The organism is Lentzea sp. NPDC051838 (assembly GCF_040681245.1).
Lineage (GTDB): Bacteria > Actinomycetota > Actinomycetes > Mycobacteriales > Pseudonocardiaceae > Lentzea.
In genome coordinates this window covers 1-50,058 of sequence record NZ_JBFAYI010000046.1, presented here as the reverse complement: position 1 = coordinate 50,058, position 50,058 = coordinate 1, and the positions used below count along the sequence as shown (strand labels likewise).

46 protein-coding genes and 1 riboswitch are annotated in these 50,058 nt (G+C 68.4%); of the genes, 30 read left to right on the top strand and 16 right to left on the bottom strand.

The genetic code is table 11. The annotated features are described in order from the left end of the window. Positions 1–230: 230 nt before the first annotated feature. Positions 231–812, bottom strand: coding sequence for an N-acetyltransferase (locus tag AB0M24_RS44995; protein ID WP_363780840.1), 582 nt, complete (start codon positions 810–812; stop codon positions 231–233). Between the two features lie 55 nt (positions 813–867). Here AB0M24_RS44995 and AB0M24_RS44990 point away from each other — a divergent pair, with 55 nt between their 5' ends. The 4 genes from AB0M24_RS44990 to AB0M24_RS44975 are packed head-to-tail and all read left to right on the top strand — an operon-like array spanning position 868 to position 5,407. Next, positions 868–1,782, top strand: coding sequence for an ABC transporter ATP-binding protein (locus tag AB0M24_RS44990; protein ID WP_363780838.1), 915 nt, complete (start codon positions 868–870; stop codon positions 1,780–1,782). After that, a complete protein-coding gene (locus tag AB0M24_RS44985) occupies positions 1,782–2,555 on the top strand; it encodes an ABC transporter permease (protein ID WP_363780836.1) in 774 nt (257 codons plus the stop codon). The genes AB0M24_RS44990 and AB0M24_RS44985 overlap by 1 nt, the downstream gene beginning before the upstream one ends. Position 2,556: 1 nt before the next feature. Beyond that, the gene (locus AB0M24_RS44980) at positions 2,557–3,402 is read left to right on the top strand and encodes an ABC transporter permease (RefSeq protein ID WP_363780834.1); all 846 of its coding nucleotides are present in this window, start codon (positions 2,557–2,559) and stop codon (positions 3,400–3,402) included. Positions 3,403–3,445: 43 nt separating this feature from the next. After that, positions 3,446–5,407 carry a TIGR03960 family B12-binding radical SAM protein gene (locus AB0M24_RS44975; RefSeq protein ID WP_363780832.1) on the top strand — a complete coding sequence of 654 codons (1,962 nt, stop codon included), beginning with the start codon at positions 3,446–3,448 and terminating at the stop codon, positions 5,405–5,407. Here the strand turns inward: AB0M24_RS44975 and AB0M24_RS44970 are convergent. After that, the gene (locus AB0M24_RS44970; protein ID WP_363780830.1) at positions 5,400–6,119 is read right to left on the bottom strand and encodes a PhzF family phenazine biosynthesis protein; all 720 of its coding nucleotides are present in this window, start codon (positions 6,117–6,119) and stop codon (positions 5,400–5,402) included. The two genes, AB0M24_RS44975 and AB0M24_RS44970, sit on opposite strands and share 8 nt — an antisense overlap. After that, positions 6,116–7,501, bottom strand: a complete 1,386-nt coding sequence (locus tag AB0M24_RS44965; RefSeq protein ID WP_363780828.1) for a S8 family serine peptidase — start codon at positions 7,499–7,501, stop codon at positions 6,116–6,118. The genes AB0M24_RS44970 and AB0M24_RS44965 overlap by 4 nt, the downstream gene beginning before the upstream one ends. A 237-nt stretch (positions 7,502–7,738) precedes the next feature. Between AB0M24_RS44965 and AB0M24_RS44960 the strand changes: the two genes are divergently transcribed. The 6 genes from AB0M24_RS44960 (at position 7,739) to proB (ending at position 15,178) form a co-directional block, all read left to right on the top strand. Next, positions 7,739–8,464, top strand: a complete 726-nt coding sequence (locus AB0M24_RS44960; RefSeq protein WP_363780844.1) for a TIGR03936 family radical SAM-associated protein — start codon at positions 7,739–7,741, stop codon at positions 8,462–8,464. Between the two features lie 216 nt (positions 8,465–8,680). Next, positions 8,681–11,659: a translation initiation factor IF-2 N-terminal domain-containing protein gene (locus tag AB0M24_RS44955; RefSeq protein ID WP_363780826.1), complete on the top strand. Its 2,979-nt coding sequence runs from the start codon at positions 8,681–8,683 to the stop codon at positions 11,657–11,659. Between the two features lie 241 nt (positions 11,660–11,900). Continuing rightward, on the top strand, positions 11,901–12,212 hold the full coding sequence (rplU, locus tag AB0M24_RS44950; RefSeq protein ID WP_045316485.1) for a 50S ribosomal protein L21: 312 nt from the start codon (positions 11,901–11,903) through the stop codon (positions 12,210–12,212). A gap of 14 nt (positions 12,213–12,226) precedes the next feature. Beyond that, a complete protein-coding gene (rpmA, locus tag AB0M24_RS44945; protein WP_355450450.1) occupies positions 12,227–12,484 on the top strand; it encodes a 50S ribosomal protein L27 in 258 nt (85 codons plus the stop codon). A gap of 105 nt (positions 12,485–12,589) precedes the next feature. Then, positions 12,590–14,047 (top strand): GTPase ObgE, encoded by a 1,458-nt coding sequence (gene obgE / locus AB0M24_RS44940; RefSeq protein WP_363780823.1) that lies wholly within the window; start codon positions 12,590–12,592, stop codon positions 14,045–14,047. A gap of 3 nt (positions 14,048–14,050) precedes the next feature. Further along, positions 14,051–15,178: a glutamate 5-kinase gene (gene proB / locus AB0M24_RS44935; RefSeq protein ID WP_363780821.1), complete on the top strand. Its 1,128-nt coding sequence runs from the start codon at positions 14,051–14,053 to the stop codon at positions 15,176–15,178. Here the strand turns inward: proB and AB0M24_RS44930 are convergent. Next, positions 15,171–16,436, bottom strand: coding sequence for an MFS transporter (locus AB0M24_RS44930; RefSeq protein WP_363780819.1), 1,266 nt, complete (start codon positions 16,434–16,436; stop codon positions 15,171–15,173). The two genes, proB and AB0M24_RS44930, sit on opposite strands and share 8 nt — an antisense overlap. A 12-nt stretch (positions 16,437–16,448) precedes the next feature. After that, positions 16,449–17,033: an alpha/beta hydrolase gene (locus AB0M24_RS44925; protein ID WP_363780817.1), complete on the bottom strand. Its 585-nt coding sequence runs from the start codon at positions 17,031–17,033 to the stop codon at positions 16,449–16,451. A 211-nt stretch (positions 17,034–17,244) separates the two neighbouring features. On the opposite strand from AB0M24_RS44925, the gene AB0M24_RS44920 reads away from it, so the two are divergent. After that, the gene (locus AB0M24_RS44920) at positions 17,245–17,619 is read left to right on the top strand and encodes a VOC family protein (RefSeq protein WP_363780842.1); all 375 of its coding nucleotides are present in this window, start codon (positions 17,245–17,247) and stop codon (positions 17,617–17,619) included. A gap of 201 nt (positions 17,620–17,820) precedes the next feature. Here the strand turns inward: AB0M24_RS44920 and AB0M24_RS44915 are convergent, their stop codons facing one another. Then, positions 17,821–18,720: an AraC family transcriptional regulator gene (locus AB0M24_RS44915; RefSeq protein WP_363780815.1), complete on the bottom strand. Its 900-nt coding sequence runs from the start codon at positions 18,718–18,720 to the stop codon at positions 17,821–17,823. Positions 18,721–18,801: 81 nt separating this feature from the next. Here AB0M24_RS44915 and AB0M24_RS44910 point away from each other — a divergent pair, with 81 nt between their 5' ends. Further along, a complete protein-coding gene (locus AB0M24_RS44910) occupies positions 18,802–19,215 on the top strand; it encodes an anthrone oxygenase family protein (RefSeq protein ID WP_363780813.1) in 414 nt (137 codons plus the stop codon). Here AB0M24_RS44910 and AB0M24_RS44905 read toward each other — a convergent pair. Then, positions 19,193–20,377, bottom strand: a complete 1,185-nt coding sequence (locus AB0M24_RS44905) for a cytochrome P450 (RefSeq protein WP_363780811.1) — start codon at positions 20,375–20,377, stop codon at positions 19,193–19,195. The genes AB0M24_RS44910 and AB0M24_RS44905 overlap by 23 nt on opposite strands. Before the next feature lie 40 nt (positions 20,378–20,417). Here AB0M24_RS44905 and AB0M24_RS44900 point away from each other — a divergent pair, with 40 nt between their 5' ends. Both AB0M24_RS44900 and AB0M24_RS44895 read left to right on the top strand, forming a co-directional pair. Then, complete coding sequence (locus AB0M24_RS44900) at positions 20,418–21,143, top strand: alpha/beta hydrolase (protein ID WP_363780809.1); 726 nt, start codon at positions 20,418–20,420, stop codon at positions 21,141–21,143. A gap of 93 nt (positions 21,144–21,236) precedes the next feature. Next, entirely contained in the window at positions 21,237–23,468 is a 2,232-nt protein-coding gene (locus AB0M24_RS44895; protein ID WP_363780807.1) for an Ig-like domain-containing protein, read from the top strand. On the opposite strand, the gene AB0M24_RS44890 is transcribed toward AB0M24_RS44895, so the two are convergent. Continuing rightward, complete coding sequence (locus AB0M24_RS44890) at positions 23,469–24,374, bottom strand: PrsW family glutamic-type intramembrane protease (RefSeq protein WP_363780805.1); 906 nt, start codon at positions 24,372–24,374, stop codon at positions 23,469–23,471. A gap of 60 nt (positions 24,375–24,434) precedes the next feature. Then, positions 24,435–26,519: a RecQ family ATP-dependent DNA helicase gene (locus tag AB0M24_RS44885; protein ID WP_363780803.1), complete on the bottom strand. Its 2,085-nt coding sequence runs from the start codon at positions 26,517–26,519 to the stop codon at positions 24,435–24,437. Positions 26,520–26,582: 63 nt separating this feature from the next. On the opposite strand from AB0M24_RS44885, the gene AB0M24_RS44880 reads away from it, so the two are divergent. The 11 genes from AB0M24_RS44880 to AB0M24_RS44830 all read left to right on the top strand — a co-directional run bounded on the left by AB0M24_RS44880 (position 26,583) and on the right by AB0M24_RS44830 (position 37,084). Then, a complete protein-coding gene (locus AB0M24_RS44880; RefSeq protein WP_363780801.1) occupies positions 26,583–27,848 on the top strand; it encodes a glutamate-5-semialdehyde dehydrogenase in 1,266 nt (421 codons plus the stop codon). Between the two features lie 16 nt (positions 27,849–27,864). Then, positions 27,865–29,028 carry a cytochrome P450 gene (locus AB0M24_RS44875; RefSeq protein ID WP_363780799.1) on the top strand — a complete coding sequence of 388 codons (1,164 nt, stop codon included), beginning with the start codon at positions 27,865–27,867 and terminating at the stop codon, positions 29,026–29,028. Positions 29,029–29,209: 181 nt separating this feature from the next. After that, positions 29,210–29,791, top strand: coding sequence for a nicotinate-nucleotide adenylyltransferase (gene nadD / locus AB0M24_RS44870; RefSeq protein WP_363780797.1), 582 nt, complete (start codon positions 29,210–29,212; stop codon positions 29,789–29,791). Between the two features lie 85 nt (positions 29,792–29,876). After that, complete coding sequence (locus tag AB0M24_RS44865; RefSeq protein ID WP_030468099.1) at positions 29,877–30,080, top strand: cold-shock protein; 204 nt, start codon at positions 29,877–29,879, stop codon at positions 30,078–30,080. A gap of 141 nt (positions 30,081–30,221) precedes the next feature. Beyond that, entirely contained in the window at positions 30,222–30,605 is a 384-nt protein-coding gene (rsfS, locus tag AB0M24_RS44860) for a ribosome silencing factor (RefSeq protein ID WP_045316502.1), read from the top strand. A gap of 8 nt (positions 30,606–30,613) precedes the next feature. Then, positions 30,614–31,219: a histidine phosphatase family protein gene (locus tag AB0M24_RS44855; protein ID WP_363780795.1), complete on the top strand. Its 606-nt coding sequence runs from the start codon at positions 30,614–30,616 to the stop codon at positions 31,217–31,219. After that, entirely contained in the window at positions 31,216–31,929 is a 714-nt protein-coding gene (octT, locus tag AB0M24_RS44850) for a diglucosylglycerate octanoyltransferase (RefSeq protein WP_363780793.1), read from the top strand. The genes AB0M24_RS44855 and octT overlap by 4 nt, the downstream gene beginning before the upstream one ends. A 20-nt stretch (positions 31,930–31,949) precedes the next feature. Then, on the top strand, positions 31,950–32,843 hold the full coding sequence (locus AB0M24_RS44845; protein WP_363780791.1) for a DegV family protein: 894 nt from the start codon (positions 31,950–31,952) through the stop codon (positions 32,841–32,843). Between the two features lie 87 nt (positions 32,844–32,930). Continuing rightward, positions 32,931–33,620, top strand: a complete 690-nt coding sequence (locus AB0M24_RS44840) for a ComEA family DNA-binding protein (RefSeq protein WP_363780789.1) — start codon at positions 32,931–32,933, stop codon at positions 33,618–33,620. A gap of 717 nt (positions 33,621–34,337) precedes the next feature. Next, positions 34,338–36,632 carry a ComEC/Rec2 family competence protein gene (locus AB0M24_RS44835; protein WP_363780787.1) on the top strand — a complete coding sequence of 765 codons (2,295 nt, stop codon included), beginning with the start codon at positions 34,338–34,340 and terminating at the stop codon, positions 36,630–36,632. Further along, complete coding sequence (locus tag AB0M24_RS44830) at positions 36,629–37,084, top strand: hypothetical protein (protein ID WP_363780785.1); 456 nt, start codon at positions 36,629–36,631, stop codon at positions 37,082–37,084. The genes AB0M24_RS44835 and AB0M24_RS44830 overlap by 4 nt, the downstream gene beginning before the upstream one ends. 287 nt (positions 37,085–37,371) lie before the next feature. Here AB0M24_RS44830 and thrC read toward each other — a convergent pair whose 3' ends face one another. Then, positions 37,372–38,628 (bottom strand): threonine synthase, encoded by a 1,257-nt coding sequence (gene thrC / locus AB0M24_RS44825; RefSeq protein WP_363780783.1) that lies wholly within the window; start codon positions 38,626–38,628, stop codon positions 37,372–37,374. Between the two features lie 11 nt (positions 38,629–38,639). Further along, positions 38,640–38,769, bottom strand: a riboswitch (SAM riboswitch). Positions 38,770–38,846: 77 nt separating this feature from the next. On the opposite strand from thrC, the gene holA reads away from it, so the two are divergent. Next, positions 38,847–39,824: a DNA polymerase III subunit delta gene (holA, locus tag AB0M24_RS44820; RefSeq protein ID WP_363780781.1), complete on the top strand. Its 978-nt coding sequence runs from the start codon at positions 38,847–38,849 to the stop codon at positions 39,822–39,824. Here holA and AB0M24_RS44815 read toward each other — a convergent pair whose 3' ends face one another. The 4 genes from AB0M24_RS44815 to AB0M24_RS44800 form a co-directional block, all read right to left on the bottom strand. Next, positions 39,825–40,628 carry a class I SAM-dependent methyltransferase gene (locus tag AB0M24_RS44815; protein WP_363780779.1) on the bottom strand — a complete coding sequence of 268 codons (804 nt, stop codon included), beginning with the start codon at positions 40,626–40,628 and terminating at the stop codon, positions 39,825–39,827. After that, positions 40,606–41,877 carry a cytochrome P450 gene (locus AB0M24_RS44810; RefSeq protein ID WP_363780777.1) on the bottom strand — a complete coding sequence of 424 codons (1,272 nt, stop codon included), beginning with the start codon at positions 41,875–41,877 and terminating at the stop codon, positions 40,606–40,608. The genes AB0M24_RS44815 and AB0M24_RS44810 overlap by 23 nt, the downstream gene beginning before the upstream one ends. Before the next feature lie 94 nt (positions 41,878–41,971). Next, positions 41,972–42,232: a 30S ribosomal protein S20 gene (gene rpsT, locus AB0M24_RS44805; RefSeq protein ID WP_112275720.1), complete on the bottom strand. Its 261-nt coding sequence runs from the start codon at positions 42,230–42,232 to the stop codon at positions 41,972–41,974. A 123-nt stretch (positions 42,233–42,355) separates the two neighbouring features. Next, on the bottom strand, positions 42,356–44,620 hold the full coding sequence (locus AB0M24_RS44800) for a glycoside hydrolase family 3 N-terminal domain-containing protein (RefSeq protein ID WP_363780775.1): 2,265 nt from the start codon (positions 44,618–44,620) through the stop codon (positions 42,356–42,358). A 152-nt stretch (positions 44,621–44,772) separates the two neighbouring features. On the opposite strand from AB0M24_RS44800, the gene AB0M24_RS44795 reads away from it, so the two are divergent. Beyond that, the gene (locus tag AB0M24_RS44795; protein WP_363780773.1) at positions 44,773–45,267 is read left to right on the top strand and encodes a PIG-L family deacetylase; all 495 of its coding nucleotides are present in this window, start codon (positions 44,773–44,775) and stop codon (positions 45,265–45,267) included. On the opposite strand, the gene AB0M24_RS44790 is transcribed toward AB0M24_RS44795, so the two are convergent. Beyond that, positions 45,264–45,470: a hypothetical protein gene (locus tag AB0M24_RS44790; protein WP_363780771.1), complete on the bottom strand. Its 207-nt coding sequence runs from the start codon at positions 45,468–45,470 to the stop codon at positions 45,264–45,266. The genes AB0M24_RS44795 and AB0M24_RS44790 overlap by 4 nt on opposite strands. Further along, positions 45,470–46,393 carry an SPFH domain-containing protein gene (locus AB0M24_RS44785; RefSeq protein ID WP_363780769.1) on the bottom strand — a complete coding sequence of 308 codons (924 nt, stop codon included), beginning with the start codon at positions 46,391–46,393 and terminating at the stop codon, positions 45,470–45,472. The genes AB0M24_RS44790 and AB0M24_RS44785 overlap by 1 nt, the downstream gene beginning before the upstream one ends. Before the next feature lie 74 nt (positions 46,394–46,467). Between AB0M24_RS44785 and AB0M24_RS44780 the strand changes: the two genes are divergently transcribed. From AB0M24_RS44780 to AB0M24_RS44770, 3 genes are read left to right on the top strand one after another with little or no spacing between them, the layout of a single operon-like run. Next, positions 46,468–46,902 carry an NUDIX hydrolase gene (locus AB0M24_RS44780; protein WP_363780767.1) on the top strand — a complete coding sequence of 145 codons (435 nt, stop codon included), beginning with the start codon at positions 46,468–46,470 and terminating at the stop codon, positions 46,900–46,902. Positions 46,903–46,946: 44 nt separating this feature from the next. After that, positions 46,947–48,290, top strand: coding sequence for a polysaccharide lyase 6 family protein (locus AB0M24_RS44775; RefSeq protein ID WP_363780765.1), 1,344 nt, complete (start codon positions 46,947–46,949; stop codon positions 48,288–48,290). Next, positions 48,287–49,636: a polysaccharide lyase 6 family protein gene (locus AB0M24_RS44770; protein ID WP_363780762.1), complete on the top strand. Its 1,350-nt coding sequence runs from the start codon at positions 48,287–48,289 to the stop codon at positions 49,634–49,636. Before AB0M24_RS44775 ends, AB0M24_RS44770 begins: the two co-directional genes overlap by 4 nt. Positions 49,637–50,058 lie beyond the last annotated feature (422 nt).

Below are 50,058 nucleotides of genomic sequence, written 5' to 3'. Positions count from 1 at the left end.
GGTGTCAACTCGACGAAAAGCGTGTCGAGTTGACACCCCTGACCTGGCGCGGCCAACGATCAGCCACGACTCGTGACGGGACCCACCCCACCGGAGTTTTCTTGGCTAAGGGCAACTCGGCTTCGCCTTCGCCAAGGCAGCTCGGCTTCGCCGTCGCTCAAGCAGCTCGGCTTCGCCTTCGCCTTGCCTCGGCTTCGCCTTCGGTACTGCTCGCCTTCGGTTTCGCGCCGTCAGGAGCGTCGTTGGCTTGAGCCCAGGCCACCCGCATTCGAGCCGTTGAGGATCGTGCCTTCCGGGTAGCCGAGCGGCAGGTACATGTCGATGGCGTCCCAGCGTTCGTTGCCCACGGCGATGGCGTTCGGCATGCGGCCGTGTTCGCGGAAGCCGATCGATTCGTAGAGTTCGATCGCGCCGTGGTTGTTGCCGCGCGTGCCCAGCCAGACGATTTCGATGCCTGCTTCGCGGGCGTGGTCGACCAGGCCTTGGACGATGAGTTTGCCCAGGCCCAGGCCTCGTGCGGACGGGTGGGCCATGACCTGTTGGATTTCGGCTCGGTGTTGGAAGACTGCTGTGCCGCCGCGTCGCCAGAGGCCCACTGCGCGGACCATGCCGTTCACCGAAGCGGTGCCGAAGGCTGCGTCGCCGTCGCGGACCTGTTTGAGGACGCCGTCCAGCCAGAGGTTGATGCGGTCCTGGGTCGGGGGCTCGTGGTAGCCGACGGCGCCGCCTGCGGCTACTACGTCGTGCACGACTGTGTGGATTTCGGCGCGGAGCGTGTCGTCGGCTTCGGTCAGCCACCGGAGTTCGGGCATGGGGCGATCGTAAATGCGTCGAGAATTGTCAGACCTGTTCGTTAGCGTTGGACGGGTGGAGAACCTCGTTGAGGCCAAGGCGCTGACCAAGCATTTTGGGTCGTTCGAGGCCGTTCGCGGCATCGACGTCGAGGTGCGCCGTGGGGAGGCGTTCGGGTTTCTGGGGCCCAACGGGGCCGGGAAGTCGTCGACCATGCGGATGATCTCGTGCGTGTCCGGGCGGACCGGTGGGGATTTGAAGGTCCTGGGGATGGATCCGGACACGCAGGGGCCCAAGATTCGGGCGCGGCTCGGGGTGGTGCCGCAGCTGGACAATTTGGACACGGAGCTGACGGTCAGGCAGAACCTCCAGATTTATGGAAGGTACTTCGGGATGTCGCGGCAGAAGTGTCGCGAGAAGGCTGACGAGTTGCTGGAGTTCGCGCAGCTTTCGGATCGGGCGGACCACGAGGTCGAGCCGTTGTCCGGGGGGATGAAGCGGCGGCTCACGATTGCGCGGTCGTTGGTCAACGATCCGGAGCTGTTGTTGTTGGACGAGCCGACCACCGGGTTGGACCCGCAGGCTCGGCATCTGTTGTGGGACAGGCTGTTCCGGCTGAAGCAGGACGGCGTCACGCTGATCATCACGACCCACTACATGGACGAGGCCGAGCAGCTCTGCGATCGGCTCGTGGTGATGGACGGCGGGCGGATCGCGGCTGAGGGGTCGCCGAGCGAGTTGATCGGCCGGTACTCCACCCGGGAAGTGTTGGAGCTGCGGTTCCAGCCTGGTCAGGAGAAGCCGGATCTGGAGCGGTTTGCGGAGCGCGTTGAGGTGCTGCCGGACCGGTTGTTGTTGTACACGCAGGACGGTGAACACACGCTGAACCTGGTGCACGAGCACGGGGTCAGGCCGGTGCAGAGCTTGGTGCGGCGGAGTTCGCTGGAGGATGTTTTTCTGAGGCTCACCGGCCGGACGTTGGTGGACTGATGCAGACACTCAGGGCGTCCTGGTTCGGGTTCGAGAAGCACTGGTTGTGGTACCGGCGCAACTGGCGGGCCACGGCCGTGTCGAGTTTTCTGTCGCCGCTGTTGTTCCTGCTCGCGCTCGGGCTCGGGTTCGGGTCGCAGGTGCAGTCCACGGCGGCGATCGGAGGCGTGCCGTATCTGCAGTACCTCGCGCCGGCGCTGGTCGTCATCACAGCGGTGCAGGGAGCCACTTTCGAGTCGACCTACGCGATCATGTCGTCGTTCATCTGGCAGAAGACGTACGTGGGGATGGTGGCCACGCCGATCACGCCCGCGCAGGTGCTCTACGGCCAGGTGTTGTGGGTGGGGGCGCAGCTGTTCGCGCGGTCGGTGGTGTTCGTGGTCATCGCGGCGGTGTTCGGAGCCGCGACGAGTCCTGCCATCGTGTGGGCCGTCCTCTTCGCGACGCTCACGGGGCTGGCCTTCAGCTGCCCGTTGATCGCCTACAGCGCGACGCTGGACAAGCCGGACAGCTTCAACACGATCTTCCGCTTCGTGCTCATGCCGATGACGCTCTTCACCGGCGCGTTCTTCCCCGTCAGCCAGCTGCCGGAGTGGTTGTTGCCGCTGGTGTGGCTCACGCCCGCCTGGCACGGCATCGAGCTCGCGCGGGGTGCCGCCTCCGGGACGCTCGGTGTCCTGCCCGCTCTCGGGCACGTCGCCTATCTCGTCGCCATGGTCGCGGTGGGCATGTTCTTCGCCGTTCGCTTCTTCCATCGCAGGCTGGCGGTGTGACATGACCAAGACCTTGGAACCGGCGAACACGTCGGCACCGGCCAGCGTCGGGTTGCTGTGGCGGGTCATCCCACCGGGGCTCTACGGCGGCAGGGCCAGCATGCTCGTGGAACGCGCGGCGCTGGTGAACCGGCGCGCGTGGTTCGTGCTCATCGGCGGGGCGTTCGAGCCCGTGCTGTTCCTGTGGTCGCTGGGCCTCGGCTTCGGCCAGTTCGTGACGTCGGTGGCCGGGCCCGACGGGCAGCCCGTCGGTTACGCGGCGTACGTGGCGCCGGCGTTGCTGGCGGCATCGGCCATGAACGGAGCGGTGTACGACGCGACGTTCAACGTGTTCTTCAAGTTCAAGTACGCCAAGTTGTACGACGCGATGCTGGCGACGCCGATGGGACCGATGGACGTCGCGATCGGCGAGATCGCCTGGGCGCTGCTGCGGGGCGGTCTCTACTCGGCGGGCTTCCTCGCCGTGATGCTCGGGATGGGGCTGATCTTCTCGCCATGGGCGCTGCTCGCGCTGCCGGTGGCCTTGCTGGTGGCGTTCGCGTTCGCGGCGGTGGGCATGGCGGCGACGACGTTCATGCGGTCGTGGCAGGACTTCGACCTGGTGCAGCTGGCGGTGCTGCCGATGTTCCTGTTCTCCACGACCTTCTTCCCGCTGTCGGTTTACCCGGGCTGGCTGCAGGTGGTGGTCACGTGGACGCCCCTCTACCACGCGATCGAGCTCATGCGGGGCCTCACGCTGGGCGTTGTCGGGTGGGGCATGATCGGCCACGTCGCGTATTTCGCGGTGATGGCCGTGGTGGGAACGGTGGTGGCGTCGAGGCGCCTGGGGAAGCTGTTGCTGAACTGACCGCGATTCGGCCCAGCGGTGTGGGGGCCGTTACTCTGGTCGTGTGAGTGTCGAGTCTGTTTTCCCCAGGTTGGAGCCTCTGCTGCCGCGGATCTCCAAGCCGGTGCAGTACGTCGGCGGGGAGCTCAACGCGACCGTCAAGGACTGGGACGCGGCGTCCGTGCGCTGGGCTTTGATGTACCCCGACGCGTACGAGGTCGGGCTGCCCAACCAGGGCGTCATGATCCTCTACGAAATCCTCAACGAGCTGCCGGACGTGCTCGCCGAGCGCACCTACGCGGTGTGGCCGGACCTCGAGGCGCTCATGCGCGAGCACGGGGTTCCGCAGTTCACGGTGGACGCGCACCGGCCGTTGAAGGCGTTCGACCTGATGGGCATCAGCTTCGCGACGGAGCTGGGCTACACGAACATGCTCACGGCGCTGGACCTCGCGGGGATTCCGATCCACGCGAAGGACCGCACGGAGGACGACCCGATCGTGGTCGCCGGTGGGCACGCGGCGTTCAACCCCGAGCCGATCGCGGACTTCGTGGACGCGGCGGTGCTCGGCGACGGCGAAGAGGCCGTCCTCGAGATCACCGAGATCGTCAAGAACTGGAAGGCCGAAGGCTCGCCCGGCGGCCGTGACGAGGTGCTCACGCGCCTCGCCGAGACCGGTGGCGTGTACATCCCGCGCTTCTACGACGTGGAGTACCTGCCGGACGGCCGCATCCAGCGCGTCGTGCCGAACCGCGACCGCGTGCCGTACCGCGTGTTCAAGCGGACCACGATGGACCTCGACGCGTGGCCGTACCCGAAGCAGCCGCTGGTGCCGCTCGCCGAGAGCGTGCACGAGCGGATGAGCGTCGAGATCTTCCGCGGTTGCACGCGCGGCTGCCGCTTCTGCCAGGCGGGCATGATCACCCGCCCGGTGCGCGAGCGGTCCATCGAGGGCATCGGCGCCATGGTCCAGAAGGGCCTGGAGGCGACCGGTTTCGAAGAGGTCGGCCTGCTGTCGTTGAGCAGCGCGGACCACAGCGAGATCGCCGAGATCACCAAGGGCCTCGCGGACCGCTACGAGGGCACCAACACCGGCCTGAGCCTGCCGAGCACGCGCGTCGACGCGTTCAACATCGACCTCGCGAACGAGCTGTCCCGCAACGGAAGGCGCTCGGGTCTCACCTTCGCGCCCGAGGGCGGCAGCGAGCGGATGCGGCGCGTCATCAACAAGATGGTGTCCGAAGAGGACCTCATCCGGACGGTGTCGGCCGCGTTCTCCAACGGCTGGCGGCAGGTCAAGCTGTACTTCATGTGCGGCCTGCCCACCGAGGAGGACGAGGACGTCCTGCAGATCGCCGAGATGGCCAAGAACGTCATCCGCGCCGGCCGTCAGGCGAGCGGGCGCAACGACGTCCGCTGCACCATCTCGATAGGCGGGTTCGTGCCCAAGCCGCACACCCCGTTCCAGTGGGCCCCGCAGTGCGACCCGGACACGGTCGACGATCGGCTCAGGAAGCTCCGCGAGGCCGTCAACGCCGACCGCAGCCTCGGCCGCAACATCGGCATGCGCTACCACGACGGCAAGCCCAGCCTCATCGAAGGCCTGCTCAGCCGCGGTGACCGGCGCATCGGCAAGGTCATCGAGGCCGTGTGGCGCGACGGCGGCCGGTTCGACGGCTGGTCGGAGCACTTCAGCTACGACCGCTGGACCGCCAAGGCCGCAGAGCAGCTCGAACCGCTCGGCGTCGACCTCGCCTGGTTCACCACCCGCGAGCGCGAGGAGCTGGAGGTCCTGCCCTGGGACCACCTCGACTCGGGCCTCGACAAGGAATGGCTCTGGGCCGACTGGCAGGACGCGCTGGACGAGCGCGAGCAGGACGACTGCCGCTGGACCCCGTGCTTCGACTGCGGTGTGTGCCCGGCGATGGGCACGGACATCGAGGTCGGGCCGACGGGCCGCAAGCTGCTGCCGATCTCGCCGGTCGGTGTCGGCTCACCGGTGAAGAACCCGGCGCTGTCTAGCTGACGGCTGCCAGCCCGCCCACCTGACCCGCCCTGGCGATGACGGTGGCGGGCTGGCCCAGCGAGTCACCCATGTCCACGGTGACGTCCGCGCCCAGATGGGCCGCGAGACAGGCCGTGCTGTTGGCGTTCGCGATGTCCTCGGGCACTCCGATGGACGGCGCGAACATCCGTGCCGCGAACCGGTCACCGGCGCGGTAGACGTAGCAGCCCAGCAAGCCGAACGAGTCGGTCGCCTCCTGCAGCCGCTGCAGATCCGGTGCCAGCTCGGCGAGTCCGTCGGACACCTCGACGAGCATGCGCGGCCGTCCGAGCGTCGCGACCACGCACGAACCGCCCGCACCGAGCGCCCGAACGACCGCATCCCCTTCCGCACCTGTCGCCGGCCGCACCTGCACCGGACCCGGATCGAACACGGCCTCGACACCGCCAGGCACCTCGACCGCCGTGCCGCTGAACGTCCGACCGCCGGCCAGCAGCGTGTGCTCACCAGGCCCCAGAACGGCAAGCGCCGCAACGGTTCCGTGCCCGCAGCCCGGCAGCTCACCCTCCGACGTGAAGAACCTCAGCACGCCACCGGGTCCGATGAAGACCGCGTGCGAAGTGCCGAAGAACCCAGGCATCTCGCAACGTTCGGCGTCGCTGAAATCGCCGTCCGCCACCACAAAAGTAGGACTGCCACCACGACCATCGCGCAAGCAGGCGTTGACGATCACTTCGTCACGGCGGCGAGCGCGTCGACCAATCCGTGGCCGTAGAAGGAGTTGTACTCCGAGTAGCCCGTGCAGAACGCGTCCTGCACCCCGGTGCCGTTCAGGTCGTAGTCCGCGGGGCACGGCAGCGTCGTCGCCTGCGCGTTCAGCATGCGCCCCAACGACAACGCGTCCGTCTGCGGATGCGTCGACGCGATCAGCGCCGCCACGCCCGACGCGTGCGGAGTCGCCATCGACGTGCCGCACGAGTAGTCGTAGCCCGACGGCACCGTGGACAGCACACAGCCGGACTGCGCGCGGGTGTCTCCACCGGGCGCCGTCACGTCGATCGCCCCGAGCCCGTACGAGCTGTACCCGGCCTTGGTCTTGGTCGACTCCACGGCCGACACCCCGACCACGTTCTTGAGCTGCGCCGGCAGCACCGCGCACGTCGGGTCGACGGTCCTGGTCTGCGCGTCGCCGTTCGTCGGCGACACCGAGTCACGCCCCGGCCGTGACAGGTCCGCGGCGTTGTTGCCCGCCGCCGCGACCGTCAGCACGTTGCGAGAGGTGGCGTAGTCGACGGCACGACGCACCGCCTCGTAGATCACGCGCTGACCGGGCTCGCTCTGGCACGTGAACAGGTACGGGTCGATGAAGTAGCTGTTGTTGGTGATGGTCATGCGCTGCGAGGCCGCCCACATGAACCCGCACACGGCGTACTCGGGGTAGATGAACCCGTCGTCGTCCACGACCTTCACGGACGCGATGCGCACGCCCGGTGCGACGCCCGTGGTGCCGCGGCCGTCGTCGGCGGCCGCGATCGTGCCCGCGACGTGCGTGCCATGGGCCGAGGTCGTCGGAGCCCAGGACGAAGGTGACGTATCGGGCTTACCGGTCAGACACCCCGCCGAGAGCTCGGGAGCCAGCGCCTGGACCAGATCGGGGTGACGGGGGTCGACACCGGAGTCGAGCACGCCCACCACGACGGACTTGGAGCCGGTGCTGATCTCGTGCGCGGCCGGGGCGTTGATGAGATCCATGTCCCATTGCTCGCCGGAGCGCAGTCCCGATGGGCGGAACAGTTCCGTGTCGTCCTTCTTGCGCTTCACCGCGCGCTTGGCGATGCTCTCGGCCTGGGCGCTGTACGCGCGCTGCGGGCCGATCAGCTTGAGGAACGACGGGTCAGGAGACGTGGCGACGGCGACCCCGATCTCGGGGTAGTAGACGGTCGTGGAACCACAGGCCTCAGTGATCTCCGCGTCCGCCACCGAAGTGGGCGTGAGCTGCGAGAACACCACGAGGTAGCGCAGGTTCGGGCCCGGTTGGATGCACGAGGACCCGGCGGGCTCGGCGACCGCCGGCAGGGACACCGCCAAGCACCCTGCCGCGAGCAGGGCGGTCATCGCCCCAGCCCGTGTGCGGTGGAGCAGAGGCACCAGGGACCTCCAGATCGGCAAGGCGTCCAGTCAGCCGGACCGTAGCCACGCGCAACGATCTAGACAAGCTGAACGTTCTGAATCGGGTTCACGGTACCGTCCTACCGGACGAACAGCCTGCGCCGATGGGACCGCTCACCCGTCGGAACACCCATGGGAGCACCACTGAGCCGCCATCAGCCCAACAACCCGTCTGCCGCCGCCGTGCAGAAACTGCGCCTCCGCTACACCAAGCGGGGGAGGTTGCGTTTCACTTCGCACCGCGACATCGCTCGCACGTTCGAACGTGCGCTGCGCCGCGCAGGCGTACCCATGGCGTATTCGCAGGGCTTCAGCCCTCACCCGAAGGTGTCGTGGGTCGGCGCCGCGCCGACCGGCGTCGCCAGCGAGGCGGAGTACGTCGAGGTGTCGGTGGTCGAGCGGGTCGACCCCGAGGCCTTGAAGATCGCGCTCGACGAGGCGTTGCCGCCCGGCATCGACGTCGTCGACATCGTCCAGGCGCACGGTGGCAACCTCACCGAGCGCATCGACGCGAGCGAGTGGCGCATCGAGCTCGACGGCGTGGAGCCCGAGCGGCTCGGCGCCGCGGTCAGCGACTTCCTCTCACGGGACCGGGTGGAAGTCGAGCGTCTGACCAAGGACGGCAAGAGAATCATCGACGTGCGGCCCGCCGTCGTGTCGGCGCTGGTCGAACCACGTTCGAGCGACGCCGGACACGATGAGGCCGGATTGTCACAACCGTGTGGGATACTCATGACGGTCGTTCGGCAGGTAACGCCTACCGTCCGACCCGACGACGTGCTGAATGCGCTTCGTGTCGTCGCCGATCTCGTGCCGCCGGTACCTGCGAGAGCAACCCGGATGGCGCAGGGACGGCTCGACGGCGAAGGCAGGCTGGCGGACCCGCTCCAACAGGACAGAGAGTCCTGACGAAGAGGAGCGCTGGAACTCCAGCCGCGACGCATCAGGAGGAGCGGCGCTGACAGCGGGCGTCGTCGTGGGACCTGCGCAAGCGTGCGCCCAGAGAGGCGCCACGCCGCTGCGCGCGAGGCAAGGATTCCCGCCGCGAGCAGCGGTGGAGAGAGACAAGAGAGGCCCCTGCGCGGCCGCGTCCTCACGGGACGCGCCCGGGGGTGGAGGAGCTGCATGTCGAACAAGGAAAAGCCTGCCGGCCCCACCGGCGGGCAGGGCGTGGTATCCGCACGCCCTGAGCTGGCAGATCTGCCGGACAAGCTGCGCGTGCACGCGCTGGCGAAGCTGCTGGACGTCTCCAGCAAGGACGTGATGACGGCCCTCGCCGACCTCGGCGAGGTCGCCCGCAGCGCGCAGTCGAGCGTGAGCCGCGACGTCGCGCTCAAGGTCGCCGAGACGCTGCTGGACTGGGACGACGTCGTCACCGGTGAGGTCACCGAGGACTACGAGGCCCCGGCCGTGCCCGCGTTCGAGGCCCCGGCGCTCGCGCCGATCTTCGCGGCCCCGAGCGCGGTGTTCCTGCCGCCTCAGCCGATCGAACGACCCAAGGCGGCCGTGTCGCCGTTCGTCGTCGAAGAGCCCGAGGTCGTCGAGGAGAAGTCGGTCGGCGAGATCGCCGCGGACGAGCTCGACGCCGCCGAGGCGGAGGCCGAGGCCGAAGGGGACGACGAGGGCGAGGGCCGTCGTCGCCGCCGCCGTGGCCGTCGTGGCCGCGGTCGTGGCAAGGGCGCCGAGGGCGACGCCGCCGAGGAGACCGAGGAGGGCCAGGCCGACGACGCCGAGGCCACCTCGGAGACCGACGCCGCCGACGAGGCTTCCGACGACGAGGGCGACGAGGGCTCGACCCGCCGTCGCCGGCGTCGCCGCCGCCGCAAGACCGGCGCGGACGACGACGTGTCGTCCGAGGACGACCCGCCGAACACGGTCGTGCACGTCCGCGAGTCGCGTGACGCGCGGGATGACAAGGCCGACTCCGAGGCCGCGCAGAACGAGGTCCGCAGCATCCGCGGCTCCACGCGCCTCGAGGCCAAGCGCCAGCGCCGCCGTGACGGTCGCGAGGCCGGCCGCCGCCGCGCCCCGGTGCTGACCGAGGCCGAGTTCCTGGCCCGCCGCGAGGCCGTGGCCCGCACGATGGTCGTCCGCGAGCGCGGCGACCGCACCCAGATCGGCGTGCTGGAGGACGGCGTGCTGGTCGAGCACTTCGTCACGTCGTCGGGCAGCGGCTCGATCGTGGGCAACGTGTACCTCGGCCGCGTGCAGAACGTGCTGCCGAGCATGGAGGCCGCGTTCATCGACATCGGCCGCGGCCGCAACGCCGTGCTGTACGCCGGTGAGGTCGACTGGGACGCCGCCGGTCTCGAGGGCAAGTCCCGCAAGATCGAGCAGGCGCTCTCCAGCGGCGACTCCGTGCTGGTCCAGGTCACCAAGGACCCGGTCGGCCACAAGGGCGCCCGCCTGACGACCCAGATCTCGCTGCCCGGTCGCTTCCTGGTCTACGTGCCGGGCGGCGGTGCCACGGGCATCAGCCGCAAGCTGCCGGACAACGAGCGCAAGCGCCTCAAGGACATCCTCAAGCGCGTCGTCCCCGAGGACGCCGGCGTGATCATCCGCACCGCCTCGGAGGGCATCTCCGAGGAGGAGCTCGGCCGCGACGTCACGCGTCTGCAGGCCCAGTGGAAGGTCATCAAGGAGAAGTCCGACAGCACCTCCACCAAGGCGCCGGCGCTGCTCTACGAAGAGCCGGACCTGCTGGTGAAGGTCGTCCGCGACCTGTTCACCGAGGACTTCGCCCAGCTCGTCGTCCAGGGCGACGAGGCGTGGGAGGTCATCGACTCCTACGTCCGCCACGTGGCGCCGGACCTGCAGGACCGCCTGAAGAAGCACGTCGGCAACAACGACGCGTTCGTCGAGTACCGCATCGACGAGCAGCTGCTCAAGGCGCTCGACCGCAAGGTGTGGCTGCCGTCGGGTGGTTACCTGATCATCGACCGCACCGAGGCGATGACGGTCATCGACGTCAACACCGGCAAGTTCACCGGATCCGGTGGCAACCTCGAAGAGACGGTCACGCGCAACAACCTGGAGTCGGCGGAGGAGATCGTCCGCCAGCTCCGGCTGCGCGACATCGGCGGCATCATCGTCATCGACTTCATCGACATGGTCCTGGAGTCGAACCGCGACCTGGTGCTGCGCCGCCTGACCGAGTGCCTGGGCCGCGACCGGACGCGTCACCAGGTCGCCGAGGTCACCTCGCTCGGCCTGGTGCAGATGACCCGCAAGCGGGTCGGCACCGGTCTGCTCGAGGCGTTCAGCCAGACGTGTGAGCACTGCCGCGGCCGCGGCGTCGTCGTGTCCACAGAGCCGGTGCACTCGCACGGCGGTGGCAACGGTGGCGGCCAGCAGCAGCCGCAGCAGCAGGGCGGTGGCCGCAAGTCGCGCCGCAACAAGGGCGGTGGCGAGCAGGCGGCCGAGGTCGTCGAGGCAGCAGTGGAAGCCCCCGAGGCTCCGGCCGACGTCGAGCCCGAGGTCGTCGAGGTCGTCGAACCGGGCGAGCCGGAGGACACCTCGGAGTCCGCGGTCGCCGCGGACCAGGAGCACGAGGGCCACGCCGGTCGTCGTCGCCGTCGTCGTCGTGGCCGCGACAAGGAGCCGCAGGCACCTGTCGAGGCCGTGGTCGACGCGGTCGTGGTCGAGGAGCAGGCGCTCAACGGTCACGTGCCGCACGAGGAGCCGGTTGTCGAGGTCTCGGCGGAGGAGCCCGCCGCCGAGGTGATCGAGGAGACGGCCGAGGAGCTCGTCGAGCCGGTCACGCTGGCCGAGTTCGTCGCGGAGGAGTCCGCCGAGGTCGCGGAACAGGCCGCTGGGGTGGCCGAGGTCGCCGCTGAGGCCGTCGCCGCGGTGGAGGCGGCCGAGGAGGCCGCTGAGGCTCCCGCGCCCGTCGTGGAGGCTCCTGCGGCTGCTTCCGGGGCCCGCCCGCGCCGTCGTGCCGCCAAGCGCGCCGCCGGTGCGCCGGTCGTGCACGAGGCGCCCGCTCCGGTGGTCGTCGAGGTGCCGAAGCAGCCCGAGGTCCAGATGCCCGCACCGGTGGTCACCACCACCCGCAGGCGCCGCGCCGTGTCGCGGCCCGCGGGACCGCCGGTCAACGAGGGCTGATCGCGAGATGAGGTGAGACCGGGGTCGCTTTCGAGCGGCCCCGGTTTCGTCGTGTGAGGGACCGCACAGCCTGCGCAAACGTGATCAGGGCACCCCAGTTTGCTTGCGCTGTACCCACTCCCGTAACCTTGTCGACGGCCCGCCATCCGACGGGTCCTGTCGTGTGCCCCCTCTGCTGGTTTCTCGCAGATGGGTTGGCGCATGGCCCGTCACCATCGAGTAGCAGGAGACTTCCGTCCTGATGTACGCGATCGTCAAGACCGGCGGCAAGCAGTACAAGGTCGCTGTCGGCGACATCGTCGAGGTCGAGAAGCTCGAGGGCGAGCCGGGCACCGAAATCTCCCTCCAGGCGCTGCTCGTGGTCGACGGCACCAACGTCACCGCTGACGCGGCGGCCCTGGAGAAGTTCTCGGTCACCGGCAAGCTGGTCGAGCACACCAAGGGCCCGAAGATTCGCATCCACAAGTTCAAGAACAAGACCGGCTACCACAAGCGCCAGGGTCACCGTCAGAAGCTGACCCGCGTCGAGGTCACCGGCATCACCGGTAAGTGAGGACCTGACTTCTCATGGCACACAAAAAGGGTGCGTCCAGTTCCCGCAACGGCCGTGACTCCAACCCCCAGTACCTGGGTGTGAAGCGGTTCGGCGGTCAGGTCGTCAAGGCCGGCGAGATCCTGATCCGCCAGCGCGGCACCAAGTTCCACCCCGGCGTCGGTGTGGGCATCGGCAAGGACGACACGTTGTTCGCCCTGCAGCCGGGTGCGGTGGAGTTCGGCATGAAGCGCGGTCGCAAGACCGTCAACATCGTCCCGGTTGCGGTCTGAGGACCGTTTCCGCGACGTAGTTAGACCTCTGCGAGGGGCGGGACCGGTCTTCCGGCACCGCCCCTCGTTGCTTGTTCGCAAGACTTTCTGAAAGGGAGTAGTTCCGTGGCCCGCTTCGTAGACCGGGTGGTGATCCACGCTGCCGCCGGCAACGGGGGCAACGGTTGTGCTTCAGTGCACCGCGAGAAGTTCAAGCCGCTCGGCGGCCCGGACGGCGGCAACGGAGGCAGCGGCGGCAACGTCGTCCTCGTCGTCGACTCGCAGGTGCACACCCTGCTCGACTTCCATTTCCGCCCGCACGCCTCCGCCACTAGCGGCAAGGCGGGCGCGGGTGCGAACCGCGACGGCGCGAACGGCGACGACCTGATCCTGCGCGTCCCGGACGGCACCGTCGTGCTGACCGAGGACGGCGAGATCGTCGCGGACCTCGTCGGCGAGGGCACCCAGCTCATCGCGGCGGCCGGTGGCCGTGGCGGTCTCGGCAACGCCTCGCTCGCGTCCAAGGCCCGCAAGGCGCCTGGTTTCGCGCTGCTCGGTGAGCCGGGCGAGACGCGTGACCTGGTGCTGGAGCTCAAGTCCGTCGCGGACGTCGGCCTGCTCGGCTTCCCGTCGGCCGGCAAGTCGTCGCTGATCTCGGTGCTGTCCGCCGCGAAGCCGAAGATCGCCGACTACCCGTTCACCACGCTGGTGCCGAACCTCGGCGTGATCACCGCGGGCGAGACCATCTTCACGATGGCCGACGTCCCCGGCCTGATTCCCGGTGCGTCGCAGGGCAAGGGCCTCGGCCTCGACTTCCTGCGCCACATCGAGCGCACCGCCGTGCTCGCCCACGTCGTCGACTGCGCGACGTACGAGCCGGGCCGCGATCCGATCGCGGACATCGACGCACTGGAGCAGGAACTGGCGGAGTACACGCCGTCTTTGGGCGGCAACTTCGCGGACCGTCCGCGCGTGGTGATCCTGAACAAGATCGACATCCCGGACGCCAAGGACCTGGCCGACATCGTCCGCCCGGAGATCGAGGCCCGCGGCCTGCCGGTCTTCGAGGTGTCGACCGTGTCGCGCGAAGGCCTGCGCGAGCTCACGTTCAAGCTGGCCGAGGTCGTGCGCGACTACCGCGCCGCCCAGCCGAAGAAGGAATCGACCCGCATCGTGCTGCGGCCGACCGCCGTGGACGACCAGGGCTTCACCGTGACCGAGGACCCCTCGGTCGAGGGTGGCTTCATCGTCAAGGGCGAACGCCCGGAGCGCTGGATCCGCCAGACCGACTTCTCCAACGACGAAGCCGTCGGTTACCTCGCGGACCGCCTGAACAGGCTGGGCGTCGAGGACAAGCTCGTGAAGATGGGCGCCATTCCCGGTTGCCAGGTCACCATCGGCGACCTGGTCTTCGACTGGGAGCCGACCACGCCGGCCGGCATCGCGATGACGATGTCACCGACCGGACGTGGCACGGACGCCCGTCTCGAGCGCAACGACCGCATCGGCGCCCACGAGCGCAAGGCCCTGAAGAAGGCCCGCCGCGCGCCCGGCGAGTACGGCGACGACTTCGACGAGGAGTAAACCGTGACGGCCCCCGTGGTCTCACAGGCACGGCAGGCGGTGGCTTCGGCCGCGCGCATCGTGGTGAAGGTCGGTTCTTCTTCTTTGACGACGGCCGAGGGCGGCCTCGACCCAGCGCGCCTCGACGCGCTGGTCGACGCCCTGGCCGCTCGTTGTGCGGCGGGCAGCCAGGTCGTGCTGGTGTCGTCCGGCGCGATCGCCGCAGGCCTTGCGCCGCTGGGGATCTCCCGCCGCCCGCGTGACCTCGCGACGCAGCAGGCCGCGGCGAGCGTCGGTCAGCTGACGTTGGCGCACGCCTACGCGAACTCGTTCGGCCGCTACTCCTTGACTGTGGGTCAAGTGCTGCTGACCGCGGACGACGTGGTGCGCCGCTCGCACTACCGCAACGCTCAGCGCACGTTCTCCCGGTTGCTGGCCTTGGGCGCGGTGCCGGTCGTGAACGAGAACGACACCGTTGCCACCGAAGAGATCCGCTTCGGCGACAACGACCGTCTCGCTGCTCTGGTGGCCCACCTGGTCGGTGCCGACGCGTTGTTCCTGCTGTCCGATGTGGACGCTCTCTACTCCGGCGACCCGCGCAAGCCCGGTGCCGTGCGGATCTCCGAGGTCGCTTCGGCGTCCGATGTGGACGGCGTGCAAGCGGGAACCGTTGGCGCGTCTGGCCTCGGCACCGGCGGCATGGCCTCGAAGCTCGCCGCGGCCCGGCTGGCTTCCTCCGCGGGCATCCCCGTGCTGCTGACCAGCGCCACGGAGGCATCTCGCGCTTTGTCTTCGGCTGACGTCGGAACTGCTTTCGCCGCAACGGGTTCGCGCCTGACCGCCCGCCGCTTCTGGCTCGGCTACGCCACTGACGCCAACGGCCGCCTGCACCTCGACGACGGTGCGGTCGCCGCCGTGGTCGGCCGACGCCGTTCGTTGCTCGCGGCCGGCATCACGGGCGTGGACGGCGACTTCGAAGCCGGCGACGTCGTCGAACTGGTGTCGCTAGCGGGCGACGTCGTTGCGCGCGGTGTCGTGGGCTACGACGCTTCCGAACTGCCGTCGTTGATCGGCCGCAAGACCCACGACCTGCCGTCGGAGCAGCGCCGCGAGGTAGTGCACGCCGACGACCTGGTGCCGCTCGCTAGGTGAGTTCTTTGTTCTTCGTCTCGGGCAGCGTCAGGATCACCAGGAACGAGATCACCGCTGCCACCGCCACGTACCAGAAGAACACCGTGCCACCCACGGCCTGAATGACCAGCGGCGCGGTGCCGCCGAACAGCGCGACCGTGAGGTTGTACCAAGCGCCGATGCCGAGGCCGCGCAGTTCGGTGGGGAACAGCTCGCTCATCAACGCAGGCGCGATCGACGTGATCGTCGTGTACAGCGCGAGCCCTACTACGAACACGATCACCAGGTTGGCCAGTCCCGGCTTGACCAGCGCGGACAGCGGCACGATCAGCAGGGCCATCGCCGCCGACCACACCAGGATCTGCGGCTTGCGCCCGTAGCGATCCGCCAGCCACCCCATCGGATACTGCAGCGCGATGAACACCACCGTGCCGATCGACAACGCCAGGAACACGTCGATGTCGTTGGCGCCCTTGGACTTCACCGCGAACGGCGTCAGCGCTGAGAAGAACGTGTAGAAGCACAGCGTCGACAGCAACGTCACCCCGATGAGCTGCCCGACCGCCTTCGGGTGCTCTTTGAGGGTGAGCATGAGCGGATTGCGCAGGTTCTCGGCCTTGGCCTTGTTCTCCTCGAACTGTTCCGTTTCGGGCAGTTCGCGGCGCAGCCACAACCCGACCAGCCCGAGCACCCCACCGATCAGGAACGGCACACGCCACCCGTACTCGGCCATGGCGGCCTTGTCGAGGCCGCGGGACAGGAAGAACCCGAGCAGCGAGGCGATGAGCACCGCCGCCCCCGTCGAGATGTAGAAGAACGACGAGTACCTGCCGCGATGACTGGGTTTCGCGATCTCCCCGAGGTACGCCGACGCGTTGGACACCTCGCCGCCCAACGCCATCCCCTGCGCGATGCGTGCTACGACGAGCAGTGCCGGCGACAGCCACCCGACCTGGTCGAACGTCGGCAGCACCCCGATCACCACCGACCCACCGGACATCAACGCGATCGTCAGCAACATCGCGGTCCTGCGCCCTTTGAGATCCGCGAACCTGCCGAGCAGATACCCGCCGAGCGGCCGGAAGAAGAACGCCAGCGCGAACGTGGCGAACGTGCTCAGCAGCGCCGCGGCCTCGTTGCCCTTCGGAAAGATCTGGGTGGCGAAGTAGATGCTGAACGCCGTGTAGATCCCCCAGTCGTACCACTCGACCGCGTTCCCGGCCGAGGCCGCGACCAGCTTGCGCACGGGCAGTCGATGGGTTTCCGAAGTAACCGCCATGCGGTCACCTTGTCACACACGGCGACGAATAGGAGCGTACGTCTCAACTGGCTCGTTGGTCAGGAAGTCAACGATCATCGCGTTGCACAGCCCCGGTTTCTCGTGCAGCAACCCGTGCGACGTCCCGGGAACAACCGCGAGCTCGGCGTTCTCGAGCGCCCGGAACATGGCCGTCGCGTGCTCCAGCGTCACCTCGTCATCGTCACCGATCATGATCAGCGTCCTGGTCGGCAGCGTGCTCAGATCCTGCGCGGTGAGGCTCGGCGACCGGTGGTGCATCGGCGTGAGCTCGGTAGCCGGATCCCAGCCGTCGTGGTGGAACACCCCGCACACCACGATCAGCTTGTGGACCAGGTCAGGCCTGAGGTGAGCGGTCAGGAGAGCGATCGTCGCCCCGTCACTGCACCCGAGCAGGTGCGCCGGCCCCGTCGTCTCCAGAAACGCCACGGTTTGTTCGGCCATCTCCATGTGGTCCTGCGTGGCCTGGTCGACGCGATGCGGCGCGTGCAGCGTGAAGTCCTTGAGCGCGTCCAACTGCGGCCCGAACGCCGACGGGTCCGCGCCGCCAGGATGCAGAAGCACAAGAGTCTCGGTCATGCGCTGTTAGACCTCGTTCGGCGCTCACACTCATCGGCACTCAACGACGCTGCCCACCCACACGGGTGAACCTCGTCCTGATCCACGCCTGGCGCTCTCTAGTAGATGTCACGAATACATGGTCATCTTCACCGCGACAGAAGGAAGGAGCGCACAGGGGCGAGCATCTGCGCGGCTGCCTCATCAGGCCATACTCATCGGCGTGCGTTCAATGGGTTTGGTGACGTTGGTGGTCCGCGACTACGACGAGGCGATCCGCTTCTACGTGGACGGTCTGGGCTTCACGCTGGTGGAGGACACCCCGCAAGGCCACAAGCGCTGGGTGGTGGTCTCCGCGGGCGAGGGAGCGGCCCTGCTGCTGGCCCAGGCCGACACGGACCAGCAGTCAGCACGAGTCGGTGACCAGACCGGCGGCCGCGTCGGGTTCTTCCTGAACACCGACGACTTCGATCGCGACCACGCCCGCATGACGTCGTTCGGCGTCCGCTTCCTGGAGGCGCCGCGCGAGGAGGTCTACGGCAAGGTGGCCGTCTTCGAGGATCTCTACGGCAACCGCTGGGACCTCCTTCAGCCCGCCCGCGCCTGACCTGCTGCGGCCCGGCCCCGCCTGGCCGACCTGCTGGGGCCGGCCGCAGCCCGCCCGCGCTTGACCTGCTGCGACCCGACCCGCCTGGCTGACCTGCTGGGGCCGGCCGCAGCCCGCCTGCGCTTGACCTGCTGCGGCCCTGTCCCCGCCTGGCTGACCTGCTGCGGCCCGACCCGCCTGGCCGACCTGCTGCGGTCGACCTCAGCCCGCCCTCGCCTGACCCGGCGACACCCCCACGATCCGTTTGAACGCCCGGCTGAACGCGGCCTCCGACTCGTAGCCGAGGCCGCGCGCGATCTCGCTGACCGTGCTGTCGCGGTCCCGCAACCGGTTCATCGCCACGTGCATGCGCCACCGCGTCACGTAGCGCATGGCAGGTTCGCCGACGAGTTCGGTGAAGCGCGCCGCGAACGCCGACCGGGACATCGCGGTCTGGTGCGCCAGGCGTTCCACGGTCCACGGTTGCGCGGGGTCGCGGTGGATCAGGGCCAGGGCTTGGCCGATCTGATGGTCCTGCAACGCGCCGAGCCAGCCGGTGCGCGCGGCCGGGTCGTTGGCGAGCCACGAGCGGATCGTCTGGATCACCAGGACGTCCGCGAGCCTGGTGATCACCGCTTCGCCGCCGGGGCGCAGGTTGAGGGCTTCGGCGGCCATGAGGTCGATGGTGGCGCGCATGTCGTCGGCCTGCCGCACGTACAGCACGTGCGGCAGGACCTTGATCAGGTGCCGGGCGGCCGGGTGGTCGAAGCGGACGGCGCCGCACACGAGGTGCGTCACGGCACCGCCGGAGCCGTGGCGCAAGATCGCGTAGTTGTCGGTTTCGAAGGTGTGCGGCAGCGTTGTGACCAGCGGTGTTGGGGCGTCACCGGAGAAGAGCCGGTGTCCCTGGCCGCCGGGCACCAGCAGCACGTCGCCGGGTTCCAAGGCCGTCACCGAGCCGTCGACTTCGATCTCGCACGAGCCGCTCGTGAGGACGTGGAACCACAGGCAGTCGGCCATGTCGGGCATCGTCAGGCCCCACGGCTCGGTGAGCTCGGTCCGGCAGTAGAAGGTGCCGGACATCCGCAGCAGGTGCAGCGCTTCGCCTAACGCGTCCGTCATGTACCCAGTCTGGACGAATGAGCAAGCCAAAGCGATGAATTGTCATTGAGAGTCCGCGGCGCACCGGTCACAGTTAGCGGCATGGGGATCTACGGAATGCTCGCAGTCATCGCTTCCGGCCTGATGGCAGGCCTGTTCTTCGCGTTCTCCGTCGCCGTCATGCCGGGCCTCGCTGATCTGCCGCCCGAGAACGCCCGCGGTGCGATGCGCCGGATCAACGTCCGGATCCAGAACCCGGTGTTCCTGCTGGTGTTCCTCGGCAACGTCGTCCTGTGCCTCGGCGAGATCATCTTCGACGGCCGGTACGTGGGTGGCCTGCTCTACATCGTCGGTTGCTTCCTGCTGACGATGTTCGTCAACGTGCCGATGAACAACCGTCTTGAACGGACCGATGACGCTTACTGGCCCGAGTACCTGCGCAGGTGGACGCTCTGGAACCACGTCCGGACCGTCGCGTGCCTGGGCTCGATGATCATCCTGCCACTCGGATTCTGAGGCCGTGCTTCGGGCGCATCGCGGCGACGCTCGTCGGCGTGATGCGTTGCGGAACCAATGAAGGTTTTGGCCGCTGCAGCAACGCTTTCAGCATCACGGTCAGCTCGGTGGTGGCTAGCCCGGCACCGATGCACCGGTGCGGCCCGCCCCCGAACGGCAGGAACTCGTGCGGCGCGGGCTTGTGCTCCCAGCGGTCAGGGGCGAACCGCAGCGGATCCGGCCAGACACTGCTCAGCCGATGCGTGACGTACGGGCTGTACAGCAGGAACGTACCTTCCTTGATCTTCTTCCCGGCGAACTCGAACGGTTGCGCCGCAACGCGTGCCGACACCACAGCGGGCGGATAGAGCCGCAACGTCTCGTTGACGACGTTCGACAGGTAGTCGTCGTCCTGAAGCGCGCGCTCCCAAACACCGTTGTGCCGCAACAGGTTGAACACAGCCCACGCCATCGCACCGGAAGTCGTCTCGTATCCGGCGGCGATCAGCGTGACGACCTGGTCGCGCACTTCGAGGTCGCTCAGCCCGTCGCTCTGCACGAGAGTGGTGAGCACATCTCCGGCCGTGTTGCCTTGGCGCGTCTCCTCGATCGCCTTGTAAACCCGCGCGTCCACGGCCCGGCGCGCCCTCATCGCGTTGCGCCACGCGGGAGTCTTCAGCTTCCTGAGCAACGTCACCACCGCCGGGTTGCGGTCGATCAGGTTGATCAGCAGCTGCAGGTGCGCGCCGAAGAACTCCGAGTCCTGCGCGAGCCTCTCCCCGAACAGCGCGTGGATGGTGCTGCGCCTGATGGCCCGGCGGAACTCCTGGTACGCGTCGACGATCTGGCCCGGTCGCCAGGAATCGAGCGTCGTGGAGGCGTTGGCCTCCATCACCGGCACGTAGTTCGCGATCTGCCGATGCACCAACGCGGGCTGCACCAACCGGCGCCGCCTCTTGTGGTCCTCGCCGTCGCTCACGATCAACGACGTCGGCCCGTCCACCGGCACCAGCACCTGGAAAGCCCGTTCCACCTCGAACAGGTCGGAGTTGGCGAACACGAACTGGTTCGCTTCCGGTCCGAGCAGGTAGGTGTAGGGCCCCATGCGCACCACCGGTCCGAACCTCCGGTGCAGACCTGATAGAAGATCGGCCTGCCGGAACCGCACGACGTCCGGAATCATGGGGACGACAGTGCCACACCGCACCGGGGGACGGTCAGCAATGGTTCCACTGCCCACGTTGAACGTCGGCGGTGTCTCCATCGCCTACCGCTTCGACGGACCACTCGAAGGTCCGCCGGTCGTTCTCCTGCACGCGTTGGCCAGTACTTCGGCGACGTGGACCCGGCTCACCCGCGCGTTGGTCGCCGAGGGGCGCCTCGTGATCGCCCCTGACCTGCGCGGCCACGGCGGAAGCGCGTGGACCGGTGACTACCGCCTCGACTCGGTGCAACGCGACGTAGTGGGAGTGCTCGACGCTCTCGACATCGCCGAGTTCGACCTCATCGGCCATTCGTTGGGTGCGCACGTCGCGGCGTTGCTCGCCGGCCGTCGTCCGGACCGCGTCCGCAAGCTCGTGCTGGAAGACCCGCCACCGCCGCCCCGCTCCGGCCCGCCCCGCGTGCCTCGTCGAGGCCTGGCGCTGTTCCTCGCCGTGCAGGGCTTGTTCCGACGCCGGTTCGACCGACGGATGGTGCCGCAGATCCTGACCCAGCTCCGCGCGCCGGACCCGTTGTGGTGGGCCGGTCTGGCCGCGATCAAGGCTCCGACGCTGGTGATCAGCGGCGGTCGACGCAGCAGCATTCCCTTGGAGCGCTTGGAAGAAGTGGCCGCGGAGATCCCGCGCTGCGAACTGATGACGATCGACGCGGGCCATCGCGTCCACAGCAACCGGCCGGAGGAGTTCCGCGACGCCGTGCAACGGTTCCTGGTCCGAACGGATCTGTGAACGTGGCGTTCGGGTGAAGTTCGTGCCGCCCCGAACTGCTTTGCGAGATCCTTTCGCCGGGTCGGGGCCCCTCTCGCACGGAAGGCACCCCCGATGCCCCGAGCCAGGCTCGCGACGGCGCTCACCATTGGACTGATCGGTGCGAGCGTCGTGTTCGCACCACCGGCACTCGCCGACCACTTCGTCTCCCGGACGTTCCACCCGACCGGCGGCGAACAGACCTACACCGTCCCCGCAGGCGTCACGAAGCTCCGCATCACCGCCATCGGTGGACGCGGCGGCAACGGCGCTGATGGCGGCGACGGATCCGCGCCCGAAGGCAGACGCGGCTACCGAGCCACCGCCGACCTCGCCGTCCCGTCCGGAGTCACGCAACTCGTGGTCGCCGTCGGCCAGAACGGCGGCAACGGCAGCGGTGTGAACGGTGGCACGCCAGGCTTCGGCGGCGGCGCGCCGGGAGGATTGGGCACGCCGTTCGCCGGTGGTGCCGGTGGCGGCGCGAGCGATGTGCGGCTCTGCTCGGCCGCGGCTCCGTGCGACAGCCTCGCCAGCAGACTGGTCGTCGCGCCGGGCGGTGGTGGCGGCGGCGGACGCTGCTTCGCCATCGGCTGCGGTTCGGCGAGCAACGGCGGCGACGGCGGCGACAACGGCGGCGGCACCCCTGGTATCCCGTTGCCGGGCGGATTCCCCGGCGCTCCCGGCGCTTTCGGGCGCGGCGGCCTCGGCGCACCCGGCAACCCCGGGACCGCCGGTGGTGGCGGCGGGGGAGGGGGCGGCGGTGGCTGGTTCGGCGGTGGCGGCGGCGCGTCCGGCTATGGAACCCCGGCCCCGCTGCTCTTCGCGATCAGCGGCGGTGACGGCGGCAACGGCTCGGCCCGCGAGGGTGCCGGCGTCTCGAACTTCTCCCTGGAGGAAACCGACGAACAGCCGTCGGTGACGATCAGCTACCTCGTCGAGTCCACGACGATCACCTACACCGGCCCGGCCTCCGGCTTCACCGGCGACCCGGTGACGCTCTCCGCCCGCCTCACCACCACGACCTCGGGCACCCCGGTGCCCAACGCCTCGCTGGTGTTCCGCCTCAACGCCACTGAGGTCTGCGTCGGCACCACCAACACCAACGGAGTCGCCTCCTGCGCGATCACACCGAACGAGGTCGCGGGCACGTACCCGTTGGCGATCGGTTACGGCGGCGACATCGTGCACCAGCCGTCGGCCACCGAGGTCCAGTTCGAGGTCACCCGCAAACCGACCACGCTCACCTACACCGGCGCGCTCACCGGCGACTTCCACGACCCCGCAACGGTGTCCGCCCGGCTGACCCTCACCGGCACCGGCGCACCGGTCGGCGACCAGCCGGTCTCGTTCAAGCTCAACAACGCCGAGACCTGCACCGGCACAACCAACACGGATGGTGTGGCGTCGTGCACGATCACGCCCAACGAACCAGCCGGAACCTACCCGCTGACGGCTTCCTTCGCGGGCAGCAAGGGCCTGCTGCCATCCGGTTCCGCAGTCGATTTCGTTGTCACCAAAGAAGAAACCTCGCTCACCTACGTCGGGGACTCGACTGTGGCCAACGCCGAACCAGCGCGCCTCGCCGCGAAACTCACCGAGGACGACGGCACCCCGGTCGCCGAGCGCAGCGTCCAGCTCCACCTCGGCGCTCAGTCCTGTGTGGACACGACCGACGCGGCAGGGATCGCGGACTGCTCGATCACCTCGGTCGACCAACCGCTGAACGCCGCCGCAACGGTTCCCGTGACGGCTTCCTTCGCAGGCGACCAGTTCTACGAACCGAGCACCACCTTCACCACTGTCGGCCTGCAACACATGACCGGCCGCGGTTTCGGCCTCTCCGGCAACGCACTCGGCCTCACCGTCGCACCTACACCTGACACCGGCGAAGTCCGCGTCGCACGCGCAACGACCACCGCGCCGCCGTGCGTCGCGAACCTGTCCGTGGGCGCCCGCGCGTTGTGCACGTCAGTGACCACGACGCTCGCTCCGGGCACCTCGACCGCCCGCACTTCCGTCGCCGAACTGGGCATCGGCCTCGTGGGGTTGCGTGACGTCGTAGCCACCTCACGCAGCACATGTGGCGGCGCCACCGGCACCGTCACGATCGGTTCGCTTACCGTCGCCGGCATCCCGATCACCGTCACCACCGCGCCCAACACCACGATCCCGCTGCCCGGCGGCAAGATCGTGATCAACGAACAGGTCCCGGTACCCGGCGGCCTCAAGGTCAACGGCGCGCACATCACCCTGCCCGGCGTGGACCTCGTCGTGTCATCCGCGACCTCGGCGATCCACAACTGCTGATCAGTGCGGTGGCCGTCCAGCGGGCCACCACGTCGCGTCGGTGCGCAGCGGCCAGCCGCGCACCGGCGCGAACTCCCGCCGGGACGCCCGCACCAAACTTTGCAGCCACGCCACCCCGACAACGGAGATCAGCACGAACCCGAGCCACGTGAACACGGTGAAGAGCTCCGCGTTGTCCTGCCATGGCTCACCCGTCACCACCACCGTGATCACGACGGCAATGCTGTTCATCGAGTCCCACAGCGCGTGCAGCATCGACACCCCGAGGTAGGCCCAGAGCAGCCGCCCGGTGAGCATGAAGTGCTCGCGACCACTCCGCGAGAACAACACCCCACCCAGGATCGCCGTCCACAACCCGTGCCCGAACGGCGCCAGGAACCCCCGCAACAACTCCGTCGTCACCAGGTCCATCAACGACAGCCCGTTCTCGGTCAACGTCGCCGTGAGCGCGTACCCGGCCGACTCGAAGGCCGCGAACCCGAACCCGACGCTCGCCCCGAGCACCAGCCCGTCTCGCGTCGACTTGTGCACCAGATGCCGCGTGAGCAACGCCAGTGCGCCGAGCTTCACCGCTTCCTCGATCAGCCCGACACCGACGAACAACCACGGCGACGGATGCAGCAGGTACGTCTCCAGCAACGACGCGCCGAGCACGCCCAGCACCCCGCCGACCGCGAACGTCCGGAACACGATCTCCCCGGTCACCTCACCGGAGTGGCTGTGCTCGAACGCCCACACCACGAACGTCGCCGGCACCAGGAAGCTCCCGAGCAGCACGATCGTCGGGATCAGGTTGGCGTTGCCGGTCAGATACGTGATCACCACCGTCGCGACCCACAGCGCCAGCCCCATGAAGAACATCCGCAGCCACGACCTGCGCGTGCGCGGGGCAGTCGGTCCAGGCATCACCATGGCCGGGAGTTTCTCGCCCGGCCACGACCGGGACAAATCGGGGTCAGCCGCCCGTCAGTTCGTGACGGCCAGCGCGAACGGCAACACCGCGGGCACCCCCTCCTTCCTGAGCATCCGGGCGGCGACCGTCATCGTCCAGCCGGTGTCGATGTGGTCGTCGATCAGCAGTACGGGACCGTCCACGCCTGACACGTCCGGTGTCTCGCCGGATCGGACGAGACCGGCGAGGCGCTGGGCGCTGTTGGCTCGGTGCGTCGACTCACCGAGCCAGACGGTGCCCAGCAACGGCAACCTGCCGATGGCGGCGATGCGCTGGCCGAAACTGCCGACCAGCGTTGGGCGCCGGCGGGAACCCACCGTCACCACGCCTACCGGGCGGTCGGTCCAGCCCCACGCCGAGAGCACCTTCACGCAGGCCGCGAAGACGTCCTCGGGGATCTCGCGGTCGGCGTCGTCGGCGAGCAGGTCGCGGAGCTTGGTGCCCCACCCGATGTCAGTGAGGCGGCCCAGGGCGCGGCCGGTCTCGGCGACCTCCGACGGGCCGATCTTGCCGGACAGCGAGACACCGATCGCGGCCATACCGGTTGGCCACATCTTGCGCGGTGCCACGTCCAGACCTGGCCGGAGCAGGCGTTCGCGGGCTGCGCCTGCTGCGGACTCCGACACCTCGACCGACAGCCGTTCGCCGGTGCAGTTGTCGCACCGGCCGCAGTCGTGGGAGGTCGGATCGTCCAGCTGGTCCTGCAGGAACTTCATGCGGCACGACGGTGTGCGGAGGTAGTCGACCATCACCTGCTGCTCGGCCTTACGCGCTTCGGCGATGCGCGCATACCTTTCGCCGTCGTACTCCCACGGGCGGCCGGTCGACTCCCAGCCGCCGCGGACCCGACGGACCGCGCCGTCGACGTCCAGCACCTTCAGCACGACTTCGAGCCTGCTGCGGGACAGCTCGACCACCGGTTCCAGCGCCGCCGTCGACAGCGGTTTGCCAGAGGAGGACAGCGCCGACAGCACCTGGCGCACCACGACCTCCGGCGGGAACGCCAAAGACGCGAAGTACGACCAGATGTCGCGGTCCTCGTGGCCCGGCAGCAGGATGACCTCGGCGCGTTCGACGCCGCGGCCCGCCCGGCCGATCTGCTGGTAGTAGGCGATGGGGGACGAGGGCGCGCCGACGTGCACGACGAAGCCCAGGTCCGGTTTGTCGAAACCCATGCCGAGTGCCGAGGTGGCGACCAGCGCCTTGACCCGGTTGGTCAGCAGGTCCTCCTCGGCGCGTTCGCGTTCGGCCGGCTCGGTCTTGCCCGAGTACGCCGCCACCGTGAACCCGCGAGAGGAGAGGAACGCCGCTATGTCGTCCGCCGCCGCCACCGTGAGCGTGTAGATGATGCCGCAGCCCGGCAGCCGGTCGAGCTGTTCCGCGAGCCACCCGAGGCGTGACTCGGCGGTCGGCAGCAGGGCGACCGAGAGACGCAGGCTGTCGCGGTCCAGCGGTCCGCGCAGGACGAGCGTGCCCTCGTCGGCGCCGAGCCCGAGCTGCTCGGTGACGTCGTGGACCACCCTGTTGTTGGCCGTGGCCGTCGTCGCCAGCACCGGCACTCCCGGTGGCAGCTCCGTCAGCAACGTCCGCAGCCTGCGGTAGTCCGGCCGGAAGTCGTGACCCCAGTCCGAGATGCAGTGCGCCTCGTCGACCACGAGCATGCCCGCGGACGCCGTCAGGGAAGGAAGCACCGCGTCCCGGAAGTCGGGGTTGTTCAGCCGTTCCGGACTCACCAGGAGCACGTCGACGTCGCCGGCCGCGACTTGCTCCTGCACGGCGTCCCACTCGTCGGTGTTCGCCGAGTTGATCGTCACCGCGTGCACACCGGCCCGTGCCGCCGCGTCGATCTGGTTGCGCATCAACGCGAGCAGTGGCGAGACGATGACAGTCGGGCCCTCACCGAGCTGCCGCAGCAACGCCGTCGCGATGAAGTACACAGCCGACTTGCCCCAGCCGGTGCGCTGGACGACGAGAGCTCTGCGGCGCTGAGCGACGAGGGTGTGGATCGCCGTCCACTGGTCCTCGCGCAGCACCGCCTCCGGGCCCGCCAGTGCCCGCAGCCGTTCTTCGGCCAGCTCTCGCAACGCGATGTCGTCCATGGGGAGCAAGCTTGCCAGGCGGGTCTGACAATTGTGATTGTCGCAGGTCGTAAGCTGTGTGGCGTGACTGATGACCTGCGCGACCAGGTCCACGCGGCAGCTCGCCGCGCCCGCGTCGCCGCCGACGAACTCGTCCTCGCCACCCGCGAGCGCAAGGACACCGCGCTGCACGCGATGGCCGCCGCTCTCCGCGAGCGTGCGCCAGAGATCATCGAGGCCAACAAGAAGGACCTCGAAGCGGGCAAAGCCGCTGGTCTGCCAGACAACATCCTGGACCGTCTGACGCTCAACGAGTCCCGCATCGAAGGTGTCGCGGTAGGCCTGGAAACCGTTGCGGGACAGGCGGACCCGGTCGGTGAGGTGCTGCGCGGCGGCATCCTCCCGAACGGACTGGAGCTCAAGCAGGTCCGCGTCCCGATGGGCGTCGTCGGCATGGTCTACGAGGGCCGCCCGAACGTCACGGTCGACGCCGCCGGTCTCGCGCTGAAGTCGGGCAACGCGGCGCTGCTGCGGGGTTCCTCGACCGCCGAGAACTCCAACACCACGCTCGTCGCGGTCCTGCGCGATGCACTCGAAAGCGTGAACTTGCCCGCGGACTCGGTGCAGTTGCTGCCGTGCCACGACCGTGCGTCCGTCACCCACCTCATCACCGCGCGCGGCCTCGTCGACCTGGTGATTCCCCGCGGTGGCGCGGGTTTGATCAACGCGGTCGTGCAGCAGGCCACGGTTCCCACGATCGAGACCGGCGTCGGCAACTGCCACGTCTACGTCGACAAGCACGCGGACCTCGACATGGCCGAGGCGATCGTCCTCAACGCCAAGACGCGGCGCACGAGCGTGTGCAACGCGGCCGAGTCGTTGTTGGTGCACAAGGACGTGGCGCACGAGTTCGTCCCGCGCATCACCAAGGCGTTGCAGCAGGAGAGCGTGATCATCCACGGTGACGCCACGTTCGCGCAGCAGGCCGACGTCGTGGAAGCGAACGACGACGACTGGGGCACCGAGTACCTGAGCCTCGACATCGCGGCGAAGGTCGTCGACTCGCTGGACGACGCGGTGCGGCACATCGCGACGTACGGCTCCGGCCACAGCGAGGCCATCGTGACGAACGACGTTGCGGCGGCCCGGAAGTTCACGACGCGGGTGGACGCGGCGGCGGTGTTCGTCAACGCCTCCACGGCGTTCACGGACGGCGCGGAGTTCGGCATGGGCGCGGAGATCGGCATCTCCACGCAGAAGCTGCACGCCCGCGGTCCGATGGGCCTATCCGAGCTGACGTCCTCGAAATGGGTCGTCTGGGGCGAAGGTCACACGCGTCCCAAGGCGTAGATCTACGTTGGGAGACATGGCTCCCACCTACCCGTTCTCCGAAACTGACGCGCTGGTCCTCGACCCGACCTATGAACGTCTACGGCGTGAAGAACCCGTCACGCGCGTGACGTATCCGTACGGCGGCGAGGGCTGGCTCGTCACGTCCTACGAAGAGACGAAGTTCGTGCTCGGCGACCCGAGGTTCAGTCGAGAGCGAACGGTCGAGCAGGACGTGCCGAGGATGCAGCCCCTCATCGCGCCCGGCGGCTCCATCCTCACGACCGATGGCACCGACCACGCGCGCATGCGTCGTCTGGTGTCGAAGGCGTTCACGGTGCGGCGGATCGAGGAGCTGCGTCCGCGTGCGCAGCGGATCGTCGACGACCTGCTCGACCGCCTGGACAACCCGGGCGACCTCGTCGAGGGCTTCTCGATGCCGTTCCCGATCACGGTCATCTGCGAGCTGCTCGGTGTTCCGTTCGAGGACCGCGCCGACTTCCGCCTGTGGTCGAACCAGGCGTTGTCCACGGTCGGCAGCTACACGCCGGAAGAGGCGATGGACGGCGTGATGAAGCTGCACGCCTACTTCACCGACCTCGTCGCCCAACGCCGTGAGCAGCCCACGGACGATCTGATCAGCGGGCTCGTCGCCGCCCGTGACAACGAGGACCGGCTGAGCGAGGACGAGCTCGTCCGGTTCGGCATCACGCTGCTCGTCGCCGGCCACGAGACGACGGCGAACATGATCGCCAACAGCGTCGTGACGCTGCTGGACCACCCGGACGCTCTGAAGCGGCTGACCGAGGAGAACCTCCCGAACGCCATCGAGGAGCTGCTGAGGTTCATCCCATTGGGTAGTGGTGCCGGCTTCACCCGCATCGCGACAGAGGACGTCCAGGTCGGCAACGCGCTGGTCAAAGAAGGCGACGCCGTGCTGGTCGTCGTGTCGTCGGCGAACCGGGACGAGTCGGTGTACCCGAAGAGCGACGAGCTGGACCTGGAGCGTCAGGCCGGCGGGCACCTGCAGTTCGGACACGGCATCCACTTCTGCCTCGGCGCGCAGCTGGCCAGGATGGAGCTGCAGGTCGCGCTCGGCACGATGCTGCGCCGCATGCCCGGTCTGCGGCTCGCGGAACCCGTCGAGTTCCGCAAGGGTTCGCTGGTCAGGGGCCCTGTGAAGCTCGTGGTGGCCTGGTAGCGAAAAAATCTTCGCGGATCCGCGTAAGGGGAGCGCGGGGCGTTCGTTCCTCCATTGCGCGGCTCTGCTTCGGGGTGGGCCGCGACCCGAACGGCCCGTCCTCCCCCTGGGCCGTGCGGTGTGATCAGCACGACGGGCGCTGGACCACGGGAGCGGTCCGGCGCCCGTCTACGCTTCCGGGATGCGCATCGGCGTCATGGGCGGCACGTTCGACCCCGTCCACCACGGTCACCTCGTGGCGGCCAGCGAGGTGCAGAGCAAGTTCGACCTGGACCGCGTGATCTTCGTGCCGACGGGTCAGCCCTGGCAGAAGGCGTCGCGCGAGGTCTCGCCGGCGGAGGACCGCTACCTGATGACGGTCATCGCCACGGCGTCCAACCCCAGGTTCTCGGTCAGTCGCGTGGACATCGACCGCGACGGCCCCACGTACACCGTCGACACGCTCACGGACCTGAAGAAGCAGTACCCGGACGCGGACCTGTTCTTCATCACGGGTGCCGACGCGCTGGAGCAGATCCTGTCGTGGAAGCGAGCCGCCGACGCGTTCGAACTGGCCCACTTCATCGGGGTCACTCGTCCGGGTTACACCCTGAACGACCGTCACCTGCCGCCAGGAGCAGTGTCGTTGATCGAGGTCCCGGCCATGGCGATCTCGTCCACGGGCTGCCGCGCGCGGACGGCCTCGGGCCAGCCGGTTTGGTATTTGGTCCCGGACGGTGTCGTCCAGTACATCGCCAAAACGGGCTTGTACTCCGAGTCGTGACCACGTTCGAGTGGATTTTGCGTGCATCCGAGAGCGCGGGGAGCCACAATCAGCGGGTTGTTGCTGGTTCGTGGAAGGCAAGACTTTGGCTACAGGCACCGTGAAGTGGTTCAACGCCGAGAAGGGGTTCGGCTTCATCGCCCCCGACGACGGCTCGGCTGACGTCTTCGTGCACTACTCGGAGATCCAGTCCAAGGGGTTCCGCTCGCTTGAGGAGAACCAGAAGGTCGAGTTCGAGGTCGGTCAGGGCCAGAAGGGGCCGCAGGCCCAGCAGGTCCGCCCGCTCTAAGCTTCGGCGCAGGTGAAGGCCACTCCAGGGCGCTGGGGTGGCCTTCCTCATGCCTGCATGTGAAGTAACCGTTGGCGGTCGCCGGTACTCTCAGTAACTCGTGTGGGCGTATCGACGCCCGCCGGAAGTCAGAGGAGTGACGTGGCAGCCACCGACGAGGCACGACGGCTGGCGCTGGTCGCGGCGAACGCAGCGGCCGACAAGAAGGCGCACGACGTGACGGTGCTCGACGTCTCCGACCAGCTCGTGATCACGGACGTGTTCGTGATCGCGTCCGCTCCCAACGAGCGGCAGGTCGGCGCGATCGTCGACAACATCGAGGAGAAGCTGCGGGAGGCCGGTACGAAGCCGGTGCGCCGCGAAGGGGCTCGCGAGGGCCGGTGGGTGCTGCTGGACTTCGTGGACGTCGTCGTGCACGTTCAGCACACGGAGGAGCGCAGTTTCTACGGCCTGGAGCGGCTGTGGAAGGACTGCCCGCGCATCGAGTTCGAAGCGGACGTCCCCGCCGACTCCACGGCTGAATGAGGTAGCTGATGACCCTGAGCCGGCTCGTGCTGTGGCGGCACGGTGAGACCGACTACAACGCGACAGGCCGCCTGCAGGGTCATCTGGACGCGGCGCTCACCGAGACCGGCTTGAACCAGGCCAGGTTCGCCGTGCCGGTGCTCGCCGGGTTCGAACCGGAGATCGTGGTCGCCTCCGACCTGCAGCGCGCGCGCAACACCGCCGGGGTGTTCACGTCGTCGACGGACATCCCGCTGCGGATCGACGAACGGCTGCGCGAGACCCACCTGGGCAAGTGGCAGGGGCTCAACCTGGCAGAGGTCGAGCAGGAATGGCCTGGCCAGGTGACGGTGTGGCGCACCGATCCGACCTTCACACCGCCGGACGGCGAGTCGCGGGTCGAGGTGGCCGAGCGGGCCATCCAGGTCGTGCACGAGGTGGACGCGGAGTTCTCCGGCACCGTCATGCTGTGCGCGCACGGTGGCCTGATCAGCGCGTTGACCGGGCGGCTGCTGGATCTGCCGGTGCAGACGTGGTCGCAGCTCGGCGGCATCTCGAACTGCCACTGGACCGTGTTCACGCGGCGCAACGACCGGTGGCGGCTGACGTCGTACAACGCGGGCACCACGCGTTGAGACTGCTCGTCCTCGGGGACTCGCTGTCGTTCTTCGGGCCTTCCGGGCCGTTACCCGCTGATCATCCGCAGCTGTGGCACAACATCTGTGCTTCGTCGCTGGGTGGGTCCGCGGAGCTCGCGGCCGGGTTCGGGTGGACGGCTCGGGACGCCTGGTGGGCGTTGACCGGGGATCCGCGGATCTGGTCGTTGCTGCCGTCCACGGACGTTCTGGTGTTCGCCGTGGGGAGCATGGACACGTTGCCATCGCCGTTGCCCACGTATCTGCGTGAGGGGCTGCGTTATGTGCGGCCTGACTGGCTGCGGCGGTGGGTGCGTGCGCGCTATGCGGCGGCTCAGCCGTTGTTGGCGCCCTACGCGCGCGCGTCGCTGCCTCCTCGGCTGACCGCGCGGTATCTGCGGGACATGTTGCAGTCCGTGCGCAATCTCCAGTACACGATGCCGGCGGTCGGGATCGTGCCGTCGGTGCATCGGGCGCCTACGTATGCGTCCGCGCATCAGGGACACGCGGCTGCGGTTTCGGCTGTGCGCGGGTGGGGCGCGTCCGCGGGTGTGCCGTTGCTGGACCTGCCTGCCGTCATCGGGGAGCACGTGCGGTCCGGTTCCGGAAATCCGGACGGGATGCATTGGGGCTGGGAGGGGCACGAACTCGTGGGCAAGGCGATGGCCGCTTTGATCTCGTCCGTGGCGTTGAGTCCCTCGGAGGAGTGAGCACCGTAGGCTCGTCGCTCGTGCGCATCACCATCGTCACCGACTCCACGGCATACCTGCCCGAGGGGTTCGCGAAGCGCCATTCGATCACCGTGGTGCCGCTGCACGTGGCGGTCGACGGTGCCGGACGCCTCGATGGCGTCGACTTCGGTCCTTTCGAGCTCGCGGGTGCGCTGGCCGAGCATCGCCGCGTGACCACGTCCCGCCCGACACCGGGGGAGATGGCGGACGTCTACCGGGACGTCCTGTCTTCCTCTGACGCTGTCGTGTCCGTGCATCTCTCTCGTGAGCTGTCCGGGACGTGGGAGGCCGCACGGCTGGCCGCGGAGGAGGTCGACCCGTCGCGGATCCGGGTCGTGGACTCGCGGTCGACGGGCATGGGGCTCGGGTTCGCGGTGTTGCGCGCGTGTGCGGCTGTCGCTGACGGACGTTCGCACGCGGCTGTGGAGGAAGCGGCGTCGTCGGCTGCCGCGCAGACCCGGATGTTCTTCTGCCTGGAGACCCTGGAGCACCTGCGGCGGGGTGGCCGGATCGGGACGGCGGCGGCCCTGGTGGGGACCGCGCTGGCCGTGAAGCCGTTGCTGCACATGGATGACGGCCGGATCGTGCCGCTGGAGAAGGTGCGCACGATGAGCCGGGCGGTGGGCCGCCTGGTGGATCTGGCGGCGGCTGCGGCGGGCGACGGACCCGTGGGGCTCGCCGTGCACCACCTGGCCGCTCCCGAACGGGCCGCTGAGCTGGCCACTCGCCTCGACGAACGCCTGCCTGGCTCGACGGGGTGCGTCATCTCGGAGGTCGGCGCGGTGATCGGTGCGCACACGGGTCCAGGAGTGCTGGGCGTGGTGGTGCTGCCGGGAGGACCCGACATCCTCCCACACACCCCCGACAATTCCCCGCTCTCCAGCCCCGAGTGATCGCGACCTGTCCACAACCCGCGAGTAATCCACAGCCCCGGGCTCAACCCGGTCTCCCCACCCACCCCACTCCGTAGCGTCACCCCCATGCTCCCCCGCCCCCATCCGGCCGACAGCGCGAGCGACCGCCTCGCCGCCCTGGCTGAGAAGGTCCGCGCCGACCCGACCCTGGTCCACGCCCGTTCAGAAGCCTCCGACGAACACGGCACACCCCGCCGCCTCCGCCTGCCACGCCTGCCCCGACTCCCGCGCCGAGGCCTCCTGGCCCTGGGCATCGCCGTCGCCTGCACGGTGATCGGCCTGGGCAGCTGGTGGCAGAGTCCAGCCGCGGAGGAGGCACCCGCCGTGGCGCTGGTGAGCACCACGGCCCCCGCTCCGGAACTGGTTGTGAACGTGGTCGGCGAGGTCGCCACGCCAGGCCTCGTGACGGTGACGTCAGGTGCCCGCGTGGCCGACGCCATCCGCCTGGCCGGTGGCCTCAAACCAGGCGCCGACCTCCACAACCTGAACCTGGCCCGGAAACTCGTCGACGGCGAGCAGATAGCCGTGGGCATCCCGCCTCCAGCAGGCCACGCCGCGGCCCCGTCCACACTGGACCTGAACTCGGCCACAGCGTCCGAACTGGACACCCTGCCCGGCGTAGGCCCCGTGACGGCTCAACGCATCGTCGACCACCGCACTCGCAAGGGCCCGTTCGCCTCCGTCGACCAACTCCGCGAGATAGAAGGCATCGGCGACTCCAAGCTCGCCAAGCTGGCCGACCTGGTCCACACATGACCCTCGCCACCAGTGCCCTGGCCCTCTACCTGCGCGCCAAGGCCCGCCTGCACCCCCTGACCCGAGCCTCCCCACCTGCGGCCGACCACACCCACCCCCTCCGCCAGATCACCATCGCCTTCCCTCTCCACCCGACCAACGCCCGCAAACGTCGCCGCGGCCCTGGCCCGCTGACCTCGGCGATCCGCCACCTGCTGCGCGCCTACCCACCTCCGCCGCCAGGCCCACTCCCACCAGCAGGCCCGCCCCCAGCCTCGCTACCGCCACCAAGCTCGCTGGCTCCGCCGAAATCGTCCTGCCGCCTCTGCACAGCAGACCGCCTCTGAGGCGCGCCTCAAGCACCCGCCAGGTGATCGCCCCGAGCCCCCGGCTGCTTACCGCACACCCACTGCTCATGCCGCCTGCCCTTACCGCGCGGTCTGCTCGCCTTGCCTGGTTGCTCACCGCACCACCGACCCCCACAGCGGTCAGCCGGAAACACCTCGCTCGCCGTCTGCGGAACCCACCCCCACATCTGGAGCCACCCATGCGATCTGTCCGCATTACCCGTCGCACCAAGCCCCGCCGACCTCTGACCGCGAGCCGCGTCGACTTCGCCTGGCACCACTCCGAAGTCCGGCCACCGCTCGTCAGCCCACAAGCCACCGCGCTCACACACCTGCCCACGAGTCCTGGACCTCCTGATCCCAGGCCTCCAACCCCACGAGGGAGGCACCGGTGGTCCGCAAACGCCAGATAACCCACGACCACCGTCTGGTCCCAGCGGCAGCAGCGGTGTGGGCGACGGCCATCGCCGGCCTCTTCCTGAGCTGGCAGGCGGCAGTGGGTACCGGCCTGGCAGCAGGAGCGCTCGGCTTGATCGCCTGGCGCAGGGCCTGGTGGACCAGGACGTGCGCGATAGCTCTCCTGGTCTCCGGCCCGGTAGCCGCGGCGTGGGTGGGCGGCAACGTCTTCCGAGCCGAAACCCATCCACTCCGCCTGGCTGCCGACGAAGGTCGCTCGACCACCCTGACCGCGGAACTCACCACCAGACCCAAAGGCATCCGGGCCGCCGGCTTCGGGGGTCACCAGGCGGGAGTCGACCACGTGGTCATCACCGCGACCGCCAACGGCGCTCATCTGGTGCTGTTGGCTCCGGCGGACAAGTGGCGAAACCTGTTGCCAGGCCAGAAGGTCACGGCCAAGGGCACGCTGGCTCCACCCCGTGGCGGCGACCTGACGTCGGCGTTGCTGCGGGTGCGCGGTCCGCCGATCGACCCGCGGCCGGCACCACCGTGGCAGCGTTGGGCGGATCACCTCCGCGACGGCCTGAGAGATGCCAGTGCTGTCCTCGGCGACGAGGAGGCCGGACTCCTGCCGGCGCTGGTGGTGGGCGACACCGACAACATGGTGCCGCGCATCGTCGACGAGTTCCGCACCGCCGGGCTGTCGCATCTGCTGGCTGTGAGCGGCGCCAACCTGGCGATCGTGTGCGGTGCGGTCTACCTGCTGGCCAAGCGACTCCGAGCCGGGCCACGGGCAGCAGCCGCGGCTGCGATGGCGGCGCTTGTGGGGTTCGTGGTTCTGGCAGGTCCTGAACCGAGCGTCCTGCGGGCTGCCGTGATGGGCGCGGTGACGTTGCTGGCGCTGGTGCTGGGTCGAAGCCGGTCCACGTTGCCGAGCCTCGCGGCCGCTGTGATCTTCCTTGTGTTCGTCGATCCGGCGCTGGGCGGTGATCCGGGATTCGCGCTCTCCGTCGTGGCGACGGCGGCGTTGGTCCTGGTGGCGCCTAAGTGGTCGAAGGCGTTGAAAGCACGCGGTGTGCCGAACGGCTTGGCCGAGGCGGTCGTCGTGCCCACGGCGGCGAGCCTGGCGACGGCTCCGCTGGTTGCTGGGCTGTCCGGTCAGGTGAGCCTCGTGTCGATCGTGGCCAACCTGGTTGCCGGGCCGGTGGTCGCGCCCGCAACGGTCCTGGGTGTGGCGGCGGCAGCCATTGCGCCTCTGCACCGGCCGGCCGCTGAACTGGTCGTGCACGTCGCGGGACCGGCTGTGACGTGGCTGATCCAGGTCGGGCGGCAGGCGGCGGCGGTGCCCGGTGCGTCGGTCGGCTGGCCGGGAGGCTGGCTCGGCGCGATCGCGTTGACCGGTGCTGTGGCGGCGGTGGTGTTGTTGCTGCGGTTCAGGAAGACGCGGACGTTGGTCGTCGCGGTGCTCGTCGGCGGGTTCGTCGTGCTGGTGCCCATGAAGATCGTGGCGCCGGCGTGGCCTCCGGACGGCTGGAAGGTCGTGGCGTGCGACGTGGGCCAAGGCGACGCGCTGGTCCTGGCGACCGATGACGCCGAGCGAGCCGTGGTCGTGGACACCGGGCCCGATCCCGGTGCGGTCGACCGCTGCCTGAAGACGTTGGGAATCAAGAGGATTCCGCTGCTCGTGCTGACCCACCTGCACGCGGATCACGTGCAGGGTCTGCCCGCGGTGCTCACCGGGCGTGCGGTGGGTGCCATCGCGGTGGGGCCGCTCAAGGAGCCCGACTGGGCGTGGAGGGAGGTCGGCAAGCAGGCCCGCGGTCACGGCGTGCGGGTGGTGGAACCCAAGGCTGGCGAACGGTTCGCCTGGCCAGGACTGGAAGTGGAGGTGCTCGGCCCCAGACGTCCACCGACAGCGGACGACGCGAACACGACGGTCAACGACTACTCGCTCGTGCTCAGAGCGATCACGCGAGCAGGCCGCGTGCTGCTCACCGGTGACGTCGAACTGGCGGGCCAGTCGGCCCTGCTGGGGGAGCGCGACCTGAGGGCGGACGTGCTGAAGGTGCCGCACCACGGCTCGCGGTACTCGTTGCCCACGTTCCTCAAGGCCACGCAACCCCGAATCGCGCTGGTGAGCGTCGGCGCGGGCAACCGCTACGGCCACCCCAGCCGACACGTGCTCGACCTGCTGCGCGCGGGTGGTGCCGCGGTGTTGCGCACGGACGAAGACGGCGACCTGGCCGTGCTGCCGGGAAACCGAACAGTGAGAAGGAGAAGGACATGACCTGGATCAGGCTCTACAACGCGCGCTACCCGGTTCCCGGTGGCTCGCCAGGACTCGCGTGGGCGCTGTGGCAGACGAACTACACGCCCACGCCCTGGCCGCACGACGAGCTCAAACCCGATTTCGGTTACTACATCTGCGAAACGCTCGAAGACGGCACGCGCGCCCTCACCTACCGGGCGACGACCACGCACGTGCTGCTGCCCACCAAGGTCGCCAAGCCGGAGGAGGCGTACGAACTCGTCGCCCAGCACGTGTTCGACGACGGCCTGCGGATCGCGCCGCACGACTGGCACGACTACCACTACAACGTGCTGAAGGCGGAAGCCCCGTGGCCGCAACAGGTCGTGGCCTGGCGGGCGAGCGTGGAGCCGGTCGGGCCGCACGTGGTGGCTGACCTGCAACGGTTCCCGCGCACGGGCTGGCTGCAGTCGGAGGCGATTTCCCTCTGAGACAACGATCGCGGCAACTGGCGACCTTCTGCCAGGTGGGCGCTCTCAGCCCGACGAGACGACCGGCAAACCGAAACGTGCGATCGCGATGACCGCCTCACCGGACATGTCGTGGCAGCGGCCTGTCTCCAGGGCGATCAAGAGTTGGTGGTACTTGCCGGCGCCAAGAGAGCCATCTGATCTCGAGATCAACCGTGCAGCCGGCCAACTCGCTCTCAGCGCGACGAGACAACGCGGTCCGGGGACGCGTGGAGCGTCCCCGGACCGGCCAGAACGAAAGGAGGTGACTAGGCCAGTGCCTTGATGACGGCCTCGGCCGACGGCGGCACCGTCGCGCGCGGCCCGATCGTGTCGCCGAGCGCGTCGAGGGTCTTCAGGCCGTCGCCGGTGATGAGCAGCACGGTCTCGGCGTCCGGGTCGAGCTTGCCGGCCTCGATCAGCTTCTTCGCCGTCGCCACGGTCACGCCGCCGGCGGTCTCGGCGAAGATGCCCTCGGTGCGGGCGAGGAGCTTGATGCCCTCGACGACCTCTTCGTCGGTCACGTCCTCGATGGCGCCGTTGGTGCGGCGGACCGCGTCGAGCACGTAGGGGCCGTCGGCCGGGGCTCCGATCGCCAGTGAGCGGGCGATGGTGTCCGGGCGGACCGGGCGGATGACGTCGTGGCCTTCCTTGTACGCGGCGGACACCGGGCTGCAGCCGGTGGCCTGGGCGCCGAAGACGCGGTACGGGGTGGCTTCGACCAGGTCGAGCTGGCCGAGCTCGCGGAAGGCCTTGTCGACCTTGGTGAGCTGCGAGCCGGAGGCGATGGGCACGACGATCTGGTCGGGCAGGCGCCAGCCGAGCTGTTCGGCGACCTCGTAGCCGAGGGTCTTCGAGCCCTCCGCGTAGTACGGGCGGACGTTGACGTTCACGAACGCCCAGTCCTCGTGCTCCGCGGCGAGTTCCTGGGCGAGGCGGTTGACGTCGTCGTAGTTGCCGTCGACGGCGATCAGGGCGCCTTCGTAGACGGCGCTCATCAGGATCTTGGCGCGCTCGAGATTGGAGGGAACGAGAACGACCGACTGCCAGCCCGCGCGGGCTGCGGCCGCGGCCACGGCGTTGGCCAGGTTGCCGGTGGACGGGCAGGCCAGGACCTTGAAGCCGAGCTCGCGGGCCGCGGCGAGAGCGACGCCGACCACGCGGTCCTTGAAGGAGTGGGTGGGGTTGCCGGTGTCGTCCTTCACCCAGACCTTGCGGACGCCCAGGGCCTTGGCGAGGTTGTGGGCCTCGACCAGGCGGGTGCCGCCGGGGTCGGTGTTCGGGTGCTGTTCCACAGTGGACGGAACGGGGAGAAGGCCGCGGTAGCGCCAGATCGACCTGGGGCCGGCTTCGATGTCCTCGCGCCGGATCTTGCCGAAGTCGTAGGCCACTTCCAGCGGCCCGAAACACTCCAGACAGGCGTACTCAGGAGCGAGAGGGGTTTCATTGCCACATTCCCGGCACAGCAGTGCGCGGGCCGGGCCGAGGTCGAACTTCGTGCTCGTGGGCACAGTGACAGCAGTCATCGCGAGGTATCTCCTCATCTTTCCCGCGAAATCGAACGGGTCGGAATTGGCACCGTGATCGTCTGCGCGCGCTGATGCACTGCGCTGACGCCGGTTGCCGGGGCTTCGTCGGGCCGTTCCCTCTGCCCCTCTGGATGAAGGTGTTCAGTTGTGGCTACCAAGCTACGGCACCAGTCCGTTGCTCAGCCACAGACGTCCACGATCCGGGACGTGGGAGGATGCGGAGCGTGAGCGCACCGGAGTCACTGCACCTCGTCGTCGGCGAGGAGGAGTTGCTGGTCGAACGTGCTGTTCGGGCGGCTCTCGAAGCTGCACGGAAGGTCGATTCGACGGCCGATCTGACCCGTGTGCAGGTGACTGAACTCACGCCTCCCGAGCTGGCTGAGCTGGTGAGTCCGTCGCTGTTCGCGGAGGGGCGAGTGATCGTCCTGCAGAACGCGCAGGACATCGGAAAGGAGATCGCCGACACGGTGCTCTCCTACGTCAAGGCGCCCGCGGACGGGGTCACGCTCGTCGTCGTGCACACGGGCGGTGGTCGCAGCAAGGCGGCCAAGGACCTGCCGGGACAACTGAAGAAGGCCGGTGCCGCGGTCACCGAGTGCGCCAAGATCACCAAGCCCGCTGAGCGGGAGGCGTTCGTGCGCAACGAGGTGCGGCAGGCTGGCGGCAAGATCGATCCCGAGGGTGTCGCCACGCTCATCGACGCCGTGGGCACGAACCTGCGCGAGCTCGCTGCGGCGGCGTCGCAGCTCGTGTCCGACACCGACGGCAAGGTGACGGTCGACGAGATCCGGCGCTACCACCAGGGCAAGGCCGAGGTGACCGGGTTCGCGGTCGCCGAGAAGGCCGTGACCGGTGATCGGGCGGGGGCGATGGAGGCGTTGCGCTGGGCCATGCAGCTCGGGGTGCCGCACGTGCTGGTCGCGGACGCGTTGGCGGATGCGGTGCGCACGGTCGCGCGCGTGTCGGCGGTGGGGCGGGCCGATCCGTTCAGCCTGGCCGGGCCGCTCGGCATGCCGCCGTGGAAGATCAAGAAGGCGCAGGCGCAGGCTCGCGGCTGGGACCAGTCCGGGCTCGCCGACGCGATGCAGGTGGTCGCGGGGCTCAACGCCGACGTGAAGGGTGTGGCGGCCGACGCCGACTACGCGCTCGAACGTGCGGTGCTCAAGATCGTTGCCAGCCACGGCCGCCGTTGATCAAACCTTGGGGATCCCGATCAGGTACTGGGCTCCCGTGAAGCCCGGGACGACGCCGATCTTCCAGGTGAACGTGTCGGTGTTGGCCAGGCCGTCGACCATTCGCTGCAGTTCCGCGCGTCCGTACATGCGCAGGAACGACACGACGCTGTCGAAGAACATCATGAACGGCAGCACCGGCACGAGGTAGGTCAGCACCAGCCGCAGCAGGTAGCGGGGGAGTGGGTTGCGCTGGAACGGCGCGGAGATCAGCACCATCAGCGTCGTGAAGAACGGGAACAGCAGCGGGTAGACGAACGACCGCTTGGTGTCGACGACGACCATCGGCTGCCGGGTGTCGACGGCGTTCTGCAGCATCCGCGTCGCCAAAGCCGGCGGGAAGTGGTGGAAGGCGCCGTAGATCGTCCGCGTCCCCTCGAGAGAGCAGTCCGTGGCGTCGACGGACGACGACTCGTAGTCGACCGAGCAACAGTCGTCCAGCACGTCGGCGTTCGCGGCCTGAACCCGTTGGAACGCGGGCACATTGGGCACGAGATCGGTCAGTGTCACGTGGGTGTGCACGCCTTCGCGGTGGAGCCGCCGCTGGATCAACGGCACCGGCCCGCCCGAGCCCGCGCAGAGGTCGACGATCCGATGCGAGGCACCGAGCCGCAGCGCAAGAGACAGCGGCACCGAGTACTCCCGTGCGGCGTCCGTCAGCTTGTAGATGAACGCGATGGACTCGGTGTGCAGCGTGCGCAACACCGGCGGCGTGCGGTCGAGGTCGTGCAGCTCGACGAAGTCAATGCGCGGGAGCGATTCCATGGCTCTTATGCCTACTGGTCAACCGCACGGGCAGTCCATCCGCCGGAAAGGGCAGACCGCGCCGATTCCACGGGATCTCGTAGCCGTCCTCAACGGACCACTCGAAGCGGTCGAGCACCTGGCGCATCACGGCGTCAACGACCATGCCCGCGAAGTGCATCCCGATGCACTTGTGCACACCGCCGCCGAACGGGATCCACGCGTACCGGTGCACCTTGTCCTCGGCGCGTTCCTCGCTGAACCGCAACGGGTCGAACGCGAAAGGATCTGTCCACAGCTCGTGCATGTGGTGGTTGAACTGCGGGATGGTCTGGACGTACGTGCCCGCGGCGATCGGATGCCCCAGCACCTGAGTCGGCCGCACCGTGCGCCGGACCAGGTGCGGCAACGGAGGCGCGAGCCGCAGCGCCTCCTTGCGCACCAGCTCCACCGCGGCGCTGTCGGAGCGGCACCGGTCCTGCCACGACGGGTGCAGCGCCAGGTAGTACATGATCGTCGACAGTGCGATGGTCGACGTGTCCCGCGCGGCCAGCAGCAACAGGATCATGTGGTTGACCACGTCCTCAGCGGTGAACCGGTCACCCTCATCAGAAGATGCCGCGCACAGCATGCTGAGCAGGTTGTCCGCGGGTCCGTCCGAAGAACGCCGCTCGGCCACCCACACCCCGAAGATCGTCTCCAGCCGCCGGCGGGCCGCCAGCCCGCGTGACCAGGCCAGTCCGGGCACGGGGAACCGCACGATCCCCGTCGACGCGCGCAGACACGCCTCGAACAGCCGGTTCACCTCGTCCGCCTCAGCGCCGAGCCCCGAGCCGGTGAGCACCTCGGACGTCAGGTTGAAGATCATCTCGCGCACCGCCGGGTACACCTGGAACCCGGCAGAGACAGGCCACGACTCCAGTTCGCGGGCCAGAGCCGGCTCCATCCGCGCGCGATAGGCGGACAGCCGGGCGGGCAGGAACGCCTGCTGCATGATCCGGCGGTGGTGCAGGTGCTCGTCGAAGTCGAGCAGCAGGAGCCCGCGGTGGAAGAACGGCCCGATGAATCTCTCCCAACCGCCGCCGTTCGAGTAGGCCTTGTCCCGGTTGAGCAGCACTTCCTCAGTGGCGTCCGGCCCCAGAGCCATGGTCATCCGCACCCCGAACATCGGCACGGATGACACCGGGCCGAACCGGTCGTAGCGGTCGCGCGCCCAGTCCACCGGGCTGCGCATGTACGCGAGAGTGTCACCGAGGAAGGGCAGCTTCATGAAGAGACGCTGGCACGCGCCCAGCCACCGAAGCCATCAGAACAGCGAAAAGGGCCCGCTCAACGGAGAGCGGGCCCTTTTCGGAAGCTCAGGCTCAGAGCGCGTTCGCGCGCAGTGCCATCGCCGACTTCTTGTTGGCGGCCTGGTTGGCGTGGATGACGCCCTTGGTGGCGGCCTTGTCGAGCTTGCGGGACGCGTCCTGCAGCAGCTCCAGGGCCTTCGCCTTGTCACCGGCCTCGGCAGCCTCGCGGAACTTGCGGATGGCCGTCTTCAGGGACGACTTGACCGACTTGTTGCGAAGGCGAGCCTTCTCGTTGGTCTTGATCCGCTTGAGCTGGGACTTGATGTTCGCCATGCGACATCACCCTTCTTGTCGAAACCGGAGTTCGTGACGCGCTTGGTCGGCACCGATCAGAGACCGGCTCTCCTCCACGGCGGAGTGCCGCGCGTTCACGACGACGAAGGATATCAGGCCAGCTCAGCGCACCGTGAACGCGGCCTTCTCCGCGCCCACCACGGCCTCGTACCCACCGCGCGCGACCTCACGCCGGCCGTCGCCGTCCACGTCGCCCACGGTCAGCGCGAGCTGCGAGAGCTGGAACGACACCTCGACCTGCTTCGACTGTCCCGCAGCGAGTTCGACGCGCGACCAGCCCACCAGGCGGGCGTCCGGCGTCAGCACGGGCGAGGCCGGCTGACGGACGTAGACCGGCACCACGACCGTGCCTGCCCGCCCACCGGTGTTCGCCACCGTGAACTTCACCACGCCCTTCGAACGATCCACCGCCACGGACGTGCCCGAGGTCGCGAAGGTGGTGTACGAGAGCCCGTGCCCGAACGGGTACAGCGCGTCGTACTTCGCCGAGGCCGAGGTGTTCGCCCCTGGCAGCTGGTCGTAGGTCAGCGTCGGGTCACCCAGCGCACGAGGCCACGACACCGTCAGCTTGCCGCTCGGGTTCACCGCGCCGAACAGCACGTCGGCGATACCGCGGCCACCCTCGCTGCCCGGCAACCAGCCCGCGACCAGCGCGTTCGCGTCGGCAGCGCCGCCGAGCACCTGCGGGCGAGCGGTCAGCAGCACCACGACCACGGGCTTGCCGGTCGCCTGCACCGAGTCGACCCACGCCTGCTGGTCCGCCGTCAGCACCGGGTTCTCCGTGTCGGCAGGTCCCTCCGCACCGGGCTTCTCGCCCAGGACGACGACGACCGCGTCCGCACCGGCAGCCTCGGACACCGCAACAGCAGGAGTGGCAGCGTGCACCACGGACGCACCAGGCGCGGCCTCACGGATACCGGTCAGCACGGTCGCGGTCGGCGGCAACGGCGAGTCGTCCGGCACGCCCTGCCACTCGACGGTCCACCCGCCGAGCTGGCGACGCACGTCGTCGGCGGTCTCACCGGTCACGACGATCTTCTTCGCGGCAGAGGACAGCGGCAGCACACCGTCGTTCTTCAGCAGCACAGTGCCTTCAGCAGCGGCCTTACGCGCCAGATCGCGGTCAGCGTTCACCACGTTGCCGTCGGCCTTCGCCGGATCGACATAAGGCTTCTCGAACAGCCCCAGGTCGAACTTGAGGCGGAGGACCCGGCGCACCGCCTGGTCGATCCGACCGCGCGACACCGAGCCGTCGCGCACGTTCGCCAGCAGCAGCGACGTGAACTCGGCCGCGTTCGACGGCTCCATCGCCATGTCCACACCGGCGTTGACGCTCATCGCGATCGCCGTCTTGTAGTCCGGCGCGACCTTGTGGCGATCCACCAGGTACTTCATGTCCTGCCAGTCCGAGACCGCGACGCCCTTGAAGCCCATGCGTTCCCGCAGCTGCTTCTGCAGCATGTACTTCGACGCGTGCACCGGCACGCCGTTCAACGACCCGGAGTTGATCATTACCGTGCGCACGCCCGCGTCGAACTGCGCCTGGAACGACGGCAGCACCACGTCCTGCAGCTGACGGATCGGAATCTGCGCCGCCGCGCGGTCGTGCCCGTTCTCCGGCGCCGAGTAGCCCGCGAAGTGCTTGGCAGTAGCGGTCAACTGCGCGGTGTCGTCCACCTCGGACTGTTGCCCGCGCACGTTCGCCGCGGCCATCTGCCCGGAGAGGAACGAGTCCTCGCCGTAGGTCTCGTAGTAGCGCCCCCAACGCGTGTCGCGCGCGATGTCCGACACGGGCGCGAAGTTCCAGAACACACCCGTCGCACGCAACGCCTTCGACGCCGACACACCGATCTGCTCCGACAGCGCCGGGTCCCACGTGGCGCCGAGCCCGATCTGGTGCGGGAACATCGTCGCGGAGATGACGTTGTTGTGCCCGTGCACGCCGTCCGCGCCGTAGATGATCGGGATCTTCAACCTGTTGTTCTCCAACGCATAGCGCTGGATCGCGTTGTTCATCTCGGCCCACGCACGAGGCGTGTTGTCGACCGGCGCGTCACCACCACCGGACAGGATCGAGCCCGTGTGCGCGTCGGTAAGAACCGCCTTCAGACACGAGTCCACCAACGGCCCGTTGGCGTTGTTGCAGTCACCACGCAGCTTTCCCACGCGGATCTGCACCATCTGCCCGATCTTCTCCTCGAGCGTCATTCTGCGGAGCAGGTCCTCGACCCGCCGCTCCGACGACGCGCGAGCGTCCAGATATATCTCCTTGCCCGCCGCCAGACCACCGGCCGGTGTCAGCGACGCGATCACCACAGCAACGCCCAGCACGCCGAAACCGGCGCGCCTGCGGGAAAACAAAGACAAGACTCCTCCACGTTCCCGTGCGCCCGCCGCACACGATCGCGTGGTGGAGTCGGACAAAAACACCTCCGAAAGGAGGAACTCCGTGAGAGCGGTTTCATGCTGGTGAAACGCCTGTTCAGCGCCTTCCAGTGAAACACGGAAAAATACCGGGAATGCCCCTGCCCGCGCTCCCCGAAGAGTTCCAGCGCGTGCTCTGCGTCGTCGCTCATCCCGACGACATGGAGTACGGCCTGTCCGCCGCCGTCGCCCGCTGGACCTCGAACGGCATCGAGGTCGGCTACCTCCTGCTCACCCGCGGCGAGGCCGGCATGCTGAACCGCCGGAGGAGACGGCACGCCTGCGCCGGGACATCTGCCGCGAGATCCGCCGGTTCAAGCCGGACGTCGTGCTGGGCCAGACCTTCGACGTGGAGACGCCGTGGGGGTTCGACCAGGCCGACCACCGCGCGGCCGGACTCGCGACCCTCGACGCGATCAGAGACGCGGGCAACCGCTGGGTCGCACGTCGGATACCTGGCCGCGCTGCCGGACCACCCTGCGCCGGCCGACTTCATCCCGCAGATGGCCGCGATGGGCGGCCAGGTCATGGGCGTCGAGCACGCTGTGCTGTTCCGCGCCCATGACCTCCAGGCCCGGCCGGAGCTCTAGTCAGGCTCCGGGTTTTTCGGGGGCCTGCCGCGGCGAGGCATCTTCTTCGCCTCGCCCGGCAGCCGGCCCGCGTCCGCCAGCGCACGCCGCAGCAGGAACTCGATCTGCGCGTTCGTGCTGCGCAGCTCGTCGTTCGCCCACCTGCTCAACGCGTCGTGCACGGCCGGATCGAGCCTGAGCAGAACGCTTTTGCGCTCAGCCATCAGGTGTACAGCGAACCGGTGTTCACCACGGGCTGAGTGGAGCGGTCACCGCAGAGGACGACGAGCAGGTTCGACACCATCGCCGCCTTGCGCTCCTCGTCGAGCTCGACGACGTCCTGCTCGGCGAGGCGGTGCAGTGCGAGCTCCACCATGCCGACGGCGCCCTCGACGATCCGGGTCCTCGCCGCCACGACCGCCGACGCCTGCTGCCGTTGCAACATCGCGTGCGCGATCTCCGGTGCGTACGCGAGGTGCGTGAGCCGCGACTCGATCACCTTCACTCCCGCGGACTGCACGCGTGCCGCGATCTCGATCACGAGCGTCTCGGTGATCTCGTCCGCGTTCTCCCGCAACGACAGACCGGCCTCGTCGTGGTTGTCGTACGGGTAGCTGTTCGCGATGTGCCGTACGGCGGTCTCCGTCTGGATGCCCACGAACCGCACGAAGTCGTCCACTTCGAACCGTGCGCGCGCAGTGTCGTCGACCTGCCACACGACCACTGCGGCGATCTCGATCGGGTTGCCGTCGGCGTCGTTGACCTTGAGCGCCGTCGTCTCGTGGTTGCGGATCCTGGTCGAGATCTTCTGCCGCGTGGTGAACGGGTTCACCCACCGCAGGCCGTCCGTGCGCACCGTGCCCACGTACCGCCCGAAGAACTGCAGCACCCGCGCCTCACCAGGCGCGACTGTGAAGAGTCCCCTCATGATCAGCGCCGCGGCCAGGAACAACAGCACCGCGGTGATCAGCAACCCCGCCGGCGGGTTACCGCCGGTCGCTTCAGCGTCCATGATCCCCAGCACGAACATCCACACGCCCACCCCGAACACCACCAGTCCTGCGAAGAACATCGGCAGACCGGACAAGTCCCGCGCGTGCTTCTCACGCACGGCAGGTGCCGGCATGTGCACTGTCGTGTCGACCATCCCTACCCCCTGTCGAAGTACTATCTAAGTGATATCACTTTTTCGCCATGATCGCCACGCCTAGGCTGGTCGGCATGAGGGAGAAGAAGCAGCGCGTGGCCGCGTACGGGGTCTGCGTCAACGACAACGACGAGATCTTGCTCGCGCGCTTCATTGCCCGTGAGGGCAGACAGTGGATCCTCCCCGGCGGCGGCCTCGACCACGGCGAGCACCCGTACGACGCGGTGATCCGGGAGTTCGAGGAGGAGACCGGCTACGAGGTCGAGGTGCTGCGGCTGCTCGGCATCGACTCGGAGTTCCGCGAGGAGCCGAACCGCGACTACCACGCGTTGAGGATCATGTACGAGGTCCGGATCGTGGGCGGCGAGCTCCGGCACGAGGTGGACGGCACGACCGACATGGCGAAGTGGTTCCCGCTCGCAGACGTCGGACAACTTGACCACCTGAGGTCCGTCGATACGGCCCTTGGTTTGTATCGAACTACTCCACCTGCCGGGATCTTGCGGTAACTTACGTCTACCGCCGCCAACTCGCCCATCAACGGAGTTGGCGAATGATCCGATCACTGGCCGCAGTCGGCGCGGCCGCCCTGCTGTCGTCCTTCGTCCACGTGCCCGCGTACGCCGCTGTGGTCGGCGTGTCGAGCGCGTCCTCCCTGCAGGCCGCCATCGACACCGCCCGGTCCGGTCAGCGGATCGTGCTCGCGAACGGCCTGCGCCTGACCGAGCCGATCGCGGTGAAGAAATCCGGCATCACCATCGCCGCGCAGACCCCCGGCGGCGTGCTGTTCACCAGCGGTGGTTTCACCCTCGGCAAGGTCCAGAACGTGACCATCGAGGGCTTCGTCTTCGACGGCACGAGCACGCTGGACGTGCCGGTCGAGGCCCAGGCCACCCGCATCACGCGCAACACCTACAACGGCAACAAGAGCGGCGCCTCGCTCAGCGTGAGCGCCGACGACGTGCAGGTCGACCACAACACGTTCTCGAACCGCACGAACGAGGGCGTGTACCTGCAGGTCACGGGCCCCGGCGACGAGATCGCCAAGCGAACGTGGATCCACCACAACTACTTCTACAACCACCAGTTCAGCGGCTCGAACGGCGGAGAGTCGATCCGGCTCGGCTACAGCCACAAGCAGTCGAAGTCGGCCTACGCGACCATCGAGTACAACCTGTTCGAGAAGGCGGACGGCGACTCCGAGGCCATCTCGGTCAAGTCGTCGGACAACACCGTCCGCTACAACACGATCCGCGACAGCCGCGGCTACATCGTGCTGCGCCACGGCAACCGCACCACGGTCGAGGGGAACCTGCTGTTCAACAGCGGCATCCGGTTCCACGGCAACGACCACAAGATCTACAACAACTACGTGGAGAACACCCGCGACCGCGCGATGGTGTTCGGTTCCGGCAGCGAGGCCGACAGCGGCCCGACCTCCAAGGAACACGACAGGCCGGACCGCGTGACGGTCGCGTTCAACACGCTGATCGGCACCGGCGAGGTCGTGGACAGCGACGGCGGCAATTTCAAGCCGAAGGACTGCGTGCTCGCGAACAACATCATCAAGGGCTCGTCCGGTGGTGTCGTCTCCATGCACAGCGGTTCGGTCGTGAAGTACGAGGGCAACGTCATCTGGGGCGGCACCGGCGGCAGCATGCCCGCGTCGGGCTACAAGTCCGTGGACCCGAAGCTCGTGAAGGACGCCAACGGACTGTTCCGGCTCGCGTCCGGAAGCCCTGCCATCGACGCGTCGGTGGGCACCTACTCCTACGTGACGCGCGACTTCGACCCGCAGGCACGTTCCGGTAAGCCGGACGTCGGTGCGGACGAATACAGCACGTCGAATGTCCGCAAGGCGCTGACCAAGGCCGACGTCGGACCGTCGGCGCCATGATCGCCGCCTTAGCCGGCCTGTTGATCGTGGCGGGTGTGATCGCACCCGCCACGGTCACCAGGGTGACATCGCTGGCCGCGCTGCAGACGGCACTCGACGCGGCCAAGCCGGGCGACCGGATCGAACTGGCCGACGGCACCTACACCTCGTCGAAGGCCATCACGATCAAGCGCTCCGGCGTGACGGTCGCGGCCGAGCACGTCGGCAAGGCCGAGATCCGCGGTGAGGCCGGGTTCGTGTTCGGCGCCGTCTCGGAGGTCGCGGTCGAGGGCTTCGTGCTCAAGCACAAGGGACGGCTCGCCGTCCCCGTCGACGCCCACCACGTGCGGATCACCCGCAACGTGTTCGAGCTCAACGTGCCGGTGATCCCTGACGACGCCGGCGGGTTCGTCGAGGTCAACGGCAACGACGTCCAGGTCGACCACAACACGTTCCAGAACCGCACGAACGAGGGCGTCTATCTGCATGTGGGCGGCCCTAAGGGCGGTATCGCCAAACGGACGTGGGCGCACCACAACTACTTCTTCAACCACCGGTTCGCCGGCGGCAACGGAGGAGAGTCCGTGCGCATCGGCAACAGCGACCGGCAGCAGCAGTCCGCGAACACCCTTCTTGAGAACAACCTCTTTGAGAAGGCGGACGGCGACTCCGAGGCGATCTCGGTCAAGTCGTCGGACAACGTGATCCGGCACAACACCATGCGCGACAGCCGCGGGTTCCTGGTGCTCCGGCACGGCCACCGCAACCTGGTCGACGGCAACCTGCTGTTCGGCACCGGCATCCGGTTCCACGGCAACGACCACCGGATCGTCAACAACTACGTGGAGAGCTCGCGGGACCGGGCGATCGTGTTCGGCTCCGGCAAGGAAGCGGACTCCGGGCCGACCTCGAAGCTGCACGACCGGCCGGACCGGGTGACGGTCGCGTTCAACACGCTGATCGGCACGGGAGCCGTGGTCGACAGCGATGGCGGTGACTTCAAGCCGAAGGACTGCGTGCTCGCGAACAACATCATTCGCGGAACGTCCGGTGGTGTCGTCTCCATGCACAGCGGATCGATCGTGAAGTACGAGGGCAACGTCGTGTGGGGCGGGACAGGCGGCAACATGCCTGCTTCTGGCTATCGGTCCGTCGACCCGAAGCTGGTGCGTGACGCCAACGGGCTGTTGCGGCTCTCTGCCGCGAGCCCGGCCATCGATGCGTCGGTGGGCATCTACTCGTATGTGACGCACGACTTCGACCCACAAGAACGCACGGGGAAGCCTGATGTCGGTGCCGACGAGTACAGCTCGACGGCTCCGCGGAAGGCGTTGACCAAGGCCGACGTCGGGCCGCTCGCGCCCTGACTCCGGCATTTGTCCTGGTAGCCACACGTTTCGTGGCTACCGGGACCCCCCGATTTGGAGATCGAAACACCCCCGTGTAATGTTCTCCATGTCAGAGCGACACGGGCCGGAAATCAAAACCGGAACGGGCCTGGCAAAAGCCGAGAGAAGAAGAGCCTCTGAGAGGCCGATTTGACACCGGCGAGCAAGACCAAATAAGCTTCAAACACAGCCCCGAGAGAGAAACTCCGGAAACGGAGTGAGGATCCGGTGAGCGCGTGTTCTTTGAGAACTCAACAGCGTGCCGAAACACAGCCAGTAATATGAATTACCTCCTCGTCGAGGTAATTCCTTTGAGTAGATAGACCAGATTGCCAGACATATTCCGTCTGGAGCGATCAACACAATCCTTATTGGAGAGTTTGATCCTGGCTCAGGACGAA

Coding starts and splice junctions, on each gene's coding strand:
- AB0M24_RS44925 (WP_363780817.1), bottom strand. CDS start 17,033: ATGACCGAGACTCTTGTGCTTCTGCATCCTGGCGGCGCGGACCCGTCG.
- AB0M24_RS44890 (WP_363780805.1), bottom strand. CDS start 24,374: ATGCCTGGACCGACTGCCCCGCGCACGCGCAGGTCGTGGCTGCGGATG.
- holA (WP_363780781.1), top strand. CDS start 38,847: ATGCGGAGCGTGAGCGCACCGGAGTCACTGCACCTCGTCGTCGGCGAG.
- AB0M24_RS44855 (WP_363780795.1), top strand. CDS start 30,614: ATGACCCTGAGCCGGCTCGTGCTGTGGCGGCACGGTGAGACCGACTAC.
- AB0M24_RS44915 (WP_363780815.1), bottom strand. CDS start 18,720: ATGACGGACGCGTTAGGCGAAGCGCTGCACCTGCTGCGGATGTCCGGC.
- AB0M24_RS44980 (WP_363780834.1), top strand. CDS start 2,557: ATGACCAAGACCTTGGAACCGGCGAACACGTCGGCACCGGCCAGCGTC.
- AB0M24_RS44930 (WP_363780819.1), bottom strand. CDS start 16,436: ATGGCGGTTACTTCGGAAACCCATCGACTGCCCGTGCGCAAGCTGGTC.
- AB0M24_RS44830 (WP_363780785.1), top strand. CDS start 36,629: ATGACCTGGATCAGGCTCTACAACGCGCGCTACCCGGTTCCCGGTGGC.
- AB0M24_RS44875 (WP_363780799.1), top strand. CDS start 27,865: ATGGCTCCCACCTACCCGTTCTCCGAAACTGACGCGCTGGTCCTCGAC.
- rpmA (WP_355450450.1), top strand. CDS start 12,227: ATGGCACACAAAAAGGGTGCGTCCAGTTCCCGCAACGGCCGTGACTCC.
- AB0M24_RS44995 (WP_363780840.1), bottom strand. CDS start 812: ATGCCCGAACTCCGGTGGCTGACCGAAGCCGACGACACGCTCCGCGCC.
- rpsT (WP_112275720.1), bottom strand. CDS start 42,232: ATGGCGAACATCAAGTCCCAGCTCAAGCGGATCAAGACCAACGAGAAG.
- AB0M24_RS44955 (WP_363780826.1), top strand. CDS start 8,681: ATGTCGAACAAGGAAAAGCCTGCCGGCCCCACCGGCGGGCAGGGCGTG.
- AB0M24_RS44815 (WP_363780779.1), bottom strand. CDS start 40,628: ATGGAATCGCTCCCGCGCATTGACTTCGTCGAGCTGCACGACCTCGAC.
- AB0M24_RS44785 (WP_363780769.1), bottom strand. CDS start 46,393: ATGGTCGACACGACAGTGCACATGCCGGCACCTGCCGTGCGTGAGAAG.
- AB0M24_RS44795 (WP_363780773.1), top strand. CDS start 44,773: ATGCCCCTGCCCGCGCTCCCCGAAGAGTTCCAGCGCGTGCTCTGCGTC.
- rplU (WP_045316485.1), top strand. CDS start 11,901: ATGTACGCGATCGTCAAGACCGGCGGCAAGCAGTACAAGGTCGCTGTC.
- AB0M24_RS44775 (WP_363780765.1), top strand. CDS start 46,947: ATGATCCGATCACTGGCCGCAGTCGGCGCGGCCGCCCTGCTGTCGTCC.
- AB0M24_RS44840 (WP_363780789.1), top strand. CDS start 32,931: ATGCTCCCCCGCCCCCATCCGGCCGACAGCGCGAGCGACCGCCTCGCC.
- thrC (WP_363780783.1), bottom strand. CDS start 38,628: ATGACTGCTGTCACTGTGCCCACGAGCACGAAGTTCGACCTCGGCCCG.
- AB0M24_RS44920 (WP_363780842.1), top strand. CDS start 17,245: ATGGGTTTGGTGACGTTGGTGGTCCGCGACTACGACGAGGCGATCCGC.
- AB0M24_RS44770 (WP_363780762.1), top strand. CDS start 48,287: ATGATCGCCGCCTTAGCCGGCCTGTTGATCGTGGCGGGTGTGATCGCA.
- AB0M24_RS44780 (WP_363780767.1), top strand. CDS start 46,468: ATGAGGGAGAAGAAGCAGCGCGTGGCCGCGTACGGGGTCTGCGTCAAC.
- AB0M24_RS44790 (WP_363780771.1), bottom strand. CDS start 45,470: ATGGCTGAGCGCAAAAGCGTTCTGCTCAGGCTCGATCCGGCCGTGCAC.
- AB0M24_RS44895 (WP_363780807.1), top strand. CDS start 21,237: ATGCCCCGAGCCAGGCTCGCGACGGCGCTCACCATTGGACTGATCGGT.
- AB0M24_RS44905 (WP_363780811.1), bottom strand. CDS start 20,377: ATGATTCCGGACGTCGTGCGGTTCCGGCAGGCCGATCTTCTATCAGGT.
- AB0M24_RS44910 (WP_363780813.1), top strand. CDS start 18,802: ATGGGGATCTACGGAATGCTCGCAGTCATCGCTTCCGGCCTGATGGCA.
- AB0M24_RS44900 (WP_363780809.1), top strand. CDS start 20,418: ATGGTTCCACTGCCCACGTTGAACGTCGGCGGTGTCTCCATCGCCTAC.
- AB0M24_RS44985 (WP_363780836.1), top strand. CDS start 1,782: ATGCAGACACTCAGGGCGTCCTGGTTCGGGTTCGAGAAGCACTGGTTG.
- nadD (WP_363780797.1), top strand. CDS start 29,210: ATGCGCATCGGCGTCATGGGCGGCACGTTCGACCCCGTCCACCACGGT.
- AB0M24_RS44885 (WP_363780803.1), bottom strand. CDS start 26,519: ATGGACGACATCGCGTTGCGAGAGCTGGCCGAAGAACGGCTGCGGGCA.
- AB0M24_RS44810 (WP_363780777.1), bottom strand. CDS start 41,877: ATGAAGCTGCCCTTCCTCGGTGACACTCTCGCGTACATGCGCAGCCCG.
- AB0M24_RS44965 (WP_363780828.1), bottom strand. CDS start 7,501: ATGACCGCCCTGCTCGCGGCAGGGTGCTTGGCGGTGTCCCTGCCGGCG.